Origin of the sequence: Oceanibaculum indicum P24, from assembly GCF_000299935.1 — a bacterium.
In the GTDB taxonomy this organism is placed as follows: domain Bacteria; phylum Pseudomonadota; class Alphaproteobacteria; order Oceanibaculales; family Oceanibaculaceae; genus Oceanibaculum; species Oceanibaculum indicum.
In genome coordinates this window covers 1-43499 of the sequence record NZ_AMRL01000028.1, presented here as the reverse complement: position 1 = coordinate 43499, position 43499 = coordinate 1, and the positions used below count along the sequence as shown (strand labels likewise).

Below are 43499 nucleotides of genomic sequence, written 5' to 3'. Positions count from 1 at the left end.
GGGCCGCCATTATGGCCGATGCCGAAGGGCGGGAATGTCGGGATATCGGGGCGGGGAATGCGGCGGATATAGCGGGGCACTGTGTCGGGGCGCCTTGGCGCCAGCAGGGAGGGACGCGGCCACTATAGGAAGGAGCAGGGTCTTGCTCCACCCAATAAATCAGCGTGCCTCTATCGTCGGCGTGCCAAGGACGGGACGCAGGCTGATGCCGATCAGCCGTTCGACCGTCCGGCCGATCTCCTTCAAATTCAGCGGTTTCTGGTAGAGTTCGACGACCGCGTTGCGCAGCTTCTTCCAGGTCAGGTCGCTGACCGGGTTGCCGGTCACGACGATGATGTGCGGCCGCTTTTCGCAGGCCTGCAGCTCCGCGATCAGCCCTTCGCCGTCCAGCACCGGCATGTCGAGATCGGTGATGACCAGGTCGGCGGGATCGGACACCATCAGGTCGAGCGCCTCACGGCCATTGCTGACAACGCTGACACGGTAGCCGCGCCAGGCGACATAGCGGGTCAGGATTTCCGCCGTCGCCGGTTCGTCCTCGACGATCAGCACATGCGGGACGCGGGTGGCGTCACTCTGTACCGGCCGCGCCAGATGACGGCGCAGTAAGGCGGCGATGCCCTTCTCGTCGTAATTTTCCAGCACGAAGCAGCCGCTGGCGCCGTGATAATCGGCAACACGGCTGTCCATCTCCTCCAGCATCGGTACCACCGCCAGGATCGGCAGGGTCGGGGCGAGGCAGCGCAGCACCGGGATGCTGCCGAGATCGATGGCCGTCCCCTCGCGGCTGTCGAGGATCACCAGATCGACGCCTCCAGCCTGCAGGCGTGCGGCGGCCTGGCCGATGGTCTCCGCCGTGGCGACGCGAAACGACTCATCCGCCGCTTCCAGCATCGCGCGAATCGACACCCGCCGGCTGGCGATGTCGCCGACCAGGAGGATGTTCACGATGCTGTCAGTCATAGCGGGCATAGGATTCTCGGTTATGGACAACGCAAAGGCGCTCTCAATCCGCCGAGGGTACCCGCCAATCCTTTACGAATCCTTAGCCGCCTGAAAATTCTGACGATTATGACTCTTGCAGCGCCGGCCGGTCCGGCGCCAGATCGGCCGCCGACACGCCGAAGCCCGCAATATCCGCCGGCAGGCCATTGCCGGTAGCGAGGCTCGCCGTAAGCCGGCCCATGGCAGGTGCGGTCTGGATGCCATAGCCGCCCTGACCGGCCAGCCAGAAGAATCCCTTCGTCTCCGGCGCGAATCCCGCGACCATGGTGCGGTCGGCGACGAAGCTGCGCAGCCCCGCCCAGCGCGAGGCGAGGCGGCGGATCTGGAATATGGTCGCCTGTTCGATCCGGTCCACGGCGATGGCGATGTCCATCTCGTCCGGCTGCGCATCGCAGGGCGGCGAGTCGATCTCGTCCGCCGGGCTGCCCATCAGCCGGCCGGATTCGGGCCGAAAATACCAGTTCTCCTCGGCATCGACGACGGCGGGCAGGGCATGGACATCCATGCCGTCCGGCGCATCGAAGGTGAAGGCGGTGCGGCGCTTGGGCTGCAATCCCACCTTCGCTACGCCGGCCAGGGCGGCGATCTCGTCCGCCCAGGCGCCTGCCGCGTTCACCACCACGGCGGCGGAGAAGCTGCCGGCGCGGGTCTCGACGCGCCAGCCATCGCCCTCGCGCGCCAGGCTGGTGATCTCTGCATCGGTGACGATCTGTCCGCCGGCGGCGCGGATGCCGCGCAGATAGCCCTGATGGATGGCGTTCACATCCATGTCGCGCTCGCCCTCATTATAGAAGCCGGCGACGGCATAGCCCTCGCGCAGCACCGGCGCGTGGCGCAGCACACCGGCGGCATCCAGCCATTCGACGCCGGGTAGCGTCGCCCGGGTCTCTTCATAGGCCTTTTCCAGAATCGGCATCTGCTCGGCGGTTGCCACGATCATCGCGCCGCGCGGGGTCAGCAGCGGCGCCTCGGTGAATCCTTCCGGCGGGGCCTCGAAGAAGGCGCGGCTGGCGCGGGTCAGCGCGCGGATCGGGGCGTTGCCATAGCCTTCCGCGAACAGTGCCGCCGACCGGCCGGTCGTGTGATAGCCGGGCTGGCTTTCCTTCTCGGCCAGGATGACGCGGCCATGCTTGGCCAGCTCGTAGCCGGCGGACGCGCCGGCGATACCGCCACCGATTACCAGGAAGTCGCAGGTTTCAGTCATTTCAGGAGTACGCCTCGATACGCAGGAGAAGGACAGGCGGGCCGGGCAAGGAACACCCGGCAATAACTGCCGGCCTGCCATTTGTTCGACGCGCCGACCATCGGCCAGCCCCGGCGGAAGGTCAATGGCAATTGCCGGAAACCGGCCATTCGCCTTGGTCCGTGTTCTGAGTGGGATAGCTGGCCCGCCTCTTGCTTCCCTGCCTCCCCAAGAGGTTCGCAAGTGTTTCGCAAGAGAAGGGGAAAGCCATGCAGATCGGAACCGGGACCAGTGGGAGCGGCATGTCCTCCCTGCTGCTGTTCAGGACGCTGCAGCATTCGGGCGACGCGCAGAAGCAGCAGTTCGCCAAGCAGCCACAGATGCAGCGGGAGATCGATTACTTCCTGGAGAATGCGAAGAAGATCGAATCGCCAGAGGATTTCTTCAAGGACCGCCGCCTAATGCAGGTGGCGCTGGGCGCGTTCGGTCTGGAGCAGGAGCTGAACTACACCGCGCGCATCAAGACGATCATGACCGAGGACCCCGCGGCGAAGGAGTCGCTGGTCAACCGGATGGCCGAACCGCGCTACAAGCAGATTTCGGAAGCCTTCGATTTCTCCGGCTCGGGCGTGGAGAAGCTGAAGGACGAGAAGTTCCTCAAGGAAATCACCGACAAGTACCTGACCAACCAGTTCGAGAAGAATCTGGGCGGTGGCAACGAGTCGCTGCGCGAGGCCGCCTATTTCCGCCGCAAGGTCGCCGAGGTTGCCGAGGATGGCGATATCTACAAGCTGATGGGCGACAAGGTGCTGCGCTCGGTGATTACCGACACGCTGCGCATCCCCAAGGAGATCGTGAACCAGTCCCTGGAACGCCAGGCAAAGGTCATCGAATCCAAGGTTAAGCCGGAGGATTTCAAGGACCCGGCCTTCGTGGACAAGTTCATCGCCCGCTTCCTGACGCAGAAGGACGCCGAGGCGCAGCTCGCCAACATGGGTGGCGGCTCCTTCGGCTCCTCGGGCCAGATCGCTCTGCAGCTGCTGCAGGGTGGCAATCTCAACATCCTTGTGTGAGGCCGCTATGACCGACCTTTCCGCCATCCGCATCCTTCCGACGGACCCGGAGCATTATATCGGCCTTGGCCGGGAGCAGGAGGCGCGCGGCGATATCGACGACGCCATCGACAGCTACCGCACGGCGATCTTTCACGCGCCGCGCTCGGTGCCGGCACTGACCGCGCTGGGCGACCTGCTGGTGCGGCTCGGCCAGAATGATGCCGCCGTACGCTGTTACCGGCTGGCGCTGCTGGTCGATCCGACCTGCCGCACCGCCGCCCGCAATGTCGCGCAGCTGAAGACAAGCGGCGAGGTCAGCCTGTATCGCCTCGGCCTCGCGCTGCATCCGATGCCGGAGATGGTCTCCCTCGGGACCGCGCGGGTCATGGATGACGCGGCGCTTGCCGACTGATATGATTCTTCACTAAGGGGCAGCCAACAGGAAAACCGTTTTGAATCCGCAATCTAGCGTATTCGCTGCGGTACTCGGCTGAGGGGGACATGGACATCGAAAAGCAGACAGTTACCGAGGGCGGCATCAGCGCGCCCAGCTTCTATCGCGACTTCCTGGACAAGGAAACCGACTTCAACGACAAGGTCATTCTGGTGACCGGCGGTACCGGGTCCTTTGGCCGTCACTTCGTGAAGCAGGTCATCTCACGCTATACGCCCAAGCGCCTCATCGTCTTCTCGCGCGACGAGATGAAACAGTATGAGATGGCGCAGGAATTCCCCACCGACCGCTATCCCTTCATGCGCTATTTCATCGGCGATGTGCGCAATGCCGAACGGCTGGAAATGGCGATGCGCGGCGTGGATTACGTGATCCATGCGGCGGCGATGAAGCATGTCTCGATTGCCGAGTACAACCCGTTCGAATGTATCCACACCAACGTCATGGGGGCGGAGAATGTGGTGCGCGCCGCCATCGGCGCGGGGGTGAAGCGGGTCATCGCCCTGTCCACCGACAAGGCGGCCAACCCGATCAACCTGTATGGCGCCAGCAAGCTGGCCTCCGACAAGATTTTCATCGCCGCCAACAATCTGGCGGGTGGCAATGGCTGCCGTTTCTCGGTCGTGCGCTATGGCAATGTGGTCGGCTCGCGCGGCAGCGTGGTGACCTTCTTCCAGAAGCTGATCGAGGAAGGGGCGGAGGACCTGCCGATCACTGATCTGCGCATGACGCGGTTCTGGATCACCCTGACGCAGGGCGTGAATTTCGTGCTGTCCTGCCTGCCGCTGATGCGCGGCGGCGAGATTTTCGTGCCGAAGATTCCCAGCATGCTGATGACGGAATTCGCCATCGCGCTGGCCCCGAATCTGAAACACCGGGTGGTGGGCATCCGTCCGGGCGAGAAGATCCACGAGGTGATGATCTCCTCCGACGATTCGCGCACCACTGTCGATCTGGGCGACCGTTACGTCATCCAGCCCTCCTTTGCCTGGTGGTCGCGCCCGTCCGGCTACAAGAATGCGAAGCCGGTTCCGGAGGATTTCGTCTATTCCAGCGACCGCAATGACGAATGGCTGGGCCGCGAGGATCTGGGCTTCTATCTGAAGGACAAGGTAGTGTGACGAAGGATAGCGGGGGCGCCGGGGCGTTCCTGCCCTATGGCCGTCAGCTCATCGAGGAGGACGATATCGCCGCCGTGGCCGCCGTGCTGCGCGGCGATTATCTGACCACCGGGCCGGAGGTTGACCGCTTCGAGGCAGACCTCGCGGCAGTGACGGAAGCACGCCACGCCGTGGCCTGCGCCAATGGCACGGCGGCTCTGCATCTGGCCGCGCTGGCGCTGGGCCTCGGCCCCGGCGACTGGGTGGTGGTGCCGACGGTCACCTTCCTCGCTACCGCCAATGCCGCGCGCTATGTCGGGGCGGAGGTGGTGTTCGCCGATGTCGATCCCGATACCGGGCTGATGACGCAGGCGGCGCTGGAGCAGGCGCTCGCCCGCGTGCCGGCTGAAGGCAAGGCGAAGGCGGTGTTCAACGTGCATCTGGGCGGGCCGGTCGGCGATGTCGAGGGCATCCATGCCATTGCCCGCCGGCAGGGGCTTGCCATCGTCGATGATGCCAGCCACGCGCTGGGCACGCGCTACCGCGATCCGTCGGGGGCGTGGAACGCCGTCGGCTCCGGCGCGCATGCCGACATGACCACTTTCTCCTTCCATCCGGTGAAGACGGTGACGATGGGCGAGGGCGGGGCGGTCACCACCAACGATCCTGGCCTGGCGGCCCGGCTGCGGGCCTTCCGCAGCCACGGCATGACCCGCACGCCGGAGGAATTCACCGAAACCGACCTTGCTTTCGATGCGGAGGGGCGTGCGAACCCCTGGTATTACGAGATGCCGGAACCCGGCTTCAATTACCGGGCGACCGACTTTCAGTGCGCGCTGGGCCGCAGCCAGCTGGCTAAGCTGCCGCGCTTCGCCGCCACGCGGCTGGCCCTGTCGCGGCGCTATGACGAGTTGCTGGCCGACTGGGCGCCGGTGGTGACGGGCCTCCACAAGCGTGACGGGCTGGAGCCGGCACTGCATCTGCACCCGGTCCTGATCGACTTCCAGCGTGTCGGGCTGGACCGGGCGGCGGTGATGAACCGGCTGCGCGGCAAGGGCATCGGCACGCAGGTTCATTACATCCCTGTCCATCTGCAGCCCTATTACCGCCAACGGTATGGCGCGGTGTCACTGCCGGGCGCGGATGCCTATTACGCGCGCTGCCTGTCCATGCCGCTGTTCGCCGGCATGGAAGAGGGCGATGTGGACCGCGCGGTCGCGGCGCTGGGCGAGGTGCTGGGCCTCGGCAACCGCTAGGTACCGTTGGCTCCTCCCCCATCCGTCATTCCCTCGCTTGTCGCGGGAATCCATGTATCGGTAGTTTCTCAGTCTGAATTTCGACCTCGACTCGATTGCAGACGTAAGTATCGTTCTCCTAGTGTTTCGAACCGACCGTACGATCAGTGAAACAGAATACTGTAAACCTGTTTCTAATTCTGTGTTTCATAACGCCGCTTTATATTGAAGGAGTTCAACCAGTAGCAGCGGTGGCGGAGAGATGATCATGCGAATTATCACAACCTGGATGTATTTTGATCCCTCGCAGGTTGCAGGCGATGAGAGCTATCGCCGCGGCAGAGGGCGCGGCGATAAAGTCGAGCCGGGGATTGGAATCGCTTGGTGTGCCGGAGACACGTCGACTCTAATGCCAATTTCGAGCCTCAAAGCTTTCCGTAAATTACAGGATTTAAACGAGGAATTTAACGAGACAGCTTTACATAGATATATTGACGCATTCCTTCTTGATGAAGACGAATTCGATTTTTCTAGGCCAGATCGGTCAATTAAGAATTCTGACCTTGTTGATTTCGTAATCAATGAACCTTTTGTTATTCAACGTTCTCCGCCTGATTTGCTGAGCTTGAAAGGCGCGATCACTAAGACTAATTTTCCAGTATGGATCGGGACATATATGGGATGGAGTGTGGTTCCCGGTGACTCCGTGCTGTTATTTATCTCCGTACCCGGCGGAATAATAATCGTGAGTTCCGCAGTCGGTTTGGCAAATGCTCTTGGGTCAGGTCTGAGCACTTCGGTCAAGCGCCTTTTCCGTAAAAAGGAGTAAGGTTTGCCGGAGAGCAAGAAATTAGAATTAAAGATTCGGTTTCAGAACAGATTTGATTAATGATCGCTCTCTCGCAGTTCAAAAAAAACGTCATTCCTGGGCTTGTCCCGGGAATCCAGGCTTCGGTTCGCTGGATCGAAGCCCGTATGGGCTGCACCGTGGACCCCCGCAACAGGTGCGGGGGTGACGGAAAGAATGAAGTGACGGTAGGAGTGACGTGAGGAGAAGGGGAGGGCTAGAACCTCTCCCGCAGGATTTCCGCCGCGCGGTCGAGCATCGGCACCTCCGGCGTGCCGCGCACCGGCGTCACGCTGGGCTGGAACGGGAAGCGGTCAGTGCCGAGAGACAGCCAGCTTGCCCCCAGCAGCAGGGTCGGCACGCCCAGCGCGCCGGCCATCGCCTGGACGGCGGTCGGCGCGGTGATCACCATATCCAGCGCTGTGATCAGTGCTGCCGTTTCGTCCAGATCATTGCGCTGATCGACATCGGTGAAGTTCTGGATCGTGACACCGAATTGCCGGGCGGCGGCGGCCAGTTCCTCGGCGCAATCGTCATATTGCAAATTCACGAAGCGCAGGCCCGGCAGTGTAAGGATCGGGCCCCATTCGGCCAGTTCGGTATAGAAGCGTCGCCGGTCGGGCGTGCGCAGGCCGCTGCGCCAGCATATGCCGATCTTCGGTTCCGGCCCCAGCTTCTCCAGCCTTTTGCGCCAGCTGTCGATGCGCTGGTCATCCGCCTTCAGATAGCCGCCGGTCGCCGGGAAATCCTCCGGCCTTTGCCGCAGGTAAAGCGGCAGGCTGCCGACCGGGCAGGCGTAATCATGCTTTTCGGTCAGCCAGTCATAGGTATAGACGATGTTGCCGTCTTCTCCGGTTCTGGTGCTGGCATGGACATGGATGCCGGGGAAGGAGCGGCGGAACAGCGGCACCAGACGGGCCTCGACATCGAGGGTTACCTGCTTCGCCTTCGCCGCCACGTCAGGCAGGCAATTGGCAAAGAAGATCTGGTCGCCCAGCCCCTGTTCGCCTGACACCAGGATGGCCTTGCCGGACAGGTCCTCGCCCTGCCAGCGCGGCAGGCCGTGACGGTAATCGATGGCCTGTGCCATGCCGCGCTCAAGGCGGGCCTCGTAGCGCTGCCAGCCTTCCTGGATATGGCCGGTAGCCAGCAGATCGACGGCGTAGTTCAGCTGAAGCTGCCTATTGTCCGGCGCCAGTTCCAGGGCCTTGCGGTGGAGGTCCAGCCCTTTCTCCCCATTGCCGAGGATGCATTGCAGCATGGCGTAATTGCTGAACGGTTCGGGAAGCGAGGGGTCGAGGCGCAGCGCCTCCTCATAGAACAGGATCGCATTGTCGATATCGCCGGGTTCGTGGCGTTGCGACAGGGTGGCAGCGATGTTGTGCCAGAGCCGGGCTTCCTGCGGATAGCGGTTGATTGCCTCGCGGACGATGTCGATGGATTCCGCATGCCTGCCCATCTTGCGCAGGACGGAGCCGAGATTGTTGATGACCTCCACCGAGTCCGGATCGATCTGCAGCAGGGTCTGATACAGGGCGACGGCCGACTCCGGCTGCCCGGTCGCCGCCGCGATGTTGGCCGTGCCGAACAGGGCGTTCTTGTCGATGGGATTGGCGGCGAGGATTTCCTGGTAGATATCCAGCGCGGCAACATAATCGCCGGACTTGAAATAGTTGCTGGCCAGCTCGGCCTTTCGCGCGGTCTCGGCCTGTGCGGCAAGGGCGGGGTTCGCGGCATCACCCTTTTGCTGCTGCATCATCATCGAGAAGGAAGGCTTCTTCTTCTCGTCATGCCCCAGCACGGGCGGCGTATCGGTCTCGGGTGCCGTTTCCGGCAGCGCCACACTCCAGGTAAAGGCCTGCTTGCCCTGTTCTCGCAACGCCCTCGGGTCGGCCGCGATGGCGGCCAGCTCGCGCTGTACCTCGGCGAATAGGTTTCGCCACGGCGAATCCGGGTGGCGGCTGAAACACCGCATGCTGGGAAACCAGGGGCGGTTGCGGGTGCCGTGGCGCGTCCAGTCCGCTTCCAGGCTGAAGCGCCAGACCGGCATGCCCAGCGCGCCGGCAATCTCACCCACCGAGGTTGCCGCCGAGATGACCAGATCGATATTGGCCATCAGCGCGGCGGCGCCGTCGATGTCGTTGCGCTGGTCCAGCCCGTCGATATGGACAAGGTCGATGCCGTGCGCCTGGTTCAGCTCCGCCACTTCCTCGGCACTCGCATCATATTGCAGGCAGATGAAGCGGATGCCGGGGATGGAAAACAGCGGCTTCACATCCTCGATCTCGGCATAGGCAAGGTTACGGTCGCGGCTGCGCAACTGGCTGCGCCAGCAGAGGCCGACCTTGACGCCGTCGCCCAGGGCATCGATGCGCTTCTTCCAGTACGCCATGCGGGCGGGGTCGGCCCGCAGGTAACCGGGGGTCTTCGGGAAATCGCCGATAGCGTTCCGGTACAGGCCCGGCAGGCTGCCCATCGGGATATGCGCGTCGGCATCGGGCACCGAAGGGGCGAAGGAATCCGAGGGCCTGACGAGCGCTTCAGGGATGGATCGGGCGAACAGCGGAACCAGACGTGTGTCGCATTCGACGATGACCTTGCGGGCCTGGCGGACCAGATCCGGAATGCAGGTGCCGAACATGATCTCGTCGCCGATGCCCTGCTCGCGCCAGACCAGGATCGACTTGTCCTGCGCGTCCTCGCCCGTCCAGCGCGGCTGTTCAAGGCGCCGCAGCGGGCGCCTCTCACCGAGCGGGAAGCCCAGCTCGTAGAGTTTCCAGCCCGGCTCCAGCTGGCCGACCTGAAGGTCGAGGGTGCCGTAGTTGAAGCGCGGGTCGATCAGCTCCGGGGACAGGGCCGAGGCACAGGCATATGCCTGCATGGCCTGCTCGTATTTGCCCTGGCGTCGCAGCGCATTGCCGAAGTTCGAATAGAGCGAGGCCATCGTCGGGTCGATCCGCAGCGCGCGGCGGAAGCAGTCTGTCGCCTCTTCCAGCCGCAGCAGCTTGCTGAGGACGATGCCGAGATTGTTCAGGGCCTGGGTGTAGTTCGGCTGGATATCGATCGCGATCCTGTACTGCTCGACCGCTTCGTCCAGCTTGTCCTGATCGCCAAAGATGGTGCCCAGATTATAATGTGCCTCCGCATACTGGCGCTTCAGTTCGGCCGCGCGGCGAAAACTGGCGACCGCCTTGTCCAGATCCTGTTTCAGCTTGTGATAGGTACCGGCGCTGTTGTGCGCTTCCGCATAGCGGGGGTCAGCCTCCAGCGCCTTGGCGACCAGTGCCAGCGCTTCGTCCAGCTGGCCGCGATCCTTGGCGATAAGGCTCAGAAAATGCAGCGCCGTCGCGTTGCGCGGCTGTCTCTCCAGTATCTGAAGATAGATCGCCTCGGCCTCGGCCTCGCGCCCGGCCCTGTGATGGGCGACCGCTGTCTGCAACATCTGCGTCAGCGGCACACCCTTGCCGGAAGCGAGGGGGGTAGTAGCAGTGATCTGCTTCTGATTGGCGCGGCGTTGCTTGCGGTTCATCTCTGGCTTGCCGGGGAAAGGGGGCGGACAAGGCGGATCAGCTCACGGGCGGACATACAAGAACACCGTCCGGTTCCCCAGCAGGGTAGTAATAGTGGGGTGCCGATGCCAGACATTATGCCCCGCGCTGCGCCGGCCTGCTTCATTCGATCACCATGTAGGAGGTCAGCGGGCTCGACGGGTCGCGGCGGATGGCGTAGCGCGACAGGCCCAGCACCTCGCGCACGGCAAGGGTTTCGCCTGGGAATTCGGGCATGTTCAGCTCGTCGAAGGCCAGCACGCTGCCCTTTGTCAGATGCGGCAGGATCGCCTCCAGGCAGTCGCGCGTCGGCTTGTAGATATCGAAGTCGAAATAGGCCAGCGCGACGATGGTTTCCGGGTGCTCCTGCAGATAGGCGGGCAGGGTTTCGGTGGCGTCGCCCTTGACCAGCCTGTGCTTGGTCTTGTGCGGTATCGGCGCATTCTGGGTATGGAAGCCGAGTATATCCTCCAGCTCACCCATCCAGTTTTCGGCAACGCCGTAATCGCCTGCCTGCACGCGCCCGCCATCCTCCGGGCCGACCGACGGAAAGCCCTCGAAGGTGTCGAAGCCGATCACCATGCGGTTGTAGTTGTAGGGCTCATGGATGCCGCGCAGCGCCGAGAACAGCGCCATGTTCTGCCCCCAGCGCACGCCGAATTCCATGATCACGCCATGCACCGGCACGATCATCCGGTAGAGCATCTGCATGAAATTGATGCGCGACAGGGTCTGGCGGGTGAGGTAGAGGCCGATATTGTCCAGCAGTTCCTGATCCGGAATAGGCGAGTTGCGCAGGCGCCGCACCAGCTCCAGCTTGCGCTCGGATTCGGATTGCGTCGAGCCGACGAGGGTACGGATGGGCTTGTCTTCGGCCATGCTTCGGCTCCTTCGGTCATGCTGCGGCACGTCACGACAACAGGCTGTGGCGCACACCCCCACTTTGCGTATATCATGGGGTTAGTCATTACTACACCACAAGATGCGGCGGTTGTGCAGGGGGTTGAGCTCCGGCGCCGCATCCGGCACAGGCGGAAAGGTGCGGCCATGCCTCCCATGATGACCATTGACGGCCGGCCGGTCGGGCCGGGTCATCCGCCCTATATCGTGGCGGAGATGTCGGGCAATCATAATGGCGATATCGGACGCGCACTCGCCATCCTGGACGCGGCGAAGGCGGCCGGTGCCGATTCGGTGAAGCTGCAGACCTACCGCGCCGATACCATCACCATCGACCATGACGGGCCGGATTTCCGCGTCGGCAAGGGGCTGTGGGAAGGCCAGCGCCTGTATGACCTGTACCAGGACGCGCATACGCCGTGGGAATGGCACGAACCGCTGTTCCGGCACGCGCGGGAAATCGGCATCACCATCTTCTCCGCCCCGTTTGACCCGACTGCGGTCGAACTGCTGGAATCGCTGGATGCGCCGGTTTACAAGATCGCCTCGTCGGAAATCGTCGATATCCCGCTGATCCGGCTCGTGGCGCGGACCGGCAAGCCGCTGATCCTGTCCACCGGCATGGCGACCTTCGAGGAGATCGAGGAGGCGGTGGCCGCCGCGCGCGAGGCCGGGGCGAAGGAGATCGCCGTCCTGCACTGCATCAGCGCCTATCCGACGCCGATCGAGCGCGCGAACCTGTCGAACATTCCCGATCTGGCGGCGCGGCTGGGCACGGTGGTCGGACTGTCTGACCATTCGATGGGCACGCTGGCCTCCACCGTGGCAATCGGGCTGGGCGCCTCACTGATCGAGAAGCATTTCACCCTGGCCCGCGCCGATGGCGGCGTGGACAGCGCCTTCTCGCTGGAGCCGGCGGAGCTGGCAACGCTGGTGGCCGATACGTGCGCGGCGCAGGCCGCCCTGGGCACGCCCGTCTATGGCCCGACCGAGGCGGAGCAGGATTCCTTGCGGTTCCGCCGCTCGCTCTATGTCGTGGCGGATGTGAAGAAGGGCGAGACGATTACCGAGGCCTCGGTGCGCTCCATCCGCCCGGCACACGGGTTGCTGCCGAAATATCTGGATGCCGTGCTGGGCCGCAAGGCGTCGCGTGACCTGAAGCGCGGCGAGGCGTTCAAGGCCGATATGGTGGAAGGCGGCGTGCCCGGGGCCTAACCAGGAGGCTTTAACCTCGTTCCATCTCCGCCAGCAGGGAAGAGAAGGAAAACAGGTCGGGGATGGTGTGGCGCGCCTCGAAGCCCGGTTTCGCCACGACATGCCGGTGCCGGCCGGTCAGCACGCGCACGGTCTGCGCGCCCAGCGGATTCAGCCCGACGAAATCCTTCGACGGATCGTCGGCGATATAGACAATCTGCCGCCAGTCCGCTTTTTCCCGCCGCCGGATCAGCTCGAAGCAGTAGGGCGAGGGCTTGGCGTGCCGGATGCCGTAGCGGTGCGTGATGAAGCATTTGCGGAACAGCGGCGCGATGCCGAGTGCTTCCACCTTGTTGGCCTGCACGATCTTGTGCCCGTCAGTGACGAGATAGAGCGGATAGGCCGACAAGGAGGGCAGCAGCGAAGCCGCTTTCGGGAACAGCGACAGCGTCGGTTTGTGGTGGCGGTAGGCCTTCACACAGGCCGCAACCAGCGCCTTGCCGTGCTGCCCATGCGCCGCCAGCCAGCGGTCGAACACCGCGCCACGCCCCTCGCGCACCAGCGTCTCCAGCATCTGCGCCAGCGAGTCCTGTTCGTCCCAGCCGAATTGCTGCTTGCCGAAACGGGCGACGGCGCGGAAGCCGCTCTCGACGAAGCGGCTTTCGTCGTACAGCGTGTCGTCGAGGTCGAAGACCAGGATCATGCCGGCAGGATGAAATGCGTGTCGGCGGGCAGGCGCACCTGCCGCACCTCGCCGGAAATGCGGGCGAAGGGCAGGGCGACGACATCCTTGCCCGCGGCCTCTGCGAGGCTCCAGTACAGCGAGTCCAGCCCGGCAGCGATGCCGGCGGTGGAGGCGCCGCCGAACCGGCTGTTGCATTCTATGATGTGCGGCTGGCTGGCCCTGTCGATCAGGATCTGCATGACCACCGGCCCGCAGAGCTGCAGCGCTTCCAGCGCCGTACGGGCGGCATCCTCAATGGCGGCATCGCGGAATGTCGTCGTCACCTGCGATTCGCCGTCCACCACCCGGTCGCGGCGACGCAGGACCAGCCCCTTCATCTTGTGGTTTCTGTCGATCCAGGCATCGACGCTGATTTCCATACCTTCGATGAAGGGCTGGAAGATCGGCGCGGTCAGCCCCTTGGCATGCTCCTGCGCGGAAGCCGCATCGAGGTTCAGGCCGATGGCGCGCGAGCCGGCGCCGAATCTCTCCTTAACGGCGTAGGGAGCGGGGCCGGCATCCTCCAGCCCTTCGAAGGCCGGAATGAAGGGCAGGCCACCCGACTGTCCGAAGCGCGCGAAGGCCAGCTTGTCGAGGCAGCGCGTCACGCTCTCCTCCGGCGAGACCAGCACCGCGATGCCCTCGCCGGCGAAGCGTGCCTTGTGCCGCGCCCAGAACAGCAATTCGCCATCGCGCGTCGGCAATACGAAGCCGATGCCACGCTCCCTGCAGCCGGCAATCAGCGCGTCCAGTGCCGTATCGTCTGTGCGCGGCATGACCCAGAACCCGTCGGCGACATATTGCGCCGGGGCGTCCGGGTCGAGATCGCCGGCCAGCACCTGCATGTCGGGCGACAGTTTCCGCGCGGCGCTGATCGCTGCGCGCAGCAGCGGGATCTTGCGCGCGGCACTGGTCACCAGAAGATGGCGGTTACTGCTCATCCGCCCACTCACCGTCTCCGGCAAGACAGCCCTGCAGGATCGAATCGACCGGCTGCCCGCCGATCCAGACATGCTGGCGCAGCACGCCTTCCCGCCGGAAGCCGTTCTCTTCCAGCATGGCGACGTAATGCGGGCGGATCGCATAGGTCTCGGTGCACAGCCGGTTCAGCCCAAGATCGGCGAAGGCCAGCCTTTTCATCAGGCCAAGAAAGGCACCGAAATAGCGGGCAACGACCTTCTCGTCGCCGATATGAACCGGGTCGAGCAGGAAGGAGACCTCGGCCCGCCGGTGCGCCCAGGCGACATGCACCAGCCCGCCATAGCCGATCAGCCGGTCCTCTTCCCGATAGCTGACCAGAATCGTGTCTGGCTGCGAACTGTCGAGCTGTGGCCAGATATGCCGCGCGAAATAGGCCTCCTGCTGCTCTGGCGTGATCGGCGCGGCCTGGCGCAGCACATCGATCTGCGCATTGCGCCACTGCCGGATCGCCTCGATCTCCGTCTTCTGCACCGCGCGTACCGACAGGCTGCCGGCTTCCAGTACCGGATGCGGCATGCAGGCATAGGTGACGGGCGGGCTGTCCATCGGCGTCAGTCGCGCGGCATCAGGAAGGCGGTGATGTTGCGGCCCAGCCCGACCTCGGCCAGCGCGGCATAGAAGCGGTTCACCGCCTCGGCCGGCTGTTCGGCCAGCAGCAGTTCCATCTCCACGCGGGCGCGGTGCGCTGAAGCGCCCTGCGCGCGGTCGCGCACATAGTTGGAGCCGTCATGCATCAGAAACAGGTCGATGGGGAAGTCGCCGATGATCTCCCGGCAGTCCCAGCCGGTTGCCCCGGCGATGGAGCGCAGGCTCTCGCGCGTGAAATAGGCCAGATGGTCGGGCAGGGCGATCCAGAACCGCTCCGGAATATGGCCATCGGCCAGCAGCTTTTCCTGATAGGCGGAGCCGTCATTCGGCACGGTCACCGCCAGCACGCCGCCGGGGGCGACCAGCCGGCGCAGCCGTTCCAGCAGCCCGACCGGATCGGTCACATGTTCCAGCACGTTGGTCAGCCAGACGAGGTCGTGTTTTTCGCCAGCCTCGATACGCGTATCCAGCAGTCCGAACAGGTCGCCGGCAGTGACGGCGTCCGACAGATCGGGATTCATCGCCTTGATGCCGGCCAGGCTGTGATCAATCCCCTCGACGTGCCAGCCTTCGCGTCTGAACCAGGCCAGCGCGAAACCCTCGCCGCAGCCAACATCCAGGAAGCGGCCGGGCGTACCCGTGCCGCGCAGTCTTTCCGCCAGGGCCGCGCGCTGAGCGAGCTTGGCGTCGAAGAAGGCGTGCTCCTGCGCAGTGTAGGATTTCCGGTAGTTGCTGCGCTCCTGCTGGTAATAGCTGGCGTAATAGTCGCTCAGCTCCTGGGCGGTCGGCATCGGGGCCGCCTGGAGAAAACCCAGCGGATGGCGCTTGAGGCGGGAATCGTCGATCGTCATGCCCGGTCAGCCCTTATGCAGTTCCAGCAATCGGAAGAGGTGGGTGGCGCGGACCCAGTCATCCTCATTGTCGATATCCTGCACGCGCCAGCGCGGAATGCGCAGCGGAATGGTGTGTGGCGCGAACATCGGCTTGCCGGAACGCCAGGCCTCCGGCGTGCCCCAGTAGAACTGCGCCGCGTCATGCAGCGCCTCCGGCAAATCCTGGGATCGGGTGAGGGCATGTTCGGGGAAGAACATCTCCACCCCGCCTTCGGGCAATTGCCGGAAGGAGCGGAAGATCGGGGCGGGGAAGTCCGTGACGGTGAAGGCATAGGCCCAGTCGCCCGATTGCAGCAGGTCAAGTCCCGCGCGGATATCCTCGGCATGGATGAAGGGGGAGGCGGGGTAGAGGCAGCACACCGCCTCTACTGGCCAGCCCTGGTCCTGCATCCACTCCACGGCATGAGCGACAACCGGTGTGGTGCCGGTATGATCGTCGGCAAGGTCGGTCGGTCGGGTGAACGGCGTTTCCGCCCGCCATTCGCGCGCCACCTGCGCGATCTCGGCATCCTCGGTGGAGACGATGATATGGTCGAACAGGCCGGATTTCTGCGCCGCGATGATGCTCCAGGCGATCATCGGCCGGCCGCAGAAATCCTTGATGTTCTTGCGCGGGATGCGCTTGCTGCCGCCCCGCGCCGGGATCACCGCCACCTTCATCGGCTACCGTCCATGTCCAGCTCCCAATACCGCGCCCCATCCTCAACGGAAGCGGGGCGCGGATGCAAGCTGGATCAGAACTGGATGCGGTTGGTGTAGGCGCCATCCACGACCAGATTGGTGCCGGAGACGAAGCTGGCGGCCGGGCTCGCCAGGAACACGGCGGCGCGGGCCACTTCCTCCGGCGTGCCCATGCGGCCGGCGCGGTTCTTCTTCAGGAAATGCTCGTAGCGCGCCGGATCGTTGATCTTGGTGCGGCCCCATACGCCGCCCTCGAAATAGATCGTGCCGGGGGAAACAGTGTTGGCGCGGATGCCCTTGCCGGCATGCGCCTTGGCAAGGTTTGACATGTAGGCGACGACCGCCGCCTTCACCGTGTTGTAGGAGCGCACGGTATCGGCGGAAATCTCGATGCCCGACACGCTGGAGATGGCGACGATGGCGCCGTTGCCGGCCTTCTCCAGGAAGGGCAGGGCGGCCTCCACCGTGCGCATGGTGCCCATGATGTCCACCTCGACGCTGGCACGCCAGGCGCTCTCCTCATTGCCGCCGCCCATGGCGCTGACATTGGCGACGAGGATATCGATACCGCCCAGCTTCGCCGCCGCATCGGCGATGAAGCCGCGGATGCTGTCGCCATCGCCGACATCGGCGGTACCGCCATAGGCCTTCGCACCGGTGGCGGAGACGGCCTGAACGGCGGCCTTCACCTCATCCTCCTTGCGCGCGCAGAAGGCCACATCGCAGCCCTCGGCGGCCAGAATATCGACGATGGCGCGGCCAATGCCCCGTGTGCCGCCGGTGATAACGGCCTTCTTGCCCTTCAGTCCCAGATCCATGTTCGGTCTTTCTTGTGTGGTGTTTCGGTTTGATGGGCGGAGTGTAGGCAAGCCAGCAGAGATGCGCCATCGGCCCGATGATAGGAGCTGATATGCGGTCCTCTCCGCTCCAAAGGCACTGGCAAGCGCCGGCTCCCTCTGTTCAAATGCCGATCCCTTCCGAAAGACACGCAGGCTTCCCATGAGCAAGCATCACGAACTCTCCTCCAGCCCCGAAACCTGCCACTGGGGCGCGTTCGACGCAAAGATCAGGCCGGTGCTGGAGGTGGAGTCCGGCGACCGGGTGACGATCCACACTGTCTCCGGCGCGCCGGAGGTGATGCCGGGCGGCGACCTGAAGGTGCGCCCGGAGCTGAAGGAGATTCACCAGAAGTCACCGCGCCTGTTGCCCGGCCATATCCTCACCGGCCCGGTGGCGGTGAAGGGGGCAATGCCCGGCGACGTGCTGGAAGTGCGCATCATTGATGTGAAGCTGCGTGACGAATGGGGCTGGAACATCATCCGGCCGCTCGGTGGGACGCTGCCGGACGAGTTCCCGGAAACCCGCCTGATGCACATCCGCATGGATCTGGAAAAGATGGTGGCGAAGCTCCCCTGGGGCGTCGATCTGCCGCTCGACCCGTTCTTCGGCGTGATGGGCGTCGCCCCGCCGGCGGGCTGGGGCGCGCAGACCTCGATCATCCCGCGCGCCATGGGCGGCAATCTCGACATCAAGGAAATACGCCCCGGCGCCACGCTCTATCTGCCGGTGTTCAACGAGGGCGCGCTGTTCTCCTGCGGCGACGGCCATGCCGTGCAGGGCGATGGCGAGGTCTGCATCACCGCCATCGAGACGGCGCTGAGCGGGACCTTCGAATTCATCGTGCGCAAGGATATGAGCCTGAAACTGCCGCAGGCCGAAACCGCGAAGCACTACATCACCATCGGCCTCGACCCCGACCTCGACGAGGCGGCGAAGATCGCGCTGCGCGGCATGATCGAGCTGATCTGCGCCAAGTCCAACCTCAGCCGCGAGGACGCCTATACCCTGTGCAGCCTGGCCTGCGACCTGCGCGTCAGCCAGCTGGTGAACCAGCACAAGGGCATCCACGCCATGCTGCCGAAAACGGCGCTGCACGGCGGGAAGTAGTATCTGAACCCTGTCCCCAAACCCTCTCCTCTTGCGGGAGAGGGTGGTGAGCGTGAGCGAACCGGGTGAGGGGGCGGTTCCGTTCTTGCGATACCCCCTCACCCAGCTCCGCCTAATTCGCTCCGCTCATTAGGCTGCGCAACCCTCTCCCGCAAGGGGGAGAGGGAATTTAGTGCCGCAGCGCCAGCCGGTTGATGCCGTTCAGCGCGCGCCAGACGGGTCTGAAGACGGCCATGAAGTTCTCCCAGTCGGTGAATCCCGTCTCCTGACGGATCGCGTCCATCCTGCGCGTGCCGTCGATCAGCCGCAGGATCGCAGGCGCCTGGCGCGGCAGCGGCAAGGTGACCGGCAGCCCGTCGAAGGCGCCCTTGATGCCGCCCTGCTGCTGGACCGCCTTTGCAACAGTCTCCGCCTCCCATTCGATGAAGAGCGGAATCGCCTCGGGTGCGGGCTGTGCCACGGTGCCGGACTCGCGGCTGAGATAGGCGATGTGCAGCTTCATGTTGCCGGCCAGCCGTTCGGCAAGCGCCGCCTGATCTGGCGCCGGCAGCGAAGCCGCCCGCTTGGCCAGCACCGGGTCGGTGAGATAGAGGGACGGGTCGTAGCGCAACGGCTCGATGAAGCTGGCGATCTGGAGGCCTGCGCCCGCCACCAGCTCGGCCAGCTGCGGCACGGTATAGGCGCGGTCCTGCCGGTGCAGCAGCAAATCCACCAGCTCCGCATCGCCGCGCCGGTGATCGCCGAGGAAGCGGTTGTTGCGGAAGCCGTTGGTGACGGGGAGGGCGGGCAGCAGCTTCTTCGCCAGCGCCACCTGCTCCTTCAGCGGCAGATCGCCGGCCAGCTGTTGCAGCGCCGCCTGCAGCGGATAGAGGCCCGCGCGACCATATTCGCCATAAACCATGATGCCGATGCCGCCGCCGGGCGCCAGAGCGCCGGCCAGGCTCGCGAGGCCGGCATCCGGGTCGGGAAGATGGTGCAGCACGCCGCAGCAATCGATGTAGTCGAAGCCGCCGAGGCCCATTTCCGCGAGGGCCAGCAGTGAGCCGGAGAGGAAGGTCACGTTTGTCAGGCCGCGTATCTTGATCCGCTGCTCCGCGATGCGGCGCGAGGCCGTGGACAGGTCGAGATAGGTGATCTCGGCCTTCATGCCCTTATCGTGCAGCTGCTGCGCCAGCATCACCGTGGCGTCGCCGGTACCGCCACCGGCCACCAACACGCGGAAGGGCTGGCTCCAGTCGCGCCGCCCGCCGAACAGGTAATGGTCGATCTCCAGCACCCGGCTGGGCGAGCCGGTGACGAGCCGCGTGGCTTCCTCTGCCGGGTTGCGGCCGGGATAGGGATAGGCCTCGTACTGGTCCTGTACCGGATCGGTCATGCAATATCCTCTCTGCGCCGAACCGGCATAGCGCAGAAGGGACGGATGGTCGAGACGATAGGCTCTATGAGCGGTCGCCGATTCTTGCCATGCTACCTGTCAACGAAGCGAACAAGCCGGGGGGCAGCATGAACAGCACAGACGCCAAGACCGCCAAGACCGTGGTGATCCGCAAGGCCGACTGGACGGTTGCCTGGGATGCCGGGAAGAACCGCCATGTCTATCGCCGCGGCATCGACATTGCCTTCTGGGGCAACGCGATCCTGCATGTCGGGCCGGATTATGACGGGCCGGCGGACAGCGAGATCGACGGGCGGCAGTCGGTCGTGCTGCCGGGCCTCATCAATATTCACTGCCACCCTTACAACCAGCCGACCTACAAGGGCGTGCGCGAGGAGTTGGGGAATCCGAAGCTCTATATGAGCGCGCTGTACGACCGCACGGCGCTGTTCCAGGACCATGAGGGCGGGCCGGAGGCGCCGTGCGCCTATGCGCTGTCGGAAATGCTGCTGTCCGGCGTGACCACCATTGCCGACCTGTCACCGAGCTATCCCGGCTGGATCGAGCTGCTGGCCAAGAGCGGCGTGCGCGCCTATGTGACGCCGCAGTTCCGCGAGGCGCGCTGGGACGTGCCGACCGGCCATCGGCTGGATTTCGTCTGGGACAAGGAAGCCGGCCAAAAGCAGTTCGAGAAGGCGCTGGCGCTGGTGGACGAGGCGGTGGCGCATCCGTCCGGCCGGCTGTCCGGCATCGTCATGCCGGCGCAGGTCGATACCTGCTCGGCGGAGATGTTCCAGGAGTCGGTGAAGGCGGCGCGCGCCCGCAAGCTGCCGCTGCAGACCCATGCGGCGCAGAGCGTGGTCGAGTTCCACGAGATGACCCGCCGGCACGGGCTCACGCCGATCCAGTGGCTGGACGAGGTGGGGTTCCTGGCGCCGGACGTGACCATCGGCCATGGCATGTTCCTCGACCATCACTCGCTGATCCATTGGGAGAGCCGCAGTGACCTCGGCCTGCTGGCGAAGCGCGGCGCGACGGTGGCGCACTGCCCGACGGTGTTCTCGCGCTATGGCCATACGCTGGAGCATTTCGGGAAGTATCTGGAGGCCGGGGTGAACATGGCGATCGGCACCGACACCCACCCGCATAATCTGTGGGAGGAGATGCGCACCGCTGCCATCCTGGCGCGGGTGAACGCCAAGGATTTCCGCGCCGTGACCACCGCCGACATGTTCAATGCCGTCACCACCGGCCCGGCCAAAGCGCTGGGACGCGATGATATCGGAAGGCTGGCGCCGGGTGCCAAGGCCGACATCGTGCTGGTCGATGCCACGCATCCGATCATGCGGCCACTGCGCGACCCGCTGCGCAGCCTCGTCTATACGGCGGCGGAACGCGCGGTGCGCGACGTCTATGTCGATGGCGTGCTGCGCGTCGAGAACGGGCAGGTGCTGGGCTTCGACTTCGCCGCCGCCGCCGAGGCGGTGGAGCAGGGGCAGCGCCGGGCTGAGGCGACGGTCGCGCAGCGCAACCCGAAAGGTCTGTCGGGCCGCGATATCTCCCCGCTGGCGCTGGAGGAAATGTGAGGGGTGTCGGCATTTTTGTCTGAAAGGCCGGGTTTGAAGTGCTGGCGTCCGGGTTCCTCCTGCCGTCATTCCCGCACTTGTTGCGGGAATCCAGGCCTCGGCTTGCTTCGGCCTAGCCTGAGCATGCTGGACCCTGGACCCCCGGTACAAGACCGGGGGTGACGGTTAGAATAGGAGGTGCTGCCGGCGAATCGTCATTTCAGGCAAGGCGATATCGATTTGACTTCTTGATTGCGAGCCAGTCGCAACTAAATTAGAATGCATCTAGTTTGCGACTGTGCCGCAATGGAGGCGGTCATGAAGGACGACAAGAAGAACAAGCTGGCGGGAATCGTGTGGCGGTCGGTCACGCTCGGTATGCTGGTAACGGCGGTGGCCGGGCTGCTGCTGTCGATCGGTCACGAACCGGCGGTCATCGCCTAGCCCTTGCAGGCGGGAAGGGCTTGTGCGAAGGGATGACGGACCCGTCGCCCGTATCCGGATAGCGCAATGCCCCAATCCGCCGATTTCAGTTCCGTCATTCCCGTCATCCTGTCCGGCGGCAGCGGCTCGCGGCTATGGCCGGTGTCGCGTCTCAGCTACCCCAAGCAGTTCCTGCCTCTGCTGGGCGACAGCAGCCTGATCCAGGACACCGTTCTGCGCACCGCGCCGGCCCAGGGTTTCGGCGCGCCGATGATCGTCTGCGCGGAGGATCACCGCTTCATCGTTGCCGAACATATGCGCCAGCTCGATATCGAGCCGGCAGCCATCCTGCTGGAGCCGAAGGGGCGCAACACCGCGCCGGCGCTGGCCGCCGCCGCGCTGGTCGCACGCGAAAAGACGCCCGAATCCATCCTGCTGGTGCTGCCGGCGGACCATCATATTGCCGACCCGGCAGGGCTTCGTGCGGCTGTGGCGGCGGGCCTGCCGCTGGCGCGGGCCGGCAAGCTGGTCACTTTCGGCATGGTGCCGGACGCGCCGGAGACCGGCTATGGCTATGTGAAGCCGGGCGAGTCTCTGGGCGATGGTGTGCAGGCCGTCGAACGCTTCGTTGAAAAGCCGGACCGTGCCACGGCGGAACTTTTTGTCGCCGAGGGCTATCTCTGGAATTCCGGCATGTTCCTGCTGTCCGCCGAGGCCTGCCTGGCGGAGATCGCGCGCCACGCGCCGGAGGTGCTGAAGGCGGCGGAGGAATCTGTCGCCATGGCGACCAGCGATCTGTCCTTCCGACGGCTGGGCGCGGCATTCGCCGAGGCGCCCTCGATCTCCATCGACTATGCGGTGATGGAACGAACGGACCATGCCGCCGTCGTGCCGGCAGATATCGGCTGGGCCGATCTGGGCTCCTGGTCCTCGCTCTGGCAGGTTGGTGAGAAGAATGCAGACGGCAATGTGCTGCAGGGCGACGCCTGGACCATCGGCACGAAGAACAGCCTTGTACGCGGCGAGGGCATCGCGACGGTGGCGGTCGGTGTCGAGAATCTGATCGTCGTCGCCACCGAGGATGCGGTGCTGGTCGTCTCCAAGGATGCCGTGCAACAGGTGAAGGACGCGGTGGAGCTGCTCAAGGCCGAAGGCCGCGGCGAGGCCAGCGCGCATCGCCAGATCTACCGCCCCTGGGGCTATTACCAGACCCTGCATGCCGGCGACCGCTTCCAGGTGAAGCGGCTGACCGTGAAGCCGGGCGGCAAGCTGTCGCTGCAGAAGCACTTCCACCGCGCCGAACACTGGGTGGTGGTGAACGGCACCGCGCTGGTCACGCGCGGCGAGGAGCAGATGCTGCTGCAGGAGAATGAGTCGGTCTATCTGCCGCTGGGCTGCGTCCACCGGCTGGAGAACCCGGGCAAGGTGCCGCTGAACCTAATCGAGGTGCAGTCCGGCGCCTATCTCGGCGAGGACGATATCGTACGCATCGAGGATGCCTTCGGCCGCGCCTGACCTTGTCAGGCATATGGTTGCCATGTCGAATTATCGTTTCTTTATATATATTTAAGCCTGTTATCGCGGCGGTTGGGGTGGTATCGCTAAGGATACCAAGTTGCTCAATTCTCAACCGGGGGCGGGATGACGGGCCGGGACGATGATGCTTCGGACAGGGCACAGGCAAGGCAGGCAAATGACAATCGAAGTTCGGAGATAATCGTCAGCGGCTCAGCCGATAATCGGGTAACCCTCTCCGTCACGGGGGACCTGCTCTTCATCACGGTCGAGAACGAGGCGGGGTTGAGCGATGTCCGCGCCTGCCTTCAGGAAGCGCTGTCGCGCGGCATGGTCCGCACCAACATGCTGACGCTCGTCGATGCCACAAGGTTCCATGGCATCGTCGAGTGGGAGGTGCTGTACGACATCGTCAAGCTGGCGCCATGGGGCAGCGCGCCGCCACCCGAATCCCGCGTCGCCTATGTCGCGCGGGACGGCTTCTTCTTTCAGCTCGTGAAGATCGCCGCCAGCATCTTTCCGAGAGCCAACCACCGCCTGTTCACGGACCGGCTGGAGGCTCTGGACTGGCTGCGGGAGGCTCAGCTCTCCGCCTGACGCTCCGGGACCTTGTAGGTCGCCCAGTCGGATGCCTTGGCGTCCGGCTTCGGCAGGCTCTTTGCCGCCTCGGCGCGCTGCTCGTGCAGATAGGCCTTGGCGATGAAATTGGCGGTGATCGGCGCCGTGATGAACAGGAACAGCGTGATCGCCAGCTCATGCACCGACACGGTGCCATGCGCCATCAGGTTATAGAGCATGGAGGCAACGAGGATGCCGCCGACGCCCAGAGTCGTCGCCTTGGTCGGGGCATGCAGCCTGGTCATCACGTCGGGCAGCTTCAGCAGGCCGAAGGAACCCACCAGAGAGAAGAAGCCGGCGATGACGATGAAGGCGGAGAGCAGCAGTTCGAGAATGAAATCCATGATCCGCTCCTTACTCGATCACGTCGCCGCGCAGCAGGAACTTGCAGTAGGCCACGGTGGAGATGAAGCCCACCATGGCGAACAGGATCGCCGCCTCGAACAGGATGGAAGTGTCGCTCATCAGGCTGTACAGCACGATCAGCGCGATGGCGTTGATGGTCATGGTGTCCAGCGCCAGGATGCGGTCCGGTATGGTCGGCCCGGTGGCAAGGCGCCACAGATTCATCAGCAGTGCCAGGCCGATGCAGGCGAAACAGAAGGCGATGGCGTAGAAGATCATTCGAAAATCTCCTTCAGGCGGGCCTCGTAGCGCTTCTTGATATCGGCGATGGTTGCCGGCGCATCCTCAATGTTCAGCCCGTGCACCAGCAGGCTGCGGCCATCGGCCGACAGGTCGCAGGACACGGTGCCTGGCGTCATGGTGATGGTGCCGGCCAGCAGGGTGATCGCTTCCGGCGTGCGGATATCCAGCGGGATCGAGATGAAATCCGGCTTCAGGTCAGCATTGCGCTTGAACAGGATCAGCCCGGCAACCTGGACGTTGGCGACGACGATGTCCCACAGCACCAGGAAGAAATAGGCAAAGGCCTTCGGGTAGCTGGCAATGCGCGGCGCGCCCGGCCACAGCCGGCTGGTCAGCAGCGTGATTCCAATGCCCAGCAGGATGCCCAGCACGAGTCCGCCGACCGAGAAGTCGTTCAGCAGAACCATCCAGAGCAGGGTGAGGATAATGACCATGATCGGGTGCGGAAGATAACGCTGCATCAGTATCCTCCCTTCCTCAACGCGACGCCAGCGCGTCGGCGCCCAGCACGGCGGCGATGTAGTCCGTCGGGGCCATCAGCTGCCGCGCCGTCTCGTCCAGATAGCCGGAAACCGGCCCGGCGAAAGCGGACAGCAGGGCCGTCATCGCCAGCACGCCGATGGTGGCGACCAGTGGCAGGACCGGCTGCGGACCGGTGGGGCTCTCGGGGGCGACATCCCCGCCGCGCTTCCAGAACACCAGGCTGCCGGCCCGGGCGAAGGCGACGATGGACAGGAAGGAGGTGACGAGGATCAGCGTCCAGATCCAGCCCATCGCCCCGCTGTCGCGCGCGGCGTCCAGGATCAGCAGCTTGCCCAGGAAACCGCTCAGCGGCGGCAGGCCGGCCATGGCGATGGCGGCGGCCATGAACAGCGACGAGGTCAGGCCAATCCCGGCGAAGCTGCTACCCGGCGCCACCGCATCGCTGCCACGCCGGATCGATATCTGCTCGACCAGCAGGAACAGGCCGGCGGCGATGAAGGTCGAATGCAGCATGTAATACATGCCGGCCGACAGCGCTTCCGCCGTGAACAGGCTGAAGCCGGTCAGCAGCGTGCCCATCGAGCCGACGACGCCGAAGGCGACCAGCCAGCGCAGCTGCCGTGCGGCCAGCATGCCGACCATGCCGATCACCATCGTGACCAGCGCGGCCGGCAGCAGCCAGGGGCCGGCGACAAAGGTGGCGGGGCCGGCGTCGGCGCCGAAGGCCAGCGTGTAGAAGCGCAGGATCGAATAGGCACCGACCTTGGTCATGATCGCGAACAGGGCGGCCACCGGGGCAGAGCTGGCGGCATAGGTGCCGGGCAGCCAGAAATGCAGCGGTACCAGCGCCGCCTTGATGCCGAACACCAGCAGCAGCAACAGCGCGCCGGCCTGCAGCAGCCCCTGATCGCCCGCCGCCACCTGCGGCACCTTCACCGCAAGGTCGGCCATGTTCAGCGTGCCGGTGACGCCATAGATCATGGTGACCGCGATCAGGAACAGCGCGGAGCCGGTCAGGTTGGTGATGACATAATGCGTGCCGGCCTTCAGACGTTCGCCGCCGCTGCCATGCACCATCAGCCCGTAGGAGGCGATCAGCAGCACCTCGTAGAACACGAACAGGTTGAACACGTCGCCGGTCAGGAAGGCGCCATTCACGCCCATCAGCTGGAACTGGAACAGCGCGTGGAAATGCCGGCCGCGCTTGTCCCAGCCGCCAAGGGCATAGAGCAGCACGAACAGCGCCAGCGCGGATGTGAGCAGCAGCATCATCGCCGACAGCCGGTCCAGCACCAGCACGATGCCGAACGGCGCCGGCCAGTTGCCCAGCAGATAAGCCTCCGCCGGGGTCTGCGTTGCGGCCACGGTCAGTGCCACGGCGACGGCGAACTGCGCAGCGGTCGAGGTCAGGGCGACGGTACGCTCCAGCGCCTGGTCCTTGTTCAGGCCAAGCAGAAGAAGGCTGGCGGCGATGGCCGGAAGGATGACCGGCAGAATGATCCAGTGACTCATCGCCCGGTTCCCTCCCGGTTATCGCTGTCGCCATCGACATGGTCGCTGTCAACTTCCAGATAGGCGCGCAGCACCAGCACCACGGCCATCGCCGTCATGCCGAAGGCGATGACGATGGCGGTCAGCACCAGCGCCTGCGGCAGCGGGTCGGTGTACTGCGCCAGCTTCAGGGCCAGGATCGGCGGCTTTTCGGTCTCAAGCCGGCCCATGGCGAAGATGAAGGCGTTCACCGCATAGGACAGGAAGGTCAGCCCGACGATGACCGGGAAGGTGCGGGCGCGCAGCAGCAGATAGACGCCCGCCGCCGTCATCACGCCAATGCCGGATGCCATGAGGAATTCCATGTCAGCTCTCCTGACCGGCGGGTTTCGCCGCTGTGCCGTCGCGTGACGGGTCGAGGTCCATCGGCTCCTTCGAGACGGTCAGATGCTCCGCCTTCATGCCGATGCGCGACAGGTTCGCCAGCGCCAGCATCACCGCACCGACCACGGTCAGGAACACGCCGATATCGAACAGCATCGCGGTCGCCAGCTCGAAGGTGCCGACCAGCGGCAGGGTGAAATAGCCGTAGTCGCTGGTCAGGAACGGCCGCCCGGCCAGCCAGGCGCCGACGCCGGTCAGCGCGGCGAACAGCACGCCGAGGCCAATCGTCATGTGATAGTCGATGCGGATGCGCTGTGCTGCCCAGCCAAGGCCGCTGGCCATGTACTGCATGACCAGCGCGATGGCGACGATCAGGCCGGCGATGAAGCCGCCGCCCGGCTCGTTATGGCCGCGCAGGAAGATATAGACGCCGACCATCAGCGCCAGCGGCAGCATGACGCGCGACACCACGACCATCATCAGCGGGTGCCGGTCGGCGGCGCGCGCGGTCTCGAACTGCCAGTTCATCAGCTTGCGCCGGCATTCGCCATGCATCGCGCTGTCCAGCAGGGCGAAGATCACCAGCGCGGCGATGCCCAGCACGATGATCTCGCCGAATGTATCGAAGCCGCGGAAATCGACCAGGATCACGTTCACCACATTGGTGCCGCCGCCGCCGGTCTTGGAATTCTCCAGATGGTAGCTGGAGATGGTCTCGAAATCGCGGGTCATCACCGCCCAGACCGCACCGCCGACACCCAGCCCGGCCAGCCCGGCGAGGATGCCGTCGCGCGTCTTGCGCGGCATGCTGCTTTCGACCGGCGTTGCCTTCGGCAGGAAGTTCAGCGCCAGCAGCATCAGGATGACCGTCACCACCTCGACGGAGATCTGCGTCAGCGCAAGGTCGGGGGCGGACAGATACAGGAAGCCCAGCGAGACGATGAGGCCGACCACGCTGACCAGCATCAGCGCGAACAGGCGCTGGCGGTGCATCGTCACCGCGCCGATGCTGGCGGCGATCAGCAGCAGCCAGGCAATGATGGCAAGCGGCGGAGCAGGCAGGGTCGGTCGGCCGCCCGGCGCGTTCGTGGTGCCGAAATAGCCGCCATAGCCGATCACCAGCGCCGCGCCCACCAGCCAGGCGAGGTAGCGCTGCAGCGAGCCGTTCTGCAGCCCGTCCGTGAAGCGGCTTGCCAGGCTCACCAGTGCTGCGATGCAGGCCTCGAAGATCGTCTTGGCCTCCGGTCGCGGCACCGATTCGCGGATCGCCTTGGCCGTGGCGTGGCGCCACAGCAGCAGCGCGCCGCCGACCACCGCGATCACGCTCATGAACAGGGCCGGGGTGAGGCCATGCCAGATCGCCAGCTTGTAGTCCGGCGCCGGCGCGCCGATGACGGCGGCGGAGACGGTGGCGACCAGCGGCCCGGCGATCACCGCCGGCAACAGGCCGATCAGCACCACCAGCACCGCCAGCAGCGCGGGCGGCGCCCACATCAGGAAGGGCGGATCGTGCGGATGATGCGGATAGTCATGGCGCTGCTCGCCCAGGAAGACATGCGCGATGTAGCGGAAGGAATAGGCGACGGAGAACAGCGCGCCGATCGTCGCCAGCACGGGCACGATCCAGTCATTGCCCAGCCAGACGGTCAGCCCGGCCTGTTCAAGCATCATCTCCTTCGACAGGAAGCCGTTCAGCAGCGGCAGGCCGGCCATCGAGGCGGCGGTTACCATGGCGATGGTGCCGGTGATCGGCATCAGGAACAGCAAGCCGCCCAGCCGCTTGATGTCGCGCGTGCCGGCCTCGTGATCGACGATGCCGGCGGTCATGAACAGCGCCGCCTTGAAGGTCGCATGGTTCAGGATGTGGAACACCGCGGTCATCGCGCCCATCGGCGTGCCGAAGCCCAGCAGCATGGTGATCAGCCCCAGATGGCTGACCGTGGAGAAGGCCAGCAGCCCCTTCAGATCATCCTTGAACAGGGCGATCCACGCCGCGATGACCATGGTCGCGAGACCGGCGGTGGTCACCAGGTAGAACCATTCCTCGGTGCCCGACAGCACAGGCCAAAGCCGCGCCATCAGGAAGATGCCGGCCTTCACCATGGTGGCGCTGTGCAGATAGGCGCTGACCGGGGTGGGGGCGGCCATCGCGTGCGGCAGCCAGAAATGGAACGGGAACTGCGCCGACTTGGTGAAGCAGCCGCCGAGGATCAGCAGCAATGCCGGCAGGTACAGCGGCGACTGCCGGATGACGTCGCCATTCTGCAGGATCACGGTCAGGTCGTAGGAGCCGGCGATATGGCCCAGGATCAGCATGCCGGCAATCAGCGACAGGCCGCCGGCGCCGGTGACGGCCAGCGCCATGCGCGCGCCCTGGCGGCCTTCCGGCAGGTGGTTCCAGTAGCCGATCAGCAGGAAGGAGGACAGGCTTGTCAGCTCCCAGAACACCAGCAGCAGCAGGATGTTGTCGGACAGCACGATGCCGACCATGGCGCCCTGGAACAACAGCAGATAGGCCATGAAGCGGCCCATCGGGTCGTCCTTCGACAGGTAGGCGCGGGCATAGATGATGATCAGCGCGCCAATGCCCAGGATCAGCCCGGCGAAGAACAGCCCCAGCCCGTCCACGAAGAAGTTCACGTTGAGGCCAAGTGCCGGCAGCCATTCGAACCGCGCAGTCACCACCTCGCCGCGAAAGACGGCGGGGGCGTGCGTCAGCAGCAATGTGAGGCTGGTCAGCGTGGTGGCGAGCGCGGCGATGCTGCAGGCATTGCGGCCCGCCCGTATCGACAGCGCAGCGAAAATGGCGCCGATAAACGGCAGCAAAACGATCAGAAGGAGGCTCATCGGTATCCCTTGCGTCTCCCTGCGACGTATGCCCTGTCCGGATGGGACTGTGTGAGGCTTACTTATTTGGTGTGCGGCGCGGTAAACCCGCTTTTGTGCCGTTCTTGTTGGCGCGAGGCTGGCGAAATAAAGCGAATATCCCGCGCGCTGTCCAGAAAAGTCGGTCAGGGTGGTTACCGATTTTCGACACCCGATCCGACGCCAGCGGGGTGCAGACCGGCCATGCGGCGGTTCGGCTTGGCGCTTTCTGTCAGCATCGCTAACATTTCGCACCATTCGCGGAAATCAAGCCAAGCAGGGAGCCTCAAGCATCATGGACATCGCATTCTGGCCGGCGAAGAAGCAGGCAGCGGCCATCAAGAACAAGAAGATCAGTGCCCTCGAACTGCTGGATCACTGCCTGGCGCGGGTCGAAAAGCATGATGGCGACATCAATGCCGTGGTGGTGAAGGATGTCGAGGGTGCGCGCAAGCGCGCGAAGGAGGCTGACAAGGCGCTGGCCAAGGGCTCTGTCTGGGGGGCGCTGCACGGCGTGCCGATGACGATCAAGGAATCCTTCGACGTGGTCGGCATGCCCACCACTTGGGGCCTGCCGGAGATGAAGGACAATTTCCCGAAGCAGGACGCGCTGTCGGTCACCCGCCTGAAGCAGGCCGGCGTGACGCTCTACGGCAAGTCCAACGTGCCGCTGTTGCTGTCCGACTGGCAGAGCTTCAACGAGGTCTATGGTACCACCAACAACCCCTGGGACCTGACGCGCACGCCGGGCGGTTCCTCCGGCGGGTCGGCGGCGTCGCTGGCCGCCGGCTTCTGCGGCATTGAGGCGGGCAGCGACATCGGCGCCTCGATCCGCAACCCGGCGCATTATTGCGGCGTCTTCGGGCACAAGCCGACCTATGGCATCTGCCCGCCGCGCGGCCAGGCGCTGCCGGGCCGGGTTTCGGCCTCCGATATCTCGGTGATCGGTCCGATGGCGCGCAGCGCCGCCGACCTTGCCATCGGCCTCGATGTGATGGCCGGGCCGGACGATATCGAAGGGGCGGGCTACAAGCTTGTTCTGCCGGCGCCGAAGAAGAAGAGCCTGAAGGACTACAAGGTCGCCCTGATGCTGACCGACCGCAATGCGGAGGTCGATAAGAGCGTGCAGGACCGGCTGCTGGCGCTGGCGGATTTCCTGCGCAAGGAAGGGGCGACGGTGGACGAGCGCGCGCGCCCGGATATCGATACCGACGAGGCGATGGCGATCTATGTCGCACTGCTGCGCGGGGCGACCTCCGGCCGGCAGACGGCGGAACAGTACAAGGCGAACCTGGCGCTGGCGGAAAAGCTGGACCCGAAGGACCAGGGCTATGCCGCCCGCATGCTCCGCGCCGTCACCATGCCGCACAAGGACTGGCTGGCCTTTAACGAGCGCCGCCACCAGCTGCGGCTGAAATGGGCGGAGTTCTTCACCCAGTACGATCTGCTGCTGTGCCCGACCGCGACCACGGCGGCCTTCACGCAGAACCAGAAGGGCGAGCGCTGGGAGCGCATGATCCCGGTGAACGGCAAGGACCAGCCCTCGACCGACCAGCTGTTCTGGGCCGGTTATACTGGTGCCTTCTATCTGCCCTCGACCATGGCGCCCATCGGCCTGACGCCGGAGGGGCTGCCGGTCGGCGTGCAGATCGTCGGCCCGCAATATGGCGACCGCAACTGCATCGCCTTCGCCGGGATGATCGAGAAGGGCTATGGCGGCTTCGTCGCGCCGCCCGCCTACGCGGCGTGAAGAGGCGCATTCTTTTGCCCGGAAGTGTCGCGGATACAAGAAAAGGCTTGACCAAGCCGGGCTGAAAAATGCTCCACTCTTCAACCGCGCTGCGAAAGGATGATTCGTGGCGCTTTGATCCATGACCAGCAGCTGAGAAGAGACGCGATGACACAGGTTAAGAGGGGCAAGGGCTTCCTGAACACACCGGGGCCGACCAATGTGCCGGACCGCGTGCTGAATGCGATGCACACCCCGGCCGTGGATCTGAACGATCCCCGCCTGCTCGACACTGTCGCGTCCTGCTTCGAGGATATGCGGACGGTCTTCCGTACCAGGGAAGGCCGTATCTTCATGTACATCACCAACGGCCATGGCGCCTGGGAAGCAGCCCTCGTGAATGTGCTGAGCCCCGGCGACAAGCTGCTGGTGCCGGAAACCGGTAATTTCTCTGCCGGCTGGCGCGATGTTGCGGCCGCCTATGGCGCCGAGATCGAGGAGATTCCGAACGACTGGCGCAAGGCGATCCAGCCGTCGCAGATCGCCGAGCGTCTGGCTGCTGACAAGGACAAGAAGATCAAGGCCGTGCTGCTGGTCCATACCGACACTGCCGTCGGCATCACTGCCGATGTGAAGGCGGTGCGGGAGGCCATGGACAAGGTCGGCCATCCGGCGCTGCTGATGGTCGATACCATCGCCTCGCTGGGCACGGTCGATTTCCGCATGGATGACTGGGGCGTGGACGTGGCTGTCGCCGCCTCCCAGAAGGGGCTGATGATGCCGCCGGGCCTGGGCTTCGTGGCCGCCGGCCCGCGCGCCATCGAGGCGCACAGGAAGGCGACCGCACCGCGCCGCTACTGGGACTGGGGTGCCAGGCTGGAGCCGGAAAGCTATCGCCGGTTCTGCGGTACCGCGCCGGAGCATCACATGTTCGGCATGCGCGCCGCGCTCGACATGCTGCTGGAGGAGGGGCTGGAGAATGCCTTCCGCCGCCACCAGATGCTGGCCGACGCCACCCGCGCGGCCATCGAGGTGTGGAGCAAGGCCAACGTGCTGTCCTTCAACGCGGTCAACCCGGCCGAGCGATCCAACGGTGTGACCACCATCCTGGTTGCCGACGGCTATGACGGGGCGGCGATCCGCGAGGTTGCCCGCGAGGTCTTCCAGACGGGTCTTGGCGGCGGCCTAGGCAAGCTGCAGGGCAAGGCGTTCCGCATCGGCCATATGGGCGACATGAACGAGCCGATGCTGCTGGGCGCGCTCTCGGCGGTTGAGGCGTCGCTGTCCTATCTCGACATCCCCTACGAGCGCGGCGGCGTCGATGCGGCGATCCGCAGCATCGCCGCGTCGCGCAAGCGGATGGATCAGGCCTCGTCGCCGATCACCCTGGTCAAGCCGGGTGCAAAGCCGGCGGCGTAGGTCATCGTCAGGTCGCCGACCGAATCGGGACTTTTCTCGAAAACCTGCGTGCCGATGAAATGATCGACCCTCTCGCCATCCTGGGCGAGGGGGCAGATCAGCCGCTGGGTGCGGCCCTTGGCAACCTCCAGGGCGCCAATGAAGACCGATTCGGACAGCAATGGCAGGCGCGCGATCCTTGCCTGTTCGTACAGGCCGGTGATGTAGCGCGCATAGTCCTTGTTGGGGTTCAACTCGTCCACATAGGCGCCGGTCAGGTCGAGGCCGGCGGCCTTGGCAAGGCCAGTGCCGCACAGGCGGAAGCGTAGACGCCCCCCGTCCAGCTCGACGATGCTGACATAGGGCAGCAGCTTCGGCCCCAGCTCCAGCGGATCGAAATCCTGCCGGCGGGGCAGGGCGCCGCCGTGCCGGTCCCTCTGCGCACGCCAAAGGCGCAGCAGCCTGCGGATTGTGGGCCGCATCTCTGTTTCGGTCTTGGCGTTACCCGTTTGATCCGTCACTGACACTCCTTTGCTTAAAAGCCAGCGTAAAGACATAGGTGGCGAAGCGAAAGAAAAAGGCCCGGCAGGGACTGCCGGGCCTTCGCGTTGCGGGTTTCCTTGCCGGTCAGGCGGCGTTCACATCCCGCAGGAAGCCGCTGACTTCGCGCTGCAGCGTGCCGGCCTTGTCGCCCAGCTCGACCGAGGAGGTCAGCACCTCGTTGGCCGAGGCACCAGTGACCTGCGCGGCGGAGCTGACGCTGCCGATGTTGCTCGACACCTCGTTGGCGCCGGCGGCGGCCTGCTCGACATTGCGGGCGATCTCCGAGGTGGCGGCCTGCTGTTCCTCGACGGCGGCAGCGACCATCGTGGTGATGCCGTTCATCTCGTTGATGCGCTCACCGATCCGGCGGATCGCCTCGACAGCCGAGTTTGTCGTGGCCTGGATCGAACCGATCTGGCTGCCGATATCCTCGGTCGCGCGGGCGGTCTGGCTGGCCAGGCTCTTCACCTCGGAGGCCACGACCGCGAAGCCCTTGCCGGCGTCGCCGGCCCGTGCGGCCTCGATGGTGGCGTTCAGCGCCAGCAGGTTGGTCTGCTCGGCGATGTCGTTGATCATGCTGATCACCTCGCCGATGCGGTTGGCGGCTTCCGCCAGTTCCTGCACCACATTGTTGGTCTGCTCGGCTTCCTTGGCGGCCTCGGTCGCTAGGGTCGTGGACTGCGACACCTGCCGGCTGATCTCGGCGATGGAGTTGGCCAGCTCTTCCGCAGCGGCGGAGACGGCGTTCACATTCTGCGAGGCCTGCTCGGCGGCGGCAGCCACGGAGGTGGCGCGTTCGGTGGTCTCGACCGCAGTGTCGCTCATCGAGCGGGCGGTCGCCTGCATGGTCTCGGCGGAGTGCGAGACGTTCTCCAGCAGCGCTTCCACGCTGGTGCGGAAGCTGTTGGTCAGCTGCTCGATGCGGGTGGCACGGGCGTTCCGTTCCTCCTGCTCGCGGGCGGCGGCGGCGGCCATCTCCTCATTGCGGATCAGATTGTCCTTGAAGACCTGAACCGCCTCGGCCATCTCGCCGACCTCGTCCTTGCGGCCGACCGCCGGGATCTCGATGGTCTTGTCGCCACCGGCCAGACGGGTCATGGCGTCAGTCATGCGGCTGATCGGGGTGACGATGCCACGGGACAGCATCAGGGCCAGCGTGATTGCAACCGCCAGGGCGGCGATGCCGCCGACAATGATCACGGTGTAAGTCACGGTGATAGCCGATATCTGGATAGCGACAGCCTCCGCAACCTGCGCGTTTTCAGCCTTCTTCATCTCCCGGAGCAGAGCATTCATGTCATCCACGAAGGCCTTGCCAGCACCGACGGCCTCCAGGGTACGGGCTTCCTCGATGGTATCCACAGCCCCCATCGCGGCAATCTGGCGGGAGGCGACCGTATCGATCCATTGTTTATGAAGGCCCACCACCTGCTCCAGGCGCTGACTCTGCTGGGGATCGTTATCCCTTTGCATGTCAGCCTTCAGGGCGGTCAACGCGGCAGCAAAATTCTCGGCACCGCTGTTGTAGGGCGCAAGATAGGAAGGATCGCCGCTGATCAGATAGCCGCGGATGGCGCGCTGCTGATCGATGATGGCCGTGCCAAGCTCCTCAATATGGCTGAGCATCATGTCGGTCGCTTCGACACGCTCGATTGCGTCCTGCACTTCTGAAACTTTCCAGAAGGATACGGCGCTGACCGCGAACATGATGGCGACGATGATCGCAAAGGCGAGGGGCAGCTTCGCGGAAATTCGAAGATTGTTCAGCATGGGAAGTGTTCCTTCGCTAGGCGGGGTCAGCGGGCGGCCTGCTGGCGGCGCATTGCCAGCATGTCAAGATCGACTTCGACGGTGATCGCACCGACAGGCTTGCCGTCGGCCGGGTCCTTGATGGTGAAGTTCACCTGCTGCAGGCGGTGGCCGGTATCCTTCTCGACCGCGACCTTGTCGGCGAACACCGCATCCGGGCCGACCAGGAAGGTCTTCTGGTACTTCGCCTCGTCACCCTGCCAGTAATCGCCGGTGATGCTGCTCTGGCCGACATTCAGGCCCTTGTTGTCCATCACGAACATCTCGACGAACAGCCCACGCGACTGTGCCATCTCGCGGATCAGATAGCCGGAAAGGGGAGAACCCAGCACCTGCGCGATCAGCGGCTGCTTGTCTGACTTGCGCTGCTCGACCCACTGCTTGTCCAGCGCATCGATATCGGCCTGGGTCAGCGTCTTGTGGCGCTCATTCTGCGCCTTGATCGAGATCAGCACGGTCTGATGCGCCGTGATATCGCGTATCTGTTCGATCAGCGCATCATCGATCTGGGCCGGCGCGGCATCGGAGGCGTGCGCCACGCCCAGCAATGGGGCGGAGAAAAGGAAAGTCGCGGCAAGGGTCGCGGCAATGCGGGATGTCATCGTTACATGCTCCTATATGCTTGCGCGTCTGCGCATGGCCGGAACATGCTCCCAAAAAATTAATAAAACCTTTCGTTAAAGTTAATCAGATATTACGCATACCATTGAATATATGGAGAAATTGCAAATGCGAATTCATGTCATTGGAAATGACTCAAATTTTCCATAAACTTAGGCCAGATATTGGAATCATTGTCGCGGCGGAGGCGACTACCGCGACACTGAAAAATAGCCGAAAATTTTTTGCGTATTTCGGTAAGGCGCGGATCAGTCCGCCGCGTTCGCCCGCGAGACGGTGGCCGGCAGATAGGTTTCAAGGCTCGCCTTCACCTCGACCAGACGCGGACCGGTCGCCTGCACCGCCTCGCGCAGCACCGGGCGGATGTCCTCCTCGCGCTCGATGATGTAGCCGGCGGCGCCATAGGCCCGTGCCAGCGCCGCGAAGTCGGGGTTCACCAGATCGGTGGCGACCACGCGCCCCGGATAATGCCGCTCCTGATGGATGCGGATGGAGGCATAGCTGCTGTTGTTCGACAGCAGGATCAGCAGCGGCAGCTGGCGCGCCACAGCCGTCATGAACTCCGAACCGGTCATCATGAAGCCGCCATCGCCGACCAGGCAGATCACCTGCCGCCCGGGATGGCGCAGGGCGGCGGCGACCGCGCCAGGCACGCCATAGCCCATGGCGCCGGAGATCGGCGCCAGCAGGCGCTGCGGATGGCGGAAGGGGACATGGCGATAGACATGGCTGGACAGCGTGCCGGCATCGGCGACGACGATGCCGTCTTCCTCCAGCACCTCGTTCAGCGCATGGACGACATTGCCGAACACCACACCGTCCGGCGCCGCCTTCACGGTCCAGGTTGCATAGTCCTCGTAGAGCGCGCGAACCATGCCCGACCAGTCGCGCGCGGGCAGAGCCGTACCGTCTGCCAGTGTCTCCGCCAGCGCCTTTGGCGAGGCCGCGATACCGACATCGGCGATGAAATGCTGGCCGATGATGCGGGAATCGTCATGGCAATGCACCAGCGCCTGACGAGGACGCGGGTAGTCCGGGAAGCTGTAATTCTGCGTGGTGATGTCGCCCAGCCTTGTGCCCAGCGCCAGAATCAGGTCGCTGTCCTGGAAGGCAGCGATCTGCTGCTTCGGGTTGGCGAGGCCCAGATCGCCAGCATAGAGCGGATGCGCGTTGGGGAACAGATCCTGCCGGCGGAAGCTGACCGCGACCGGCACGTTCCAGCGTTCGGCGAAGGCCAGCAGCGCCTCGCGCCCGCCCGGCACATCCAGTCCGCCGCCGGCGATGATCAGCGGACGCTGTGCCTTTTCCAGCAGCGCGCGCACATCGGCAATATCCTGAGGAGCGGGAACGGAGGGCCGGCGCTGCTGTACCACGCCGGCCGACATTGGCGCTTCCGGGAACTGCAGATCCTCCGGCACCACCAGCACGACCGGGCCCGGCGTGCCGCTGGTGGCGATGCGCACCGCCTTGGCGGTCAGCTCTGGCACCTGCTCGGCGTCGATGGCCTCGGCCACCCATTTGGCGATGCCGCCATACATGCGGCCATAGTCGATTTCCTGGAACGCCTCGCGCCGCAGATCCTTCTTCTCGATCTGGCCGACGATCAGGATCAGCGGCACCGCGTCCTGCTCCGCCGTGTGCAGGGCAATCGCGGCATTGGTGGCGCCGGGGCCGCGGCTGACCAGCAGCACGCCAGGCCGGGCGGTCAGCCTTGCATCGGCGACCGCCATGAAGCCGGCGCTGGCCTCGTGCCGGGCCGTCACCACATCGATGGGGGAGTCGTGCAGCGCGTCCATGATGCCGAGGAAGCTTTCGCCCGGCACGCAGAACACCCGGTCGATGCCGTTGCGGTGCAGAATTTCGACAAGGGCCTGGGCGGCGTTCGGCATGGGGGCATTCCTGCGCTGCGGTAAGTGTATCCAGATGTGTGCAGAATGGCTAAAGCCTCACCCTGTTATGGGCAAGACCCATATGGGGAAGTCTGTCATGCAGGAAAGGGGGCATGCCTTGCACCTGCCGCCTGTTGACCGTGCCAGCCAGGACGGGTAATTATATTTCCATGATGTATCCGGTCCGGAGCAACGCGATTCGAATTATCGCCCCGGCGTCTGTCGAGACGCCGGGTGTCGTCGAGTCGCGTTCTGTTACCGTTTTTGAGGGTACATCCCATGTCTGTTTCGCCCATGTCAGTTTCGAGCGTTCTTTCGACTGATCTTCCTGCTGACGCCGACCATCCGGCTGCCGGTGATCCCGTCCTCGCCCATTTCCGTCTGACCGCCCTGGCCGACCCGAACATGCTGTCGCGGCTGCTGGAGCATTTCGCCAAACGCAGCCTGGTGCCGGAGCGCTGGCTGAGCCAGCGCGTGGACGATACTGACGGCGACCTGCTGCAGGTGGAGGCGGAATGCCATCTGCGCGACGCCGATACGGCCCAGTATGTCGGCCGCTGCCTCGCGCAGATTCCCGGCGTCACCGGCTGCGTGGTCCTGACCGGCTGAGGGAACCCCTCAGCCGGCATTACGCTGGCGGCGCCAGGCGATGGCGACCGCCGCCAGGATCAGCAACCCGCCAAGCCCGGTGCGGAACCAGCCCTCCATCATCAGCAGCGGCAGGCCGATGGCGGCCATGAAGGCCGCTCCGTAATAGCGGCTCCAGGCATAGCCCTTCTCCCGTGCGCGCTGGTACAGCGGGAAGCAGATCGAGAACACCGCCATCACCGTGAAGAACAGCGCCCAGGGGCGGGTGACGAACAGGGTCAGATCGTCACTGGTGGATAGCGCGCGGGACAGGTTCAGCTCCGCCACTGGCCCCAGCACCACGCCCAGCACCATCGGCGTCAGCGGGAAGCCGCGCTGCTGCATGACGAAGCCCAATATGCCGAACATCAGCAGCGTCCAGATGTCGGAGATCACGTTGCTCAGCGTGAACACGCCGATGGCGCAATAAGCCAGGATGACGACGCCCAGAATGTAGAGCGGTACCCGCGTGACCAGCATGAAGATGCGCAGGCAGCCGGAGGTCAGCGCCAGCGTCATGAAGTTCGCCAGGAAATAGGCGACCATGATGGCGTAGGCCAGCTGCGGCTGGGTGGAGATGAAGGTGGGGCTGGGTGCGATATTGTGGATGGTCAGCGCGCCCAGCATCACTGCCGTCACCGCGTCGCCGGGGATGCCGAGCGCCATCATCATGATGAGCGCGCCACCCGCCGTGGCGTTGTTCGAGGCTTCGGAGGCGATCACGCCTTCGGGAATGCCGGTGCCGAATTTCTCGGGATGCTTCGAAGCCTTCTTTTCCTGGTCATAGGCCAGGATATTCGAGATCGAACTGCCGGCCGCCGGCAACAGCCCGATGAACAGGCCGATGGCGGAGGACCGGACCACCGTGAGCCAGTGCCGGAAATTGAGGCGGATGGATTCCAGATGCTCCATGCGCACGGCGGCGTGCCTGCCGGACAGCATCGGCTTCCGGGCCGCCTCCGTATCCTGCATGTCGGACAGCAACTGGCTGAAGGCGAACAGCCCGATCAGCACGGGCAGGAAGTCGAAGCCCGCGCGCCAGCTTTCGATGCCGAAGGTCAGCCGTTCGGCGCCGTTGATAGCATCCTCGCCGACGGCGGCCAGCACCATGCCGAACACGCCGGCGATCAGCCCCTTGACCAGCGCGCCGTCCGACAGGCTCGCGGCGATGGTCAGCGCGAAGCAGACCAGGGTGAAGAAGTCCCAGGGGCCGAATTCCAGCCCGATGGCGGCCAGCGTTGGCGCCATGACGACCAGAACGATGGCCGAAAGGATGCCGGCCAGGAAGGACGACCACAGGCCAAGCCCCAGCGCCAGGCCGGGCCGGCCGGCGCGCGACATCGGGAAGCCGTCGAAGGTCGTCGATATGGCGGATGGTGTGCCGGGAATACCGATCAGCGCCGAGGCGAACATGCCGCCGGTCAGGCCGCCAACATAGACGCCCAGCATGGTGGACAAGCCCTCGACGGAACTCATCCCGAAGGTGAAGGGCAGGGTCAGCACCACCGCCATGGTGATGGTGAAGCCGGGGATCGAGCCTGCAATCAGGCCGCAGGCCACGCCGGCAGCCATCAGCCCCAGATTATGCAGGGCGAAGACAGCCTCGAAGGCGGAGAACAGATTCTCGAAGATCATCGTTCAGCCCCTGCCTTACCGGAACAGCTCGCCGACGGGCATGGCGACGCCAAGCCCGTAGCGGAAGATCGCCCACATGCCGCCAACGGCGACGATGGAGATGATTGCGTGCAGCAGCAGGCTGCGCGGGTCGCGCCGGCCGATGATGCCCTGCGTCAGGAAGACGAACAGCGCGCCGCTGACCAGCATGCCGAGATAGGGCAGGGCCAGCAGGAACAGGAAGAACATGCCGAAGCAGGTGATCGCACTGCTGTAGCCTTTCAGCCAGGCGCGCAGGCTGCGGCGCTCGCCCTCTGCGGGCGGCGTGGCGACCGACTGCACCAGATAGATCATCACCAGGACGAACATGAGCGTCAGCGCGAAACGCGGCCAGACGTCCGAGCCCATGGTGGAGAAGGGAATTTCGCGGATGTAGAAGGTCTGCCAGAAGAAGGCTCCGCAGACGAGCAGCAGCACGATGGCGGTGATCGTGTCGCGGTTGAGGCGGTTCATGGGCGCACCGATAGAAGGGGAATAGCCGCAGGCGGGCCGCGGATATCCGCAGCCCGCCACGTTGTCTAGATACTGCCGGGAAGGCCGGTTTACGGCTTCTTGTACATCCCGATCTTGATCGCCAGCCTTTCATGCTCGGCGAAGCTCGACTTCAGGAAGGCGGCATAGTCGGCGGCATTCTTGTACATGACGACCGAGCTGGCGCCGGTGATCGCCTTGGTCAGCGACGGGTCCATGGCGGCCTTCTCGAACACGCCTTCCCAGAAGCGGATGATCTCCGGCGGGGTACCCTTCGGCGCCATGACGCCGCGCGCCAGGCCGTAGGTTACCGGGACGCCCTGCTCCTTCAGGGTGGGGATGTCGGCGACCTGCTCGTCGCGCTTCTCCGTGGCGATGCCGAGCGCCTTCAGCGAGCCCTCGGAGATATACTGCTTGGCGGTCAGGATGTTGGTCTCGCCAAGCATCACGTTGCCGGCCAGCAGGGCAGTGTTGCGCTCGCGCGTGCCTTCATAGGAGACGTAGCGGAACTCGGCGCCGGTCGCGTCCTCGACCAGCAGGAAGATGAAATGGCTGGTCGAGCCCAGGGTGACACCGGCGGTGATGCTCTTGGGCTCCTTCTTCGCCGCGTCGATCATCTCCTTCATGGTGGCGTAGGGGGCCTTGGCGTAGGCACCGATGATCGACGGGGTGTAGGTCACCAGCGAGATCGGCTCGAACGCGTCATAGGTGTAATCGACGCGGCCGGTCAGGAAGCTGGTGATGACGCTTTCATGGATTGCCACCAGGGTGCAGCCGTCGGGCTTCGCCTTGCGGGCCTCGCCGGAACCGCGGTTGCCGCCCTGGCCGCCGATGTTTACGACCTGCAGCTCGGGCTTCACGCCGCTCTTGTTGATCGCATCGACGAAGGTGCGGAACACGATGTCGGTATCGCCGCCAGCACCCCAGGGCACGATCAGCTGCGCGGTCGAGCAATCGGGCGCTGCCGCGCGGCTTTCGCCGGGGAAGAACGCCGTTGCGGCCATCAGAGCCGCGGCAGCGGTGGAGAGAAGTGTGCGCTTATACATATTCGGACCCCCTTGTTGTGTCCTTTTGGTTTATCGGACCGGATGAAGCGCCTTCGATGCCCGCGCGCCGTAGGGGCGCTTGGACACTCTGCAATTCCTCTTGTTCGTTTCCGCGGGAGCGGGTTGTTTTTATAGTTCTGGACAAACTTCCGGGCAGGAAAGTAAGGCATTGTTACTAGTTTTGCCAGCCATGCCCTGACGGCACCGGCATCAAACGCCCGACCACAGAACAGGAAGAGGTTTTCATGTCCGTTTCAAGCGCCCCCTTGCGTGTTGCTGTCGGCGGTTTCGGGGCCATCGGCTTCGCCCTGGCGAAGGCCCTGGATGACGGCATCGACGGGCTGGCGCTGGCGGCGGTCTCCGCTCGCGACAAGAAGAAGGCCGCCGACAAGATGGAAGGTTTCCGAGCACCGGTCCCGGTGGTCGATCTGGAGGCACTGGCGGAACTGGCGGACATCGTCGTCGAATGCGCGCCGTCCACCGTGTTCCGTTCCATCGGCGAGCCGGCCCTGAAGGCGGGCCGCATCTTCGTGCCGCTCAGCGTTGGCCAGCTGCTGGTGCATGACGATCTGAAGGACATCGCCATCGCCCATGGCGGTCGCATCGTGGTGCCGACCGGCGCGCTGATCGGGCTGGACGCGGTGCGCGCCGCCGCCGAGGGCAACATCGAGAGCGTGACCATGGTGACCCGCAAGCCGCCGCGCGGGCTGATGGGCGCGCCCTATCTGGAGCAGAATAACATCTCGCTGGAAGGGCTGAACGAGGCGAAGCTGATCTTCGACGGTTCCGCCCGCGATGGCGCCAAGGGGTTCCCGGCCAATGTGAATGTTGCTGCCGCCCTCAGCCTGGCCGGCATCGGGCCGGACCGCACGCGGCTGCAGATCTGGGCTGACCCGGCGGTGACGCGCAACACCCACCGCATCGAGGTGGAGGCAGACAGCGCGCGCTTTGCCATGAGCATCGAGAATGTGCCGTCCGAGGAGAATCCGAAAACCGGCAAGATCACCGCGCTCAGCGCCATTGCCTGCCTGCGTGGGCTGGTCGCGCCGATGCGGGTCGGCACCTGAGCCCCCGGCCCAAATCCCCAGCCTGAAGAAAATTTCACTTTGCTGATGTTTTTTGTTTGACAGGCGGGCGCGGAAATAGCATTTATTCCGATAGCTGGCATTTTACGCAATCAAAACGAAGGCGTGGCTGGCATATCGGCTAACCCTTAGAAAAAGGAATTTGATCATGGCCGCAGGTAATAACTCCATCAATACCAATGTCGGCGCTCTCGTCGCCCTGCAGAATCTGAACAGCATCAACAGCCGTTTGGATACGACGCAGAACCGTGTTTCGACCGGTTTCAAGGTGACTGGCGCTGTCGATGACGCTTCCAGCTTCTCGATCGCTCAGGGTCTGCGCGGCGAGATGAAGGCCTACGGTGCCGTCTCTCAGGGCCTCGCCAATGCGCGCGGTGTCATGAAGGTTGCCGAAGCCGGCGCCACGGCGGTGTCCGATCTGGTCGGCGACATCAAGAAGAAGGTCGTTGAGCTGGCGAACGCCGCCATCACGACGGCACAGCGCTCGATCCTGACTTCTGACTTCAATCAGCTGGTCGATCAGGCCCGTGCCTTCCTGAACCAGGCGACGTTTCAGGGCAACAACCTGCTGAACTCCGGCGCGGCGACGACCAACGTCATCTCGGACATCGATGGTTCGACCATCGAACTGCGTCCGAATGACCTGATCGGCGATCTGGACACCTTCTCGGGTGCCGCGGACGTCAGCAGCGCCTCGGCGGCGACCTCGACGCTGGATGCGCTGGCCACCTTCGAGTCGGCGGTCAACACCGCGCTCGGCAACATCGGTGCCGATACCCGTAAGCTGAACTTCCAGGACGATTTCATCGGCAAGATCGCTGATGCCGTGGAAGTGGGCCTCGGGTCCATCGTCGATGCCGACCTGGCAAAGGAATCGGCAAGGCTGCAGGCCCTGCAGATCCAGC

Annotated in this window: 40 protein-coding genes; 16 read left to right on the top strand and 24 right to left on the bottom strand. The window is 64.5% G+C overall.

Annotated features, from left to right (window positions below; all coding sequences use genetic code 11):
- Positions 1-159 precede the first annotated feature (159 nt).
- Both P24_RS19445 and P24_RS16290 read right to left on the bottom strand, forming a co-directional pair.
- Positions 160-963: a response regulator gene (locus P24_RS19445; protein WP_008945843.1), complete on the bottom strand. Its 804-nt coding sequence runs from the start codon at positions 961-963 to the stop codon at positions 160-162.
- A 106-nt stretch (positions 964-1069) separates the two neighbouring features.
- Positions 1070-2209: an NAD(P)/FAD-dependent oxidoreductase gene (locus P24_RS16290; protein ID WP_008945842.1), complete on the bottom strand. Its 1140-nt coding sequence runs from the start codon at positions 2207-2209 to the stop codon at positions 1070-1072.
- 248 nt (positions 2210-2457) lie between these two features.
- On the opposite strand from P24_RS16290, the gene P24_RS16285 reads away from it, so the two are divergent.
- From P24_RS16285 to P24_RS20165, 5 genes are all read left to right on the top strand, one after another.
- Positions 2458-3261, top strand: coding sequence for a DUF1217 domain-containing protein (locus tag P24_RS16285; protein ID WP_008945841.1), 804 nt, complete (start codon positions 2458-2460; stop codon positions 3259-3261).
- Between the two features lie 7 nt (positions 3262-3268).
- Positions 3269-3655 carry a tetratricopeptide repeat protein gene (locus P24_RS16280; protein ID WP_008945840.1) on the top strand — a complete coding sequence of 129 codons (387 nt, stop codon included), beginning with the start codon at positions 3269-3271 and terminating at the stop codon, positions 3653-3655.
- 89 nt (positions 3656-3744) lie between these two features.
- The gene (pseB, locus tag P24_RS16275; protein ID WP_008945839.1) at positions 3745-4818 is read left to right on the top strand and encodes a UDP-N-acetylglucosamine 4,6-dehydratase (inverting); all 1074 of its coding nucleotides are present in this window, start codon (positions 3745-3747) and stop codon (positions 4816-4818) included.
- Positions 4815-6053 (top strand): UDP-4-amino-4,6-dideoxy-N-acetyl-beta-L-altrosamine transaminase, encoded by a 1239-nt coding sequence (gene pseC / locus P24_RS16270; protein ID WP_008945838.1) that lies wholly within the window; start codon positions 4815-4817, stop codon positions 6051-6053. The genes pseB and pseC overlap by 4 nt, the downstream gene beginning before the upstream one ends.
- A gap of 247 nt (positions 6054-6300) precedes the next feature.
- Positions 6301-6861 carry a hypothetical protein gene (locus tag P24_RS20165; RefSeq protein WP_156816351.1) on the top strand — a complete coding sequence of 187 codons (561 nt, stop codon included), beginning with the start codon at positions 6301-6303 and terminating at the stop codon, positions 6859-6861.
- Positions 6862-7096: 235 nt separating this feature from the next.
- Here the strand turns inward: P24_RS20165 and P24_RS16265 are convergent, their stop codons facing one another.
- Positions 7097-10408 (bottom strand): tetratricopeptide repeat protein, encoded by a 3312-nt coding sequence (locus tag P24_RS16265; RefSeq protein ID WP_008945837.1) that lies wholly within the window; start codon positions 10406-10408, stop codon positions 7097-7099.
- A 142-nt stretch (positions 10409-10550) separates the two neighbouring features.
- Positions 10551-11306 (bottom strand): crotonobetainyl-CoA--carnitine CoA-transferase, encoded by a 756-nt coding sequence (locus tag P24_RS16260; RefSeq protein ID WP_008945836.1) that lies wholly within the window; start codon positions 11304-11306, stop codon positions 10551-10553.
- Between the two features lie 168 nt (positions 11307-11474).
- On the opposite strand from P24_RS16260, the gene pseI reads away from it, so the two are divergent.
- On the top strand, positions 11475-12542 hold the full coding sequence (gene pseI, locus P24_RS16255; protein WP_040708122.1) for a pseudaminic acid synthase: 1068 nt from the start codon (positions 11475-11477) through the stop codon (positions 12540-12542).
- A gap of 10 nt (positions 12543-12552) precedes the next feature.
- Here pseI and P24_RS16250 read toward each other — a convergent pair whose 3' ends face one another.
- The 6 genes from P24_RS16250 to P24_RS16225 form a co-directional block, all read right to left on the bottom strand.
- The gene (locus P24_RS16250; RefSeq protein WP_008945834.1) at positions 12553-13224 is read right to left on the bottom strand and encodes an HAD family hydrolase; all 672 of its coding nucleotides are present in this window, start codon (positions 13222-13224) and stop codon (positions 12553-12555) included.
- Positions 13221-14186, bottom strand: coding sequence for an ATP-grasp domain-containing protein (locus P24_RS16245; protein ID WP_008945833.1), 966 nt, complete (start codon positions 14184-14186; stop codon positions 13221-13223). The genes P24_RS16250 and P24_RS16245 overlap by 4 nt, the downstream gene beginning before the upstream one ends.
- Positions 14176-14772 (bottom strand): GNAT family N-acetyltransferase, encoded by a 597-nt coding sequence (locus P24_RS16240; RefSeq protein ID WP_008945832.1) that lies wholly within the window; start codon positions 14770-14772, stop codon positions 14176-14178. Before P24_RS16240 ends, P24_RS16245 begins: the two co-directional genes overlap by 11 nt.
- A 5-nt stretch (positions 14773-14777) precedes the next feature.
- Positions 14778-15665 (bottom strand): class I SAM-dependent methyltransferase, encoded by an 888-nt coding sequence (locus P24_RS16235; RefSeq protein WP_008945831.1) that lies wholly within the window; start codon positions 15663-15665, stop codon positions 14778-14780.
- Positions 15666-15671: 6 nt separating this feature from the next.
- On the bottom strand, positions 15672-16367 hold the full coding sequence (gene pseF / locus P24_RS16230; RefSeq protein ID WP_008945830.1) for a pseudaminic acid cytidylyltransferase: 696 nt from the start codon (positions 16365-16367) through the stop codon (positions 15672-15674).
- Positions 16368-16441: 74 nt separating this feature from the next.
- Complete coding sequence (locus tag P24_RS16225; protein WP_008945829.1) at positions 16442-17206, bottom strand: SDR family NAD(P)-dependent oxidoreductase; 765 nt, start codon at positions 17204-17206, stop codon at positions 16442-16444.
- A 181-nt stretch (positions 17207-17387) separates the two neighbouring features.
- On the opposite strand from P24_RS16225, the gene P24_RS16220 reads away from it, so the two are divergent.
- Positions 17388-18335 carry an acetamidase/formamidase family protein gene (locus P24_RS16220; RefSeq protein ID WP_008945828.1) on the top strand — a complete coding sequence of 316 codons (948 nt, stop codon included), beginning with the start codon at positions 17388-17390 and terminating at the stop codon, positions 18333-18335.
- Between the two features lie 169 nt (positions 18336-18504).
- On the opposite strand, the gene P24_RS16215 is transcribed toward P24_RS16220, so the two are convergent.
- A complete protein-coding gene (locus tag P24_RS16215) occupies positions 18505-19710 on the bottom strand; it encodes a class I SAM-dependent methyltransferase (protein ID WP_008945827.1) in 1206 nt (401 codons plus the stop codon).
- Positions 19711-19838: 128 nt separating this feature from the next.
- Between P24_RS16215 and P24_RS16210 the strand changes: the two genes are divergently transcribed.
- The 4 genes from P24_RS16210 (at position 19839) to P24_RS16200 (ending at position 23810) form a co-directional block, all read left to right on the top strand.
- Entirely contained in the window at positions 19839-21296 is a 1458-nt protein-coding gene (locus P24_RS16210) for an amidohydrolase family protein (RefSeq protein WP_008945826.1), read from the top strand.
- A gap of 297 nt (positions 21297-21593) precedes the next feature.
- The gene (locus P24_RS20645; protein WP_272943357.1) at positions 21594-21719 is read left to right on the top strand and encodes a hypothetical protein; all 126 of its coding nucleotides are present in this window, start codon (positions 21594-21596) and stop codon (positions 21717-21719) included.
- A gap of 66 nt (positions 21720-21785) precedes the next feature.
- Positions 21786-23213 (top strand): mannose-1-phosphate guanylyltransferase/mannose-6-phosphate isomerase, encoded by a 1428-nt coding sequence (locus P24_RS16205; protein ID WP_008945825.1) that lies wholly within the window; start codon positions 21786-21788, stop codon positions 23211-23213.
- Positions 23214-23339: 126 nt separating this feature from the next.
- Positions 23340-23810 carry a hypothetical protein gene (locus tag P24_RS16200; protein WP_040708119.1) on the top strand — a complete coding sequence of 157 codons (471 nt, stop codon included), beginning with the start codon at positions 23340-23342 and terminating at the stop codon, positions 23808-23810.
- Here P24_RS16200 and P24_RS16195 read toward each other — a convergent pair.
- Genes P24_RS16195 through P24_RS16170 form a run of 6 tightly spaced genes read right to left on the bottom strand, consistent with a single transcriptional unit; the run spans position 23795 to position 29684 of the window.
- The gene (locus P24_RS16195) at positions 23795-24175 is read right to left on the bottom strand and encodes a Na+/H+ antiporter subunit G (protein ID WP_008945823.1); all 381 of its coding nucleotides are present in this window, start codon (positions 24173-24175) and stop codon (positions 23795-23797) included. The genes P24_RS16200 and P24_RS16195 overlap by 16 nt on opposite strands.
- A 10-nt stretch (positions 24176-24185) precedes the next feature.
- Complete coding sequence (locus tag P24_RS16190; RefSeq protein ID WP_008945822.1) at positions 24186-24455, bottom strand: K+/H+ antiporter subunit F; 270 nt, start codon at positions 24453-24455, stop codon at positions 24186-24188.
- On the bottom strand, positions 24452-24940 hold the full coding sequence (locus P24_RS16185) for a Na+/H+ antiporter subunit E (RefSeq protein ID WP_008945821.1): 489 nt from the start codon (positions 24938-24940) through the stop codon (positions 24452-24454). Before P24_RS16185 ends, P24_RS16190 begins: the two co-directional genes overlap by 4 nt.
- A 16-nt stretch (positions 24941-24956) precedes the next feature.
- Positions 24957-26474 carry a monovalent cation/H+ antiporter subunit D gene (locus P24_RS16180; protein ID WP_008945820.1) on the bottom strand — a complete coding sequence of 506 codons (1518 nt, stop codon included), beginning with the start codon at positions 26472-26474 and terminating at the stop codon, positions 24957-24959.
- Positions 26471-26818 (bottom strand): Na+/H+ antiporter subunit C, encoded by a 348-nt coding sequence (locus P24_RS16175; protein WP_008945819.1) that lies wholly within the window; start codon positions 26816-26818, stop codon positions 26471-26473. The genes P24_RS16180 and P24_RS16175 overlap by 4 nt, the downstream gene beginning before the upstream one ends.
- A 1-nt stretch (position 26819) precedes the next feature.
- Positions 26820-29684, bottom strand: a complete 2865-nt coding sequence (locus P24_RS16170; protein WP_008945818.1) for a monovalent cation/H+ antiporter subunit A — start codon at positions 29682-29684, stop codon at positions 26820-26822.
- A 313-nt stretch (positions 29685-29997) separates the two neighbouring features.
- Here P24_RS16170 and P24_RS16165 point away from each other — a divergent pair, with 313 nt between their 5' ends.
- Both P24_RS16165 and P24_RS16160 read left to right on the top strand, forming a co-directional pair.
- Positions 29998-31452 (top strand): amidase, encoded by a 1455-nt coding sequence (locus P24_RS16165; RefSeq protein WP_008945817.1) that lies wholly within the window; start codon positions 29998-30000, stop codon positions 31450-31452.
- A gap of 147 nt (positions 31453-31599) precedes the next feature.
- Positions 31600-32850, top strand: coding sequence for a pyridoxal-phosphate-dependent aminotransferase family protein (locus P24_RS16160; protein WP_008945816.1), 1251 nt, complete (start codon positions 31600-31602; stop codon positions 32848-32850).
- Here the strand turns inward: P24_RS16160 and P24_RS19440 are convergent.
- The 4 genes from P24_RS19440 to P24_RS16140 all read right to left on the bottom strand — a co-directional run bounded on the left by P24_RS19440 (position 32796) and on the right by P24_RS16140 (position 37691).
- The gene (locus tag P24_RS19440) at positions 32796-33350 is read right to left on the bottom strand and encodes a PAS domain-containing protein (protein ID WP_192813258.1); all 555 of its coding nucleotides are present in this window, start codon (positions 33348-33350) and stop codon (positions 32796-32798) included. The genes P24_RS16160 and P24_RS19440 overlap by 55 nt on opposite strands.
- Before the next feature lie 106 nt (positions 33351-33456).
- A complete protein-coding gene (locus P24_RS16150; RefSeq protein ID WP_008945814.1) occupies positions 33457-35142 on the bottom strand; it encodes a methyl-accepting chemotaxis protein in 1686 nt (561 codons plus the stop codon).
- Between the two features lie 26 nt (positions 35143-35168).
- Positions 35169-35783 carry a hypothetical protein gene (locus tag P24_RS16145; protein WP_008945813.1) on the bottom strand — a complete coding sequence of 205 codons (615 nt, stop codon included), beginning with the start codon at positions 35781-35783 and terminating at the stop codon, positions 35169-35171.
- Positions 35784-36050: 267 nt separating this feature from the next.
- Positions 36051-37691, bottom strand: a complete 1641-nt coding sequence (locus P24_RS16140) for a thiamine pyrophosphate-dependent enzyme (protein WP_008945812.1) — start codon at positions 37689-37691, stop codon at positions 36051-36053.
- A 279-nt stretch (positions 37692-37970) separates the two neighbouring features.
- Here P24_RS16140 and P24_RS16135 point away from each other — a divergent pair, with 279 nt between their 5' ends.
- Positions 37971-38300 carry a hypothetical protein gene (locus P24_RS16135; protein WP_008945811.1) on the top strand — a complete coding sequence of 110 codons (330 nt, stop codon included), beginning with the start codon at positions 37971-37973 and terminating at the stop codon, positions 38298-38300.
- Between the two features lie 9 nt (positions 38301-38309).
- Here P24_RS16135 and P24_RS16130 read toward each other — a convergent pair whose 3' ends face one another.
- From P24_RS16130 to P24_RS16120, 3 genes are all read right to left on the bottom strand, one after another.
- On the bottom strand, positions 38310-39953 hold the full coding sequence (locus tag P24_RS16130; RefSeq protein WP_008945810.1) for a tripartite tricarboxylate transporter permease: 1644 nt from the start codon (positions 39951-39953) through the stop codon (positions 38310-38312).
- Positions 39954-39968: 15 nt separating this feature from the next.
- A complete protein-coding gene (locus P24_RS16125; protein ID WP_008945809.1) occupies positions 39969-40445 on the bottom strand; it encodes a tripartite tricarboxylate transporter TctB family protein in 477 nt (158 codons plus the stop codon).
- 89 nt (positions 40446-40534) lie between these two features.
- Positions 40535-41509 carry a tripartite tricarboxylate transporter substrate binding protein gene (locus P24_RS16120; protein WP_008945808.1) on the bottom strand — a complete coding sequence of 325 codons (975 nt, stop codon included), beginning with the start codon at positions 41507-41509 and terminating at the stop codon, positions 40535-40537.
- 245 nt (positions 41510-41754) lie between these two features.
- On the opposite strand from P24_RS16120, the gene P24_RS16115 reads away from it, so the two are divergent.
- Positions 41755-42576 (top strand): aspartate dehydrogenase, encoded by an 822-nt coding sequence (locus P24_RS16115; RefSeq protein ID WP_008945807.1) that lies wholly within the window; start codon positions 41755-41757, stop codon positions 42574-42576.
- Between the two features lie 166 nt (positions 42577-42742).
- The coding region (locus P24_RS16110) for a flagellin (protein ID WP_008945806.1) at positions 42743-43499 on the top strand (757 nt) is incomplete at its 3' end.

What these genes read in the sequence shown, in the direction of transcription:
- P24_RS16115 (WP_008945807.1), top strand. Translation starts at nt 41,755, where the DNA reads ATGTCCGTTTCAAGCGCCCCCTTGCGTGTTGCTGTCGGCGGTTTCGGG.
- P24_RS16135 (WP_008945811.1), top strand. Translation starts at nt 37,971, where the DNA reads ATGTCTGTTTCGCCCATGTCAGTTTCGAGCGTTCTTTCGACTGATCTT.
- P24_RS16125 (WP_008945809.1), bottom strand. Translation starts at nt 40,445, where the DNA reads ATGAACCGCCTCAACCGCGACACGATCACCGCCATCGTGCTGCTGCTC.
- pseI (WP_040708122.1), top strand. Translation starts at nt 11,475, where the DNA reads ATGCCTCCCATGATGACCATTGACGGCCGGCCGGTCGGGCCGGGTCAT.
- P24_RS16120 (WP_008945808.1), bottom strand. Translation starts at nt 41,509, where the DNA reads ATGTATAAGCGCACACTTCTCTCCACCGCTGCCGCGGCTCTGATGGCC.
- P24_RS16150 (WP_008945814.1), bottom strand. Translation starts at nt 35,142, where the DNA reads ATGCTGAACAATCTTCGAATTTCCGCGAAGCTGCCCCTCGCCTTTGCG.
- P24_RS16160 (WP_008945816.1), top strand. Translation starts at nt 31,600, where the DNA reads ATGACACAGGTTAAGAGGGGCAAGGGCTTCCTGAACACACCGGGGCCG.
- P24_RS16225 (WP_008945829.1), bottom strand. Translation starts at nt 17,206, where the DNA reads ATGGATCTGGGACTGAAGGGCAAGAAGGCCGTTATCACCGGCGGCACA.
- P24_RS16280 (WP_008945840.1), top strand. Translation starts at nt 3,269, where the DNA reads ATGACCGACCTTTCCGCCATCCGCATCCTTCCGACGGACCCGGAGCAT.
- P24_RS16195 (WP_008945823.1), bottom strand. Translation starts at nt 24,175, where the DNA reads ATGGATTTCATTCTCGAACTGCTGCTCTCCGCCTTCATCGTCATCGCC.
- P24_RS16175 (WP_008945819.1), bottom strand. Translation starts at nt 26,818, where the DNA reads ATGGAATTCCTCATGGCATCCGGCATTGGCGTGATGACGGCGGCGGGC.
- P24_RS16240 (WP_008945832.1), bottom strand. Translation starts at nt 14,772, where the DNA reads ATGGACAGCCCGCCCGTCACCTATGCCTGCATGCCGCATCCGGTACTG.
- P24_RS16220 (WP_008945828.1), top strand. Translation starts at nt 17,388, where the DNA reads ATGAGCAAGCATCACGAACTCTCCTCCAGCCCCGAAACCTGCCACTGG.
- P24_RS16265 (WP_008945837.1), bottom strand. Translation starts at nt 10,408, where the DNA reads ATGAACCGCAAGCAACGCCGCGCCAATCAGAAGCAGATCACTGCTACT.
- P24_RS16190 (WP_008945822.1), bottom strand. Translation starts at nt 24,455, where the DNA reads ATGATCTTCTACGCCATCGCCTTCTGTTTCGCCTGCATCGGCCTGGCA.
- P24_RS19445 (WP_008945843.1), bottom strand. Translation starts at nt 963, where the DNA reads ATGACTGACAGCATCGTGAACATCCTCCTGGTCGGCGACATCGCCAGC.
- P24_RS16200 (WP_040708119.1), top strand. Translation starts at nt 23,340, where the DNA reads ATGACGGGCCGGGACGATGATGCTTCGGACAGGGCACAGGCAAGGCAG.
- pseB (WP_008945839.1), top strand. Translation starts at nt 3,745, where the DNA reads ATGGACATCGAAAAGCAGACAGTTACCGAGGGCGGCATCAGCGCGCCC.
- P24_RS16205 (WP_008945825.1), top strand. Translation starts at nt 21,786, where the DNA reads ATGCCCCAATCCGCCGATTTCAGTTCCGTCATTCCCGTCATCCTGTCC.
- P24_RS16210 (WP_008945826.1), top strand. Translation starts at nt 19,839, where the DNA reads ATGAACAGCACAGACGCCAAGACCGCCAAGACCGTGGTGATCCGCAAG.
- P24_RS20645 (WP_272943357.1), top strand. Translation starts at nt 21,594, where the DNA reads ATGAAGGACGACAAGAAGAACAAGCTGGCGGGAATCGTGTGGCGGTCG.
- P24_RS16140 (WP_008945812.1), bottom strand. Translation starts at nt 37,691, where the DNA reads ATGCCGAACGCCGCCCAGGCCCTTGTCGAAATTCTGCACCGCAACGGC.
- P24_RS16165 (WP_008945817.1), top strand. Translation starts at nt 29,998, where the DNA reads ATGGACATCGCATTCTGGCCGGCGAAGAAGCAGGCAGCGGCCATCAAG.
- P24_RS16215 (WP_008945827.1), bottom strand. Translation starts at nt 19,710, where the DNA reads ATGACCGATCCGGTACAGGACCAGTACGAGGCCTATCCCTATCCCGGC.
- P24_RS16145 (WP_008945813.1), bottom strand. Translation starts at nt 35,783, where the DNA reads ATGACATCCCGCATTGCCGCGACCCTTGCCGCGACTTTCCTTTTCTCC.
- P24_RS16290 (WP_008945842.1), bottom strand. Translation starts at nt 2,209, where the DNA reads ATGACTGAAACCTGCGACTTCCTGGTAATCGGTGGCGGTATCGCCGGC.
- P24_RS16185 (WP_008945821.1), bottom strand. Translation starts at nt 24,940, where the DNA reads ATGCAGCGTTATCTTCCGCACCCGATCATGGTCATTATCCTCACCCTG.
- P24_RS16285 (WP_008945841.1), top strand. Translation starts at nt 2,458, where the DNA reads ATGCAGATCGGAACCGGGACCAGTGGGAGCGGCATGTCCTCCCTGCTG.
- P24_RS16235 (WP_008945831.1), bottom strand. Translation starts at nt 15,665, where the DNA reads ATGACGATCGACGATTCCCGCCTCAAGCGCCATCCGCTGGGTTTTCTC.
- P24_RS16245 (WP_008945833.1), bottom strand. Translation starts at nt 14,186, where the DNA reads ATGAGCAGTAACCGCCATCTTCTGGTGACCAGTGCCGCGCGCAAGATC.
- P24_RS16260 (WP_008945836.1), bottom strand. Translation starts at nt 11,306, where the DNA reads ATGGCCGAAGACAAGCCCATCCGTACCCTCGTCGGCTCGACGCAATCC.
- P24_RS16130 (WP_008945810.1), bottom strand. Translation starts at nt 39,953, where the DNA reads ATGATCTTCGAGAATCTGTTCTCCGCCTTCGAGGCTGTCTTCGCCCTG.
- P24_RS16170 (WP_008945818.1), bottom strand. Translation starts at nt 29,684, where the DNA reads ATGAGCCTCCTTCTGATCGTTTTGCTGCCGTTTATCGGCGCCATTTTC.
- pseF (WP_008945830.1), bottom strand. Translation starts at nt 16,367, where the DNA reads ATGAAGGTGGCGGTGATCCCGGCGCGGGGCGGCAGCAAGCGCATCCCG.
- P24_RS16250 (WP_008945834.1), bottom strand. Translation starts at nt 13,224, where the DNA reads ATGATCCTGGTCTTCGACCTCGACGACACGCTGTACGACGAAAGCCGC.
- P24_RS20165 (WP_156816351.1), top strand. Translation starts at nt 6,301, where the DNA reads ATGCGAATTATCACAACCTGGATGTATTTTGATCCCTCGCAGGTTGCA.
- P24_RS16180 (WP_008945820.1), bottom strand. Translation starts at nt 26,474, where the DNA reads ATGAGTCACTGGATCATTCTGCCGGTCATCCTTCCGGCCATCGCCGCC.